Below are 45954 nucleotides of genomic sequence, written 5' to 3'. Positions count from 1 at the left end.
CGAGCCACTGCTACCTTGGAACATTAAGCAAAGCTAGGTGTCGTTAGCTATACGCTTACAATTAAAGTAAATACAAAACAGTGAATACAAAAAAGCCACCAAGTTAACTTAATAACTGGTGGCTTTTATACACTGCATAAACGAATTAACGAATAATACCGCGTTCAGAATTTTTCACAAAATCAACCATTAACTGTACTGCTGGGTACTTAGCGGCATCATCAGCAAGCGCTGCAATTGCCTCTTCAACACCTAAACTCTTGCGGTATAGTGTTTTATAAGCACGACGTGTTGCCATTACTTCATCGCTTTCAAAGCCACGGCGCTTCATGCCTTCAGTATTAATTGCAACAGGACCTGCTGGCGTACCTATAGTTGTTACAAACGGCGGCACATCTTTGTTCACGCCAGAGTACATACCAACAAAGGCATGTGCCCCCACTTTACAAAACTGATGAATACCTGAATTGCCCGCTAAGATAACCCAGTCACCAATATGTACATGGCCTGCAACAGATGCATTATTAGCAAAAATAACGTTATCGCCAATCACCGCATCATGGGCTACGTGAGTGTAAGCCATAAATAAGTTATTGCTGCCAATCTTAGTCACACCTTGGTCTTGAATTGTACCTCGGTGGATGGTAGCGCATTCACGAATAACATTGTTATCGCCAATGATAAGTGTGGTTGGCTCATTATTATATTTTTTGTCTTGGCAGGCTTCACCTACAGACGCAAATTGAAATATATGATTGCCTGAACCTATTGTTGACGGACCTTTGACCACAACATGAGATTCGATAATGCAATTGTCACCAATAACCACATCGTTGCCAATGTAGCTATACGGGCCAACCGATACATTATTACCTAACTTTGCACCTGGTTCGATTATCGCTGTAGGATGGATCACAATTAAAGCTCTCTTCTCGCACACATGATTTCGGCACTACATACTATTTTGCCATCAACTTTTGCTTCTGCTGCAAACTTCCAAATATTACGACGCTCTTTTAAAAATTGAACGTGTAAATGCATGGTGTCACCAGGCGTTACAGGTTGTTTAAAGCGCGCATTATCTATCGCTGCAAATAAATATAGTTCATTTTCACTGCGATTCTCGACAGTTTTAAACCCCAATAAACCGGTTGCCTGTGCCATGGCTTCTAAAATTAATACACCAGGAAAAATTGGCTGGTTAGGGAAATGGCCGGTAAAAATCGGTTCATTAAAAGTTACGTTCTTAATTGCATGTAATGATTCACCTGGGGTGTAATCAAGTACACGGTCAACTAGTAGCATCGGGTAACGATGCGGAAGTAAGCTTAAAATTTCTTGTATATCAAGGCTATTTAATTCGTTTGCCAAAATAGCATCCTTATTAATTATCAACGTTTAATGACTTAGTCAGAGTCTCTAGCGCTTTAAGGCGAACTTTCATCTCTGGCAAATTACGGAAATGGGCAATGTTTCGGCGCCACTCTTTATTTGAAGAGTGTGGAAGTCCTGAGGAATAAATACCAGGTTTCGTAATCGCTTTAGTCACCATGCTCATACCCGTAAGTATAACACCATCACAGATATCTATGTGACCATTTATGCCGACAAGCCCGGCAATCTGGCAATTTTTACCAATAGTTGTACTACCTGCTATCACGGTACAGCCAGCAATTGCTGTGCCTGAACCAATTTCAACATTATGGGCAATTTGACATTGGTTATCAATAATCACATTGCTGTGAATAATCGTGTCATCAATTGCACCACGGTCAACCGTAGCACCAGCGCCAATTTCAACCTTGTCACCTATAATAACGCGACCAAGCTGAGGAATTTTTATCCATTGGCCTTTATCATTTGCATAACCAAAGCCATCACTGCCGATTACGCTACTTGATTGAAATAAGCAATCACTACCAATTTCTACATCGTGATAAACACTGACATTTGCCCACAGTTTTGTGCCATTGCCAATTTTTGTGTTTTCACCAATAAAGCAATTAGCGCCTATTTGCGCGTTATCACCAATTACCGCTCCGGCTTCAATCACCGCATTAGCTGCAATAGCGGCTGTGCTTGCAACTGTAGCATCAGGATGGACCACCGCACTTGGGTGAATACCTGGTGACGCTGAGCGTGGCGTTGTATCGAGTAACTGGGCTAATTTCGCGTAGCAAACATAGGGGTTAACCACTATGAGCTTATTACCTTGATAATACTCTGCGTCTGCGGCAGATAGGATCACTGCCCCCGCCTTAGTATCACTAAGTTGTGAGCGATATTTCTTATTCGCTAAAAATGCAATATGCCCAGACTGGGCATTTGCAAGTGTAGCAATTTTTGAGATTTCCCAAGCGCCATCACCGTCAAGCGTGGCGCCTAGAAGTTCCGCAATCTGCGAAAGCGTATAATTATGCATATATCAGTTCTATTGCTTACTTACTTTATCAACAACTTTACTTGATAAATCAACGACCGTTTTAGGGTTAAAGTAGATAGTAGTATCTTTAACTTTAACTTCATCGTACTTACCATCTTTAGCAATATCTTCGATTGCTTTGATAATAATACCTTGAACTTTAGCTAGTTCTTGGTTTTGACGAGTTTTAATTTCTTGCTCTAAAGGACGACCTTTTTCAGCAAGATTTTTTTGCATGCCTTCCACTTTTTCACGCAACGCATCTTTTTGCGCTTGGCTCATTGTAGTGCTTTCACGCTTGAATTTTTCTGCTTCAAAGCGGATATCGCCCTGTAGCTTTTCAAGTTCTTGACGACGCTCAGCAAATTCAGCTTGCAGTGTTTGCTCAACTTTTGCCATTTGTGGGATTTGCTTATAGATTTCTTGCATATCTACAATACCAACTTTATGTGCAAAAGCACTTGCAGAAGTACCCATCATAAGTGTTGCTAAAATGGCAATTGCCGATGATTTAAATGATTTTTTCACAAAAAACTCCTTTAGAATGTATTACTAATGTTAAAGCTGATGGTCTTCGTATCGTCATCTTCTTCTTGTTGCAATGGATACGCAAAACTAATCAACATTGGACCCATAGGTGAGATCCACTGTAATGATAAACCGGTTGATACCCTAAAGCGCAGCGGATCTGAATAATCCTCAAGCTTAGCGCGTTCATTCGGCCCTAAATTTTTATAACGGTCAACGTTAAATTCAGTATCCCATACGTTTGCAGCATCAACAAAGAAACTAGTACGTACAGAACTGGTATTATCTTCATCCAAAAATGGGGTTGGCACAATTAACTCCATGCCTGCAACCGCTTTGGCATTACCACCAATACGTCCTCCCGGTGTTAACACATCAAACTCTGGCGAGCCGCCTATATTGCCAGTTAGACTACCATCTGCCAATGAATTGCCTGGAATTACTTGTGGTGTACGCGATATTGCACGCGGCAAAATAGTATTACGGTCAAAACCACGTAATTCCATTTCGGTTATACGGAAATATTCTTGGAATGGTAATGTTTGATCGTAACCATTGGTTGTGCCATAACCGTTACCATAGCCAAATGCAGCACGCGTTGAGAATACCCAACGGTGGTTATTAGTAAGTGGCCAATAAAAACGCGAGTCGTAATTTACCTTAAAGTAAGTTAAATCAGAGTTTGGCGTAGTACCGGTTAAGTTTAATGTTTGACGCGAACCTGCCGTTGGGAATAAACCACGGTTTACTGTCACACGAGACCAACCAACGCTGAGTTCGTACTTAGTAAAATCAAATCCTTTATCCGGGTTATTCACGTCTAGGAAGGTCTCACGCATAACAAGCGTTTGCTCATATTCAGCAATCTCAGATAACTCTTCTTGGATCCAACGTACACCAAAGTTGATACGGTTTACCGCATCAATTGGGAAGCCTATATTTGTACCAATGCCGTAGCTTTTTGATTTGTAATCGATGAGGCTAAACTTACTTGCATCGTAATTACTGTAGAAAATACTACTGCCTTGCGACACACCATCTGGGGTGAAGTAAGGGTCGGTATACGATAAACTAACACGTTCTGAACCACGCGAAGTATTGATGTTAAAGCCAATCTGGTTACCCGTACCTAAGAAGTTAGATTCAGTCACACCGATATTAAATTGCAGACCTAAGTAAGAACCATAAGCAAGACCTGCGTTAAAGCTACCAGCTGATTGCTCTTTAACGGTAAAATCGACATCAACTTGGTCATCTATACCAGGGACTGGCACAACATTAAAATCAACACTTTCCATGTAAGGAAGACGTTGAATTTGTAGCTTTGAACGCTCAAGGTTCTGATTCGATAACCATGCGCCTTCCAGCTGGGTCATTTCACGACGTAATACTTCATCTGCGGTATTTTGGTTACCACCAACAATAATACGACGCACATAAACACGCTGACCAGGATTAACTGAGAGTGTTAACTGAACTTCTTTGGTTTCGTCATCAATTTCAGGAATGGTGCGAACTTCCGCATTCGCATAACCGAAACGCGCTAAATAACTTTTGATAAATTCTTCAGATGAGGTAACCACTGAGCCATTATAAAGTTCACCGGCACGCAGTGGAATAACACTTTTGATCAGTTCTTCACGGCCAAGTAGATCACCAATGAAGTCAAAGCCTTTCACTTTGTATTTAACGCCTTCGGTGATGTTAGCTGTTACATACACAGATTCACGTTCAGGACTTACTGATACTTGTGTTGAGTCAATATTAAAACGTAAGTAACCACGGTCTAAATAATAACTACGAATTTTCTCGAGATCGCCTTCAATGGTTTGTTTCTGGTAGCGATCGCTGCCCATAAACTGCCACCAAGGTAAATCTTGTTGTGACTCAGCAAGTGCTAACAAGTCTTCATCACTAAACAATTCGTTACCAACTAAGTTGATCTGACGGATAGATGCGGCATCACCTTCATCAAACTTAAGTTTTAGCTTAACGCGGTTACGCGGTAACTTAGTGATACTGACATCAATTTTAGCGTTGTATTTACCAATACTGTGGAAAAACTCTATTAAGCCTTTCTCGATGTTATCAACCACAGTTTTATCCAGTGGTTCACCTTGGCGAATATCTTGCTGATCAAGCGACTGATTAAGCTGCTCGTCTTTAATGTCTTTATTACCTTCAAACTCAATAACACTAATTGTTGGGCGCTCTGTTACTCTAAAAATAACATTATTGCCATCACGTAGTGCCTTGATATTGTCGAAGTGACCTGAGTTATACAAAGACTTAATCGTTTTTGAAATTGTATAGTCATCAACACTATCACCCACGTTAATAGGAATATGTGTTAATGCTGCTCCCAACGCTACGCGCTGCAAACCTTCAACTTTTAAATCGTCAACAATAAAGGAGTTTTGGCCTAGGGCTGCAAAGCTAGCACCTAATAAACTTGTTACTGCCAAATGTTTTTTTATAGCCATTTTATTATCTTTATCCTTTACAACGGTATTACCGCTCAACACCTTAAAATTATACTTTAGCGGTGTTTTACAATCGTGTTTTAATTCGAGACTGTCGCAATTGCTTACAATCGCGATACATCATTGAACAAAGCGAAACATGTAAGAAAAATGAGTAGCAAGCCACCCACTTTAAAACCAAATTCTTGTGTCTTTTCAGAGACCGGCTTTTTACGAAAAAGTTCAATTATGTAATACATTAAGTGCCCACCATCAAGCACTGGTAAGGGCAATAAATTAAATACGCCCAAGTTTACACTTATCAATGCTAAGAAGCCTAAAAACGCCACTAAGCCATAGCTTACGCTAGTTCCCGCCCCTACAGCAATACCAACTGGACCACTTAAATTCTTCACTGATACTTGACCAGTAATTAAGTTACCAATCATATCAAAACTTAGGCTGATCAAGCGCCATGTTTCAGTTACGCCCAGCACCATACTATCGAGTGGGCCATAATGTCTAGTTTCAATGTAACCATCTGGCCATTTTTCAACCACCGGTGCTACACCTAAAAAGCCTTGTAGCAAGCCATCACTATTACGTTGTCCTTTCGGGGTAACATTTAGCAGTTCTATACTATCTTGTCTTTTTACACTAAATTGTAATGATTTGTTAGCGGATTGCTGAATAACATTAACTAACTGCGTCCAACTGGTTATTGTTTCACCATTTACGGCGATAATTTCATCGCCTGCTTGTAAATTAGCGTCTGCTGCAGCAGAGTTTGGCGAAATTGTAGCAACGGTTAAAGTAGCCTGCGGACGAAACGGCACAATACCTAATGAAGCTAATGGTGGCACATCTTGTTGATCAAGTTTCCAACCATCAATATCAAGCATTTTAACCTGTTCTTGAAATTGCTCGTCACGCACGGTAACAGCAACACTTTTATCACCTAGGCTGGCCATTAATGCAAACGTAGCATCTTGCCAAGTCGCAATATTAGCATCGCCAATTTTTACAATTTGTTGACTAGGCATAATACCGGCCTGCTCAGCGCGGCTACCCTCATTTACTGAGCCTACCACCGGCTTCACCGATTGAACCCCAACCATGTACATCGCAGCTAAAGCAAAGATAGCAAATATAAAGTTAGCCAGCGGCCCTGCCGCTACAATCGCGATACGCGCTTGTACTGACTTGGCATTAAATGATAAGTGGCGTTGGTCAGCGGGCACCTCATCAACACGTTCATCAAGCATTTTCACGTAGCCGCCTAAAGGAATTGCTGCAATAACATATTCAGTGTCGTGTTTATCGTGCCATTTTATTAGCGGTTTACCAAAGCCAATAGAAAACCTTAACACCTTCACACCCGCTTTGCGGGCAACCCAAAAATGGCCATATTCATGCACTGTTACTAAAATTCCCAGCGCTAGAATAAAAGAACCTAAATTCCACAGAAAATCGAACATATTAGCGTACTACCTTTGCAATGAGTTGCGTCGCTTGAAGTCGAGCTAAACGGTCACATTCAAGAATTTCATCGAGCGTGTGTACGTTTACATCAACCGTTGTGTCTAATGTTTGTGCATTAATGCGGTATATATCAGTAAAGCCTATCTGCCCTTGTAAAAATGCCTGCACAGCAATTTCATTGGCAGCATTAACTGTCGTTGTAGCACCTTGTCCAGCATTACACGCAGCAATAGCTAATTGTAAATTGGGATAGCGGACAAAATCTGGTTTCGTAAAAGTAAAATCAGCAAGCTGTGAAAAATCCAGTGGTGTTACTCCAGCATCAATACGCTGTGGGTATGCTAAAGCATGAGCAATCGGTGTACGCATATCTGGATTCCCCATTTGCGCTAGCACCGAGCCATCTTGGTATTGCACCATTGAATGAATAATACTTTGCGGGTGAATGACTACTTCAATATCGTTTGCCTGGCAGTTAAATAGCCATTTAGCCTCAATAAACTCAAGGCCTTTATTCATCATAGTGGCTGAATCAACAGATATCTTTTGTCCCATCGACCAATTTGGATGCGCCACGGCTTGTGCCACAGTAACGTCTTTTAAAGAGGCAATATCACACGTTAAAAAAGGCCCACCAGAACCGGTAAGTAAAATTTTACTTACCCCATGCTCATTTAACTGTGCATTAGTTTTAGAGCCTTGCAGTGCACTTGGCAGGCACTGGAATATGGCATTATGTTCACTGTCAATCGGTAGTAAAGTGGCTTTATGTTGTTTTACTTTATCAATAAACAACTGACCTGACATGACTAAAGATTCTTTATTCGCCAGTAATACTTTTTTACCTGCTTCTACCGCACTGAGTGTAGGTATGAGCCCTGCTGCACCAACAATCGCCGACATTACCGCGTCAACGTCTGGGTGAGCGGCCAGTTCACTCATGGCGGCAATGCCACTGCGGATCACTGTTTTGCAACCACTGCCCGATAAGTGTTGGCTTAACTTAGCTGCAGCGCTGTCATCTGCCATCACTGCAAAGCGTGGTTGATGAGCAATACACAATTGCGCCATCAATTCACTATTATTACCTGCCGCAAGTGCAAATACAGCAAACTGTTCTTGATTACGCGCAACAACATCTAAGGTACTTAAACCAATGGAACCTGTCGCGCCGAGAATGACGAGTTGTTGTCTACAACTCATAAACTAAGTGTCCATGCATAGCACAACACAAAAATGGGGGCTGCAGCAGTTAGGCTGTCAAGGCGATCTAAAATCCCCCCATGGCCAGGCAAACATGAGCCACTATCTTTAAGACCAGCTTCGCGTTTAAACATACTTTCGAGTAAGTCGCCAATAGCTGAGAATAACGCGATGAATACAGTCATAATCGCGTAAATTGGCCAAACAGACATATCTACATTGGTAAAATGACAAAACGCTAAAACAAAAATTACCGCAGCAACTAAGCCACCAGCTAAACCTTCAATGGTTTTATTAGGGCTCACTTTTGGCATTAACTTATGCTTGCCAAAGTTTTTACCCGTAAAGTATGCACCAATGTCAGCACTCCATACGATCCCCAGTACCACTAAAATAAGCATCGAACCAAAGTGCGTTGATTGCTCATAGTTAGCACTGCGCAGTGTATTAAGCGCAAGCCACAGCGGTACTAAGGTGAGAATACCGGCAATAGCGCGCATAACCACTCCTTCGTTCCATGCTTTCGCCATTGCTGGGTAGCGCCACACTAGGTAGGTGGCTACAATCCACCACGAAAATGACAGTGTGAATATATAATTTGCGTCTCCTACGAGCTGGCCGTCGACCCACAGTCCATCAATTGGCCAATGCCAATTGAGCAGTACCAGTAACAAGCCAATAAACGTCACAAACGAAAAACGTTTAACTTTATCGCATAACCCCATAAATGCCGACCATTCCCACGCGCCTAATAAAACAATCGCGCCAGCGATGTAACTAAACAATGTAAGAGGTGTATAAAAAACCAACACCAGTGCCAAAGGCGCTAGCACTAAAGAGGTTAAAATTCGTTGTTTTAGCAAAGTGTTACCCTTTTTAATTAGGTTTCAGCGAGTAATTGTTTTATTTGTTCGCCAGTACAACCAAACCGTCGCTCTCTGGCAACGTAACAAGCGATAGCATCAGCAAAAGCTGCTTCATTGAAGTCAGGCCAAAGCGTATCGGTAAAGTAAAGTTCAGCATAAGCAGCTTGCCATAATAAAAAGTTGCTTATGCGTAAATCGCCACCAGTACGGATCAACAAGTCAGGTTCAGCCTGATCTTGCATACTCATATGGGCGGCTAAATCGTGCTCTGTAATATCATCAGGGTTTAACGTCCCTGCAGCAATCAGCTTACCTAATTGCTTTGCAGCATTTGTTATATCCCATCGACCACCATAATTTGCCGCTACATTCAGTTGCAAACCTGTATTATTAGCCGTTAATTCATGTGCTGCATCAACCTTGCTGCGCAAAGTATCTGAAAAACGAGATAAGTCACCAATAATGGTTAACTTAACATTATTTTTGTGTAGCTTTTTAACTTCCTTACTCAGCACAAACAAAAACAGCTCCATCAAGGTACTGACTTCATCTTCGGGGCGATGCCAGTTTTCACTACTAAAAGCGAATAGAGTCAATGACTCTATTCCTAATTTAGTACAAAACTGCACAGACTGACGAACCGCATCCACGCCTTTTTTATGACCGTACACACGTGGCCTATTCTTGGCTTGTGCCCAACGACCATTGCCATCCATGATTATAGCGACATGCTTGGGTAAACATTGCTGGGAAATTTTATCAGCGTTAAGAACCATAAATATCGAGTATTCCATAAAAAAACGCCGCCTAGTATACCCCAGACGGCGTTTCAAAACTAATAAATTTACTAGCTTAGATTTCCATCAACTCGGCTTCTTTCGCCGCTAATTGAGTGTCCATCTCTTTAATGAATTTGTCCGTAAGCTTTTGAATTGCATCATCAGATTGACGCGCTTCATCTTCAGAAATATCTTTATCTTTCAATAAGTTTTTAACGTCACCGTTAGCATCACGACGAATATTACGGATTGCAACACGGCCGCTTTCAACTTCACCACGAACGATTTTAATTAAGTTTTTACGACGTTCCTCAGTTAGCGGAGGAAGTGGTACACGGATCACAGAACCTGCTGACATTGGGTTTAAACCTAAGTCAGATGCCATGATTGCTTTCTCTACCGCTTGTGCAAGCGATTTATCAAATACACTTAACGCAAGTGTACGTGAATCTTCAATTGTTACATTGGCAACTTGGTTCAATGGCGTTGGTGCGCCGTAGTATGGCACCATAATGCCATCTAATATTGCCGGATGAGCACGGCCAGTACGGATTTTAGATAGTTGACTGCTAAGTGCCGTTACACTTTTCTGCATACGTTCTGCAGCATCTTTTTGAATATCGTTTATCACGGTTCAATCCTAATCTAGTTAATAACTTCATCTGAGGCTTGTGAAGAGATAAGAGTGCCTTCTTCTTCGCCCATAATTACACGCTTTAAAGCGCCTGATTTATTCATATTAAATACGCTCAACGGCATCTTGTGATCACGCGCAAGAGTGAATGCCGCAAGATCCATTACTTTTAATTCTTTTTCAATGATTTCATTGTAGCTCAAGTGACGGTAAAGTGTCGCCTCTGGATTTTTTACCGGATCATCACTGTAAACACCATCAACCTTGGTGGCTTTAATCACGGTATCGGCTTCAATTTCAATACCACGTAAACACGCGGCCGAATCCGTTGTAAAGAATGGGTTACCAGTACCGGCTGCAAAAATAACTACACGGCCCGTTTTTAATAAGCTAATTGCCTCAGCCCAGTTGTATGCATCACACACACCGTTAAGTGGGATAGCTGACATTAAACGACAATTTACAAATGCACGGTGCAACGCATCACGCATTGCAAGGCCATTCATGACAGTTGCTAGCATCCCCATATGATCGCCAACTACGCGATTCATACCTGCTTCAGCAAGTGAGCCGCCACGTAAAAAGTTACCGCCACCGATAACTAAACCCACTTCTACGTCGAGTTCTACAAGCTCTTTGATTTCTTGCGCCATACGGTCTAATACTTTTGGGTCGATGCCGAAGCCTTCGTCTCCCATCAGTGCTTCACCGCTTAATTTGAGAAGAACGCGTCTAAAAATAGGTTTACGATTGATTGTCATAGTATTTGGGCCAACTTTATAAAAAAAGGATAAAAAATAACCGCGCTTATGATTTTCACATAAAGAGCGCGGTTATTTTAAAGAATTTTCAGCGATGACGCAAAAGCAAATAACAGAATAATTTCATCTAACTCACTTTTTCGTCAAAGGAAATCGATTTTATTGACCTTTAGCAGCAGCAATCTGTGCAGCAACTTCAGCAGCAAAATCTTCAGTTTTCTTCTCGATACCTTCACCAACTTCTACACGTACGAAGCCAGTAACTGTTGCGTTTTTCTCTTTAAGAATTTCGCCAACAGATTTTTTAGGTTCCATGATGAAAGCTTGACCAGTAAGAGAAACCTCACCAGTGAATTTTTTCATGCGACCAACAACCATCTTCTCAGCGATTTCAGCAGGCTTGCCTTCGTTCATCGCGATTTCGATTTGTACTTGCTTTTCTTTTTCAACAACGTCAGCAGGTACATCTTCAGGTGTTAGGTACTCTGGGTTTGAAGCAGCAACGTGCATTGCGATGTGCTTAAGTGTTTCTTCATCAGCAACACCTGCAACAACAACACCAATACGCTCACCGTGACGGTACTCAACTAGCGTTTCGCCAGCGATGTACTGTAGACGACGTACATTGATGTTTTCACCAATTTTAGTAACTAGTTCAACACGATCTTCTTCGAACTTAGCTTGTAAGTCTTCGATAGAAATCGTTTCTGCAATAGCAGCATCAGCAACTTTATTAGCAAATGCTAAGAAACTTACGTCTTTTGCTACGAAGTCAGTTTGACAGTTAACTTCAACTAGTACTGCAACACCTGCGTTTTGCTTGATGATGATAGTACCTTCAGCAGCAATGTTACCTGCTTTTTTAGCAGCTTTTGCAGCGCCACTTTTACGCATATTTTCAATCGCTAACTCGATGTCGCCATCAGTTTCAGTTAACGCTTTTTTACAATCCATCATGCCAGCGCCGGTACGCTCGCGTAATTCTTTAACTAGGGCAGTAGTTACAGCCATTAGTAAATCCTCAAATCTGAATTCAGGTTTAGATAAGCGGGTTACCCGCTCTACAAGAATAGCAAGTCTTCATCTAAAATTAGATGAAGACTTGATGACAGCTAATTACTCAGCTTCTACGAAGTCGTCTTTCTCAGCTTGAGCAACGATATTGCTCTCACGGCCTTCAGTAATTGCTGCTGCAACTGCGCCTGTGTAAAGGTTGATTGCACGGATAGCATCATCATTACCAGGTACGATGAAATCAACACCGTCTGGGTTAGAGTTAGTATCAACGATCGCAACAACTGGAATACCTAGGTTGTTAGCTTCACGGATAGCGATGTGCTCGTGGTCTGCATCGATAACGAAAAGTGCGTCAGGAAGACCACCCATGTTTTTGATACCGCCAAGGCTCTTTTCAAGCTTTTCCATTTCGCGGTTAAGCATTAACGTTTCTTTCTTAGTTAACTTCTCGAAAGTACCGTCTTGGCTTTGGATCTCAAGGTCTTTAAGACGCTTGATTGATTGACGAACTGTTTTCCAGTTAGTCAACATACCACCTAACCAACGGTGATTTACGTAATACTGATCACTAGCGATAGCGGCTTCTTTAACCGACTCGCTTGCTGCGCGCTTAGTACCAACGAAAAGAACTTTACCTTTGTTTGACGCAGCACCAGTTAAAAACTTAAGTGCGTTGTTGAACATTGGAACAGTTTGCTCAAGGTTGATGATATGAACACGGTTACGTGCGCCGAAGATGAAAGGCTTCATCTTAGGATTCCAGTAACGTGCTTGGTGACCGAAGTGAACACCAGCTTGAAGCATGTCGCGCATTGAAACGTTTGCCATTTTGTATTTCCTCTGTTTAGTTTAGGGTTAGGCCTCCACATACCCCATAGCACCAACACCGCAGTTAAATGAAACTGAAATGCACCCAAGTGTATGTGACGATACGTGTGTGTGTTAAAATAAAATTGTGTTTGCCTTAAATACAAAAAATCATTTAAGAATTTATTTGTAAAAAGACGGCGCGCTTTATACCATATTAAAAACAAATATTCAACGTCGCGTGCAAAATTTGTGCGACGATAAATGTGTAAAACTCGACAATGGAGCCTCCATGAGTGCTGTGATCAAGACCCCTGAAGAAATAGAGAAAATGCGTGTAGCCGGGCGCTTAGCGGCAGATGTCCTGGAAATGATAGAGTCACATGTAGTTCCCGGTGTAACCACTGATGAACTAAATACAATTTGTCATAATTATATTGTCGATGTGCAAAAGGCAATTCCTGCCCCACTAAATTACCATGGTTTTCCTAAATCAATTTGCACCTCAGTAAACCATGTAATTTGCCATGGTATTCCTAACGACAAAGCATTAAAAGATGGCGACAGTGTCAATATCGATATCACGGTTATCAAAGATGGCTACCACGGCGACACATCAAAAATGTTTCATGTTGGCACGCCAAACATCCAAGGCAAGCGTCTTGCTGAAGTAACGCAAGAAAGCCTTTATTTAGCAATAAAAATGGTTAAACCAGGCGTGCGTTTAGGTGATATCGGCGAAGCGATTCAAAAATATGCAGAGAGCTTTAACTACTCAATTGTTCGTGAATATTGCGGCCATGGTATTGGTGCAGAGTTTCATGAAGAACCACAAATAATGCATTATGGCCGCGCTGGTACTGGCGAAGCCCTAAAAGCAGGTATGTGTTTGACTATTGAGCCAATGGTTAACGCTGGTAAACGCCAGTGTAAACTATTAAAAGATGACTGGACTGTGGTTACTAAAGACCGTAGCTTGTCTGCGCAGTGGGAACACACCTTATTAGTAACTGAAAATGGTGTTGAAATTTTAACGCTTCGATCAGATGATACGATTGACCGGATCATTGAACATTAAATACTGACTCACCCGACTTAGGGTGAAATTAGTATGCTAAGGAGCCAGCCCACGTGGCATTACCCAATAAAGTTAAAAAATTGCTCAGCGATGCTGAGCAATTAACCGATTATCGCGATTGTTCTAATTATTTTTATAAATGGTTACAAAACGAGTTTTCAAAACAGCCAGTCGGTAATTTGATTAATGCCCGGGCTGAGTTTATCGACCGCTTACTGATTAAACTGTTTCATGTTTATGATTTAGCCCATGAGCCAGATTTAGCCTTGATCGCCGTTGGCGGTTACGGTCGCGGTGAGCTGCATCCCTATTCAGATATCGATTTTTTACTGCTAGTTACTGAGCAACCTAGTGATGCCGTGTGTGAAAAAATCGGCCAATTTGTGACCATACTCTGGGATCTTAATTTAGAAATTGGCCACAGTGTGCGTACCATTGAGCAAGCGATTGAGCAAAAACGTGCCGACGTAACTTTTGCCACTAGCTTGCTTGAAAGTCGACTACTGTTCGGTAATCACATTGAATATGAAAAACTCAAAGAGCATATTCTTGATACGCCTGTATGGCACTCTGACGAATTCTTTTTAGCAAAAGTACATGAGCAACAACTGCGTCATAAAAAATGTCACGGTACAGCATACAACCTCGAACCAAATATCAAAGAAAATCCCGGAGGCCTGCGAGATCTGCAAACCATCATTTGGGTTGCTAAAAAACATTTCAGAGCCGAAACCTTACAAGAGCTTATTAGCCACGGCTATCTCACTCATGAAGAATACCAAGAGCTCCTAGAGTGTTTAGAAAATCTCTGGAATATCCGTTTTGCGCTGCATTTAGCGGCTGGACGCTCTGAGAACCGGTTGTTATTTGATCATCAACCACTGGCCGCTGATTTACTTGGCTTTGGTAGCGATGGTAAAGCTTCAGTTGAGCGGATGATGAAGCGATTATTTAGGATCATGAGCCGGGTCCGTGAGCTAAATCAAATGTTGTTATCATATTTTGAACAAAGCATTTTACCGGAAAGTAACGAACAAGCAGTGGTTGAACTCGATCGTAATTTCGAACGTGTTGGCCATCAAATTAGGGTAAAAAATCCGTCCGTGTTCTTTCGCCGTGATCAACTATTTGTATTGTTCGAACACATTGCCGATAACCCTGAAATTACCCATATTTACCCAAGTACTATCCGTACCATTCGCCAAGTGCGCCGTCGCCTGTTAGGAGATTTGCAAGATTATGCCGCCTGTCGTGAAGCCTTTTTACGGCTAATTAAACACCCTAACGGCATGGGTCGTGCATTTACTTTAATGCACAAGCACGGCATGCTTGCCGCTTATTTACCCCAGTGGCGAAACATTTTTGGGCAGATGCAATTTGACTTATTTCACGCTTATACTGTGGATGAACATACTCACAAGTTGATCAATAACATTTATCAATATTTTGATAAAGCAAACGTCAGTGAGTTTCCTATTTGTTGTGAAATAGTCACCCGCATGGACAAGCCCGAGCTACTGTATTTAGCGGGTATCTTCCATGACATTGCCAAAGGCCGTGGCGGCGATCACTCAGAACTCGGTGCTGTTGATGCCATTGCTTTTGCCAAATTACACCGTTTTTCAACTTCCGATGGCAAATTGATTGCTTGGCTAGTTAGTAACCATTTACTTATGTCTGTAACTGCACAGCGTAAAGATATTAATGACCCAGATGTGATCAAAGACTTTGCTACTAGAGTTAAAACCGAACGACAACTTGATTATCTATACTGCTTAACCGTCGCAGATATTCGCGCCACTAACGACAACTTGTGGAATGATTGGAAAAACACCTTGTTGCGTGAGCTTTACCTGCATACTCAAAGGGCGTTACGGTTAGGCCTTGAAAATCCTATGGATCAGCGCGACCAAATTCGCGATAAAAAGCATCAAGCCAAACAACGGTTAATCAACAATGGCTATGATGAAAATCAGATTGATTTAATTTGGAGCCGTTTTAAAGCAAATTACTTTACGGCCTTTAGTGAACAACAACTATCATGGCACACCGAACATTTACTAAACTGCGTTGATTTAAGCCAACCCAGTGTTGCGGTATCAAATACAGCCATGCACGGCGGTACACAGATTTTTGTTTATAGCCCCTACTCCGGCGGTTTATTTGCCCGTTTAGTAAGTGTGATCGGCTCTAAAAAAGCGCAAATTCAACATGCTCAAGTGCTCACCACTCGCGACGGCTATGTGCTGTTTAGCTTTGTCGTACTTGAAGTCAGTGGCGACCCGATTGCCAGCGCTCAAGCGCAGTCAATCAAACGCGGCCTTGATCAAGCGCTTGCTGATCCGAAAAAGAAAATTCGCTTTAAAAAGAACCGCTCACAACGCTTTAAAGATTTTAATATTAAACCAAAAATTATCCTGCGCCCTCACCCGCGTAAAGACCGCAGCTTAATCGAAATTCAAGCGGTAGATATTCCTGGCTTATTAACCAAAATTGCCGAAGTGTTTCAAGCCCATTTATTACATATACACGCCGCGCGGATCACCACCGTAGGTGAACGTGCAGAAGATTTCTTCGTGGTATCGAATAACGAATACCAAGCTCTTACCGACGAAGAACAAGCAAAAATTCATCAAGCATTGCGTAAAAAACTCAACGCAGAAACCGAATAAGAGGATCTTATGTCAGATTTAAAAACCACCATTGAAAACGCCTGGGATAACCGTGATAGCATCAGCCCGAGCACAGTACCTAGTGATGTAAAACAAGCCATAATCGATGTACTTGAGCTACTTGATAGTGGTGCCGCACGCGTTGCTGAAAAAATCAGTGGTGAGTGGGTTGTCCATCAATGGCTAAAAAAAGCCGTGTTACTGTCGTTTCGTATTCGTGACAATCAACCAATGAACGACGGCGTAAACCAGTTTTATGACAAAGTACCACTTAAATTTAGCGACTATACACCGGAGCAATTTCAGCAAGGTGGCATGCGCGTTGTACCAAACGCTGTTGCCCGTAAAGGCAGCTTTGTCGGTAAAAATGTAGTATTGATGCCATCATATGTAAACATTGGTGCTTACGTTGATGATGGCACTATGGTTGATACATGGGCCACTGTAGGCTCGTGTGCACAAATTGGTAAGAACGTACACTTGTCAGGAGGTGTTGGCATAGGTGGCGTTTTAGAGCCATTACAAGCCAATCCTACTATCATTGAAGATAACTGTTTTATTGGTGCACGCTCTGAAATTGTAGAAGGCGTGATCGTTGAAGAAGGCGCTGTTATTTCAATGGGTGTTTACATCAGCCAAAGTACTCGCATTTACGACCGCGAAACTGGCGAGATCCACTACGGCCGCGTACCAGCAGGTGCTGTGGTTGTTCCAGGCGCACTGCCATCAAAAGACGGTACTCACAGCTTGTACGCTGCAATTATCGTGAAAAAAGTAGATCAGCAAACCCGCGAAAAAGTAGGGATTAATGCATTATTGAGATCGATAGACGAATAATAGAGAGCTGAAAAGTTCTAACCGATAAGCTGATTGACATTAACAATAAATAAATGAAAGCCCTAAATCTATATAGATCTAGGGCTTTTTCTATCTGTGTTATTTTCTCTTTTATGATAAATATCACCTTTAAATACAACATACTTGATAGCTAAGAAGTTATTCTGGTTTATTAGCTTTGATTTGTATGACTGCGGCAACTATAATTATCAATCACATCATTAAGTAATTGAGATCAAGTTGTTACGGCTTTTCGTTATATATTGGTTCCTGTTACTTGGTTTTCAGCAAGCTTTTGCTACTGAACTAAGCACTTTTGAAAATAAGTTAAACGAAGCTGAAGACTACCTTGTTGTCAACCCAGCGCAATCTATTATTATTCTTGAAAATCTTGACGATATCGATAAAGTTTCACCTGAGTTATTTATTCGTTGGCATCTTATTAACGCCCGAGCAGCCGTTCCGACCAGCCAATTTGACCGCCTTCATCAGTCTGTAGATGCGATATTTAGTCAGCAGCAAGCCCCTTATTTCAAAAAGAGAATAACGTCTATTATGAGTGCGTTAGGTATTTGGCTACGCTATGCAGAGTATTTAGACGATGCCCAACTAAGTTTTCAATGTGGTTATAAATACGCTGAAAATGATCGTCAACGCTTGACGCTTACCAACAGTATGGCACTGGTCGCTATGGCAAAATAACAATGACGAAGCGCGTAACCTATATGCCGAAAGCTATAATTTCACGGTGCGTTTAAACCTCCCTAACGTTGTCGCCATGATAGAAAGTAACTTGGGCTATTTGGCACTTGATGAGAATAAAATCCCAGAAGCTGAACATTATTTTCGTAGTGCCTTAAGCCGTTATCAAATTATTGACAAGCGAGCGGGACAAATTTCTGCAGGATTAAATCTGTTAATGGTATTTTTGATCCAAGATCAAACAATAAACTTTGAAAGATTATACGGACCCACATCCACTTTAACCCATGCCTTTCCCAATGAGGCTAAACAAGCTTTATTACTGTGGCTGGAAATGCGTTTTAAAAAACTTAAAGGAAATTATGTTAGCCGAAAGGACAAAGCAAAATTGCAAATAGCTTACGAGCAATTAGAAAGCGATCAAATGAAAACCTTTGTACACCGTTACTTTGCTAAAAAGCTCGAAGTCCCTATCGCACCACCAAAGAAAATCCCCCCTAAAAAGTTTACTCGTTCTTGGTTTGAGTTAGTTAAAAAATGTCAGTGGTAATTGTTGGTGGCACTTTACAACATTTCCCTTTTTTCTTATTACCAACTGGGTAGATTTAATTTCGCAGCGCTGGGGTTCACGCCTGAGCAATTTGGTTATAGTGAGATTTTTTTGGGACTTGGCTCACTGCTGGGGAGTTACCTTAACAACGGCTTGCTGGCGAAGCATGTGTCGCAGCATTTGCTGTTGCAAGCTGCCGCGACTTTACTCACGTTGGGTGCTGTCGGTGTTTACCTAATACAAGATTCGATTTGGTTTATCACGCAGTGTATTAAGCACTATAGTCGTTGATCAAATCGATTGAATTTAGTGGCGCGGCAACGAGCTGATCTTGGGATAGATGTTAAGTTCATTTTTAAACGATAGTCAGGTTATACCAATCGTGTAAAGTTACTGACCATTTATAACTACAGATAAATGCAGTGATAACAAGGCATAAATTTTGACATGCAGTTGTTCTACTTGAAAAAATTATAACGCAGTTAGCGCTTTATTTAGCTCGCTAGAATGGTTAAATATTTAAATCGATTGGTATTAAGTACTCTTTACCACTTCGCATAGTGGTCTTCGGTAAATCCCCATTCGCCGTTAAGTGTGATAACTTCGTCTGCAAGAGTTATTTCACCATAGTAACGGCCGAAGTGTTGAGTGAAGTTAGTCGCGATAATAATTAAGTTGGTTTTATCTTGGCGTTTACCTGCGGGTTCGAAGTATAAATTGATGATACCGTCGTTTGAACGCAGCCGCCATTTACTCGTTGCTTTAGCATTACCATAGCGCTCAAATTGAAAATCGACCATATCAATTTTATAAAGCGTGCCATCGAGCCACAAGGCGTTTTCGGTAAAACCTGTTTCAATAACCCCCGCACTTAAATTTAAACCTAAGCGGCGGCCATCAGCTAATGTGCAGGCTAAACTCCCCCAGTTCCAAAAGGTTTCGCGACGCATGAAACCCGCGCTCCAATCAACACTTGCCAGTACTTTAAGCTCTTCAAATACATATTTGTTACCACGCCACTGAAGTGTTCCAGTACAGGGTAATGCGGCAGTTTTTTGGGTAAAATGAAAGCCTGTAAAACCGGCACGAACACACACCGCAAGCGGGTTATAATTTATCGATTCATCAATACAGGCACTAATTTTCAGCCCGGACTTTAAATTTACCTCTACCGAGCGTATTTGCGGCTTAGCGGTTGTATTAATAGTTACGCTGTTACGCCCTTTTCGAAAAGTCGCTTGCCCGGTGTTTGGTGTGCTATCAATACACGTATTTAAAGCCAGTAAGCTGATAAAACTGACTTCATCGAATTCTGTCGTTTGTGGGTCGTATACATATACAAAACAGTGACTCGCAATTTTTAAATCAACAATCGCTAAACCAATAATTAACTGCTCACAACTCAAACTAATAAATTGAAATTGATTAAAGCTTAACTTTTTAAAAAGCGTACTTCTGGATTTACCCATAGTACTACGCAGGTCAAAATCCAAGTAATTGATGTCATCTACTCCATCTGGAAAAATACCAAAGTCGACTTGTCCATCTTGGTCGATCAACTCTTTTTTAGCCATATAAAAAGCTTCCTTTAGTATCTAAAATACAATCATTCGCTTATTAACCTCGTACAGTAAACCTACAAACGCAAATAATATAAATTTATCATGCTGATATTAAATTTAGCTCAGAGCAACTTAAAGCTTACCGTTTAAAACTTAACACATTACAGCCAAATCCACTGATATCTATTGGTTTAATTTGTTCGCCTTTACCACTGTGATCGTCATGCTTGATGATTAAGGTATTCGCTTTTTCACTAAATGTGAACGACCCTAACCAATCGAGGGTGGCTATCGGTGTTAAAGTATAAAAGCCATTTTTATCAGTGCATTGATAAGAAAAATAATGCGTTGCTTTGCCAAACGCGCCAACATCCGAGGTATACACACTAATATTCCCCTGTTGCCGGTAGTCGTCGGCTTGAGTGCCAAGCACTAGATACAATGCACTAATGATTGCTAGGACAATAAATTGGATCCCTGCCAATATAAAAAAGCTGATATCAAATAATTTAGCATACCAAACTCGGGGCTCATCATGATGGTGATGATCGTGGCTTGCTAACAAAAAGCCACCGATAGTCACCAATATTAATTTAATCGGCATCATATAAGCACTGAATAAATACATGCTTTTTGCATTATGCCATTGCAGCCCAAAAGCCGTTGGTATAAATAAACTATCTAGCAACGGCAATAATATCAGCAAGCACGCGATAATAAGTTTTTTATGTTTTAGCATTTATAAGTGATGGAAGTTGATGATAGGTTTGAGTGTACAAATAAAAACCGTTAATAAAAAGCCCGTTAAAGTAACTTAACGGGCTGATATTAATCTTCAATCTTCAAAAAATTAATCGTCTTCGATGTTATCCAAACCTTTGGTGCCGTCTTTAGCTTTTAGTTTATGGTGGATTGCTGATTTTATTAGCATGTAACCGCTGATCGGTGCGGTGATCAATAAGAAAATTGAGATCAATAATTCTTTGACACTAACGCCATCTTGCGTGTTGCTAAAAAATATCATCGCGGCGATTAGCATTCCAGCCATGCCAAGGGTTGTAGCTTTTGTAGGACCATGCAGACGCATAAAAAAGTCCGGCATTTTGATAAGGCCTATCGAGCCTATTAATATAAATGCACCACCGATTAATAATAATATAGAAACTATCCATTCACTGATCATGTTATTACCCTTTATTCGATGATGTCGCCACGTAACAAGTACTTACATACCGCTACTGTACTTACAAAGCCAAGCATCGCGATTAACAGTGCAGCTTCAAAATACAACCCTGTGCCCATACTCATACCGTATAAAATAATTAACGCTATGGTATTAATATACATAGTATCTAGCGCTAAAATGCGGTCAGGTACAGAAGGGCCTACCACCAAACGCCATAAGTTAAGCAGTAACGATAAACCAATCATTGCAAAAACAATTAAAAAGACCGTTTCTAACATTGAAATATCTCCTTAAGAGGTGCTTCGTAACGTTGTTTAATGGTGTCGATCAATGCTTGTTCGTCATCTAAATCTAATACATGAATAAGCAAATAACGCTGCGTTGGTTGCTCACCCTCAGCGAGAGATTCAGGTATCGGATATACCTCTGCACTTACGGTGCCCGGTGTGAGCGATACTGTGCTTGCCAAAATAGTTATAGGCATAGCATGACTGAGCTCTATTGGTACTTTTACAAACGCGGGACGCAGTTTTTTAACTGGCCCAAGAATAAGCAATGCGACTTGCATATTGGCGGTAATAATGTCGTACATCACGATGATTAACTGCTTTAGCGCTAAACCGGGCTTAATAATAAGCGGTTGTGGTTCGCGAAATGGAAAACTGACTAAAGGAATTAAAATAGCGAATATCACAGCCAACACTATATGACCTGCCGATACGCTGTTATTAAGTAGCAGCCATACGACAAACAATAATGCACTGCGAAAAGGTGTTGGTAACCAACGAAAACGTGATTCTAAACGCATTATAAGCCCCCTCCAAGTACCGTATTAATACCACCAGTAATATCATGCAATTGCGTAGCAGCAGCAATCATATATTCACTTACTGCGCCGCCAAAGATCACTAACAAAGGCGAACAAACTAATAAAGCAATTATTGCTGTGACCTGCAATGGATGTGCTTTTACTCCTTCAGTCGGTTCACTGTCTTGGTGTTTGCGTTCCCAAAATAAGGTAGTACCCGCTCGAGATAATGCGACCAATAATGCAAAGCTGGCAAGCAAGTAAACAGGCCAAAATAGCAATGCTTTTTCGCTATCTAAGGTGGTTTTTAAAATCCATATTTTACCCACAAACCCTGACAGTGGTGGCATGCCGACTACCGCTAAAGCAGCAATAATAAAGCACGTGCCTAATAAGTATGGTTGCGCTACGCCGCGTCCTGGCGCTAAACGATCCGCAACTTTACCACGCTGATGAGCAATCAGGTCGGCCACTAAAAATAAGGCCGCGCACACTAAGGTTGAATGCACTAAGTAATACAACAGCGCCGCTGTGGCATTAATGTTTTGTAATGCGACTAAGGCGACTAAAGTCCCCACCGATACAATCACTAAATTAGCAGTGAGCTTGCGTAAATCTTGCGCGGCAACAACACCAATGGAGCCAACTATAATAGTTGCAACGGCCAAGCCCCACAACCAAGGTTGTGCCATGTGTGCAAGTTGCCCTGCTTCATCACCAAAGATAACGGTATAGACACGCAGCATTGCGTATACACCCACTTTAGTCATAATTGCGAATAACGCTGCCACCACAGGCATTGCACTAGCGTAAGTATTGGGTAACCATAAGTGCAGTGGTAACAATGCACCTTTTAGCGCAAAAACAACCAGCAGTAATAACCCACCAATTTTTGCAAGGTAGACGTCATCGCCCTGTAACTGCGACACTTTTTGTGCCATATCGGCAATATTCAAGGTGCCTAATACACCATATAAAATACCCAGTGCAATCAAAAAAACACTCGATCCAATCAGGTTTAAACTCACGTATTGAATGGCTGATCGCGTTTTGTGTTTATCACCGTCATGCATTAGTAATGAGTAGGAAGCAATTAACAGCACTTCAAAAAATACAAACAGGTTGAATAAATCCCCTGTTAAAAACGCACCGTTAACACCCAGTACCAAAAAGTGTACTAAAGGATGAAAAAAGCCCCCTTTTTCATCATCTCCCATACAGCTGTAAACAGTAACAGCCAAACCTAGAAATGACGTTAGTAACACCAGTAGGACTGACACTAAATCAGCAACCAGCACGATCCCAAATGGGGCTTGCCAGCCGCCGATGGCATACACAATAATGCCTGACTGGAAAACTTGCCATAATAATAGCGCACTGACGAAAGTGTTTAATAATGCCATGACTACAGAGGTAACACGACGAATAGGAATACTTTTCCCACAGGGAGGTAACAGTAAAATAATGCCGGCAAGCATAGGTAATAAAATTGGCCAAGAAGCTAGATGCTGGATCATTTGTGCTCCTTGTGTTCAATTTTACCTAAGTGACCATCTACATGATCATTGCCTAAATCAGCACGACCACGAATTGCCAAAATCACGACAAAGGCGGTCATTGCAAAACCAATTACAATGGCAGTCAAAACTAAAGCTTGCGGCAGCGGATCGGCATAGTCAGTGCCAGTACCAAGCACGACGGCTTTATTAATAGTTAAGCGCCCCGCAGAGAATAAAAATAAGTTCACTGCGTATGACAGCATCGTTAACCCTAATACTACCGGAAAAGTCCGTGCTCTTAGGATCAAGTACACCCCACAAGTCACCAATACACCAACGCATGAAGCGTATAACAGTTCCATTAAATATTTACCTCTTTCTTAGGTGTATCTGCGGTTAACTTACCTAGGCTTGCGAGTATCATTAAGGTCGCGCCGACTACGGTCATGTAAACACCTAAATCAAATACGATGGCACTGGCCAGTTCTACTTTGCCGATAAATGGCACATCAAAATATTCAAACCAAGTGGTTAAAAACGGTCGTCCAAATGCCCAACTTCCTAGCCCTGTTAACATTGCAATGGCGATACCCGAGGCAATGATCTTTCGATAGTTCACATCAAAGCGCTCAGAGATCCAAATTGAACCATGAGCCATATACTGCAAAATAAAGGCAATTGCAGTGACTAACCCGGCAATAAAGCCCCCACCAGGTAAGTTATGACCGCGCAAAAAGATATACGCAGAGACTAATAACGCCAATGGCAATAAACTTTGTGAAATACTGGCTAATAACAGTGGATGACGTTCTCGCGCCCAAGGGCGACCTTCACTGTCGCTGGCTGGCATAAACAATGGTAAATTAGTTAATACTTTATAAATACCTAACGCTGCAATACCCAGTACCGTGATTTCCCCTAGGGTATCAAAGCCCCTGAAATCAACCAAAATAACGTTTACGACGTTGGTACCGCCTCCGCCAGTTTTTGCATTGGCGATAAAGAAATCTGAAATTGACTCAAGCGGACGCGTTAATAATGCATAACAAATACTGGCAATAACCACCCCCACTGCTGAGGCAATCCCTAAATCACGTAAAATACGTAATGAACTCGACTCTTTAGGTGTGCGTTGCGGTAAGAAGAATAATGCCAGCATTAATAAAATGACTGTCACTACCTCTACGGTTAACTGTGTAAGCGCTAAATCGGGCGCTGAGAAGCGAGTAAATGCCACTGAAACCATTAACCCTACGATTGATATCATCAATAACGATACCATCCGTGAGCGATGCCAAATCACAGTGCTAATGGCACCGATGATCATTAAACCTGCACCAATGGCATTATGAAAATCGATCGGCGTACGTGGCGCAGTACCCGCCAAAGCGTTCATTTCAAACAATGGCCAACCAGCACACAACAATACTACCCCCAACATCACAACAATGTAACGTTGCAGAGAACCATTTTCGGTGCTGCTGATTTTTTCTTGACTCCACTTAATGATCGCATAGACAAACCGCTCAAAGGTTTTTTTAGCATTTAATGGAGGTAGTGATGCTTGAAACTTAAATAAGTGCTTACGCTGAATATATATAAATACACCGCCCACGACAGCCATCGCACTCATAAGCAATGGTAAATTAAAACCATGCCAAATTGACAGTTTAAACTGTGGTGTCGCTTCCCCAAGAACTGCTAGCGACGCCGCTGACAAAATACCATCAACCACAAAGTTTGGAAACATACCGACTAGTAAACACAACACAACTAGTATTTCGATTGGCACACGCATATAGCGAGGAGGCTCATGCGGTGTTTTTGGTAAATTGATTGGGTCGCCATTAAAGAATACATCGTGAATAAAGCGTGCCGAATATGCCACAGAAAAAGCAGCCGCTAGAGTTGCTAATACAGGAATAAGCCACGACATAGAACCTAGTATTTGTTGATGTAAGGTTTCTGCAAAAAACATTTCTTTTGACAAGAAACCATTTAATAGCGGCACCCCAGCCATTGCCGCTGCAGCAACCATTGCCAGTGTCGCTGTATAAGGCATAAATCGCCACATACCATTGAGCTTACGCATATCTCGCGTACCAGTTTCATGGTCAATAATACCGGTGGCCATAAATAATGACGCTTTAAACGTTGCATGGTTAATAATATGAAATATTGCCGCTACTGTGGCAAGTTCAGTATCTAACCCAAGTAATAAAGTGATCAAACCTAAATGGCTAATGGTTGAATACGCCAGCAGCCCTTTTAAATCATGCTTAAATAAAGCGATGTAGGCGCCGACCAATAACGTTGTTAAGCCGGTCATGGCAACCAAAATAAACCAGATATCTGTTCCAGCTAACGCTGGATAAAAACGTGCAAGTAGGAAGATACCGGCTTTTACCATAGTCGCTGAATGCAAATAGGCACTCACTGGCGTTGGGGCTGCCATTGCGTGCGGTAACCAGAAATGAAATGGGAATTGAGCTGATTTAGTAAATGCACCTAGCAATACCAACACTAATGCAACTTCGTATAAGTCATGTGACTGGATCAATGTTTTGCTAGCTAAAATAACGTCTAGATCATAGCTACCAACAATATCACCAAGCAGTAGTAAGCCGCCTAGTAGAGCTAATCCACCGGCTCCAGTGACTGCTAATGCCATACGTGCCCCTTTGCGGGCCTCTGATTTATGCCACCAAAAACTGATTAACAAAAATGAGCTAATACTGGTTAATTCCCAAAACAGCCATAGTTGAATCACGTTATTCGACATCACAATACCGAGCATTGCAGTCATAAACAGCATTAAGTAACAGTATAATTTTGGCATCGAGTCATTATTACTTAGGTAATAACGGGTATAAAAAATAACCAGCAACCCGATCCCTAAGATCATAAAGATAAACAATAAGCTTAAGCCATCTAGGCGAAAAGCCAGCTCCATACCCAGCGCTGGTATCCATTGTGTGGTAAAGCGAATTGTCTCACCCGCTAAAACCGCTGGCGTGTGATAAATCGCAATTGCTAAGGCGCATAAAGGCGCTAGCATAGTTAAGCTCGTAGATTGATTACGAGTCAATTTGCCGGTGCAGGAAGAAATAACACTGCCAATTAAGGATAACAGGGGTATCCAGAGCAAAGTCATAGAGAGAAACCTTTTGAAGTCATAAGAGTATCAATACACTGCTAGTTAGTTTTAGTTTAGTACTGGTCATTTCGGATGGTTTTAATTTTAGCTTCAATAAACGCTTTATAGATATATAGTTATACTGATCAGCGACGATTTTGTCTATAGTAAGCCCTTCTACCTGCTGTTATTTTGTACTATTTTAGTGCTGACAGCATATTATTTACAACTTTATCCCTCAATATTTTTTTTTGTCATTTTGTTTATAAAGTTCATAGGTGCTTTAAATTGCTGAAAATAGTCGCTAAATCGTAGTGGTTGATAGCTCGGATCAGTAATTTGTTGCAACCATAATTGTTGATAATGCACTGACAAAGGGATTTGTTGATATTGCATTATTGACCAGTTATGACTTGGTTTATATGCTTTAATTGGTGTTTGACAGCTATCACTTAGCTGCCAGCCAGCCGGTGGTGTAAGATCATTGGCAATAAAAAGGTTCGGCGCCACCAAGCCTTTTTGATTACATAGCCACGCCTGCTTCGCTGCGGGTAACGGATACTCATCTTCAAAGCCGTTAAAGTGCATCAGCTCATGTAAAAATAAACCGTAATAACTCGCCGAGTTTAAGTGCATTATGCCACCTTGCACATTGCCTGAGCCAGTTGCGGTCATCATCACTATAAAATCAAAGCCCGTTGGCCAAGCTTTATTGTGAGCTAAAGGCTGCCAATCACATTTAGCGGCATGTTGCGGCTGTTGTTGGCAGTTTATGGAGTCCCCTAAATAAATAGGCTTACTAAAACAAAAGCTGCCTGAGCTCGGTTGGGGGTGTTGTTGATAACGAATTTTAAATGCATTAAGTTTTGCTAAACCTTGGCGATGATCTGTCATCATCAACACATTAAACAGACACTGCGGTTGCGCTTGCAGCTGTGAAAAGGATAATAAAAATCCCTCATGACTGGCAAAGCTTTGGTCAATACTCGCCGGTGTGGCGCCATGGTGTAATTTTAATTGTTCTGCCGCATGACTTGCAGGCAACAGGTGTTGCTCTGCCAGTGATGTTAAATCATCCCAACGTTCTGATTGCAGTAACAATGTACTGAGTCTGCGGCGTTTATCAACACTTTGCTGAGCCACGCTAACACGCCAAAAAGGTAAAGCAGATTGTGCTTGATCATTTGTTAGTAACCGCAGTGCCCAAGCAAATTGTGCATCCGTAACAGCATTTATAGCTAATAAGTATAAAGTAGCATCAGTCAATGAATTAAGCTGAGCATTAAAATCGTCAATAAAACGATAATAACTAATAAGAATAGAATCTGGGGTATGTTTTACATGCCAAAAGGCAATATCGCGATGCTGATTAACTGAGCTTGGTAAATATCCCAAACTCAGCATAACAACAACGCTAATAAATAATTTAACTGTCGTTTTCACCAGCCATTAACTCAAGCTCTAAACGGGCATATTTATATTCCACAAACTCATGCACATTGGTGGCAAGTGCTAAACGAAAGAAATCTGCGGCTTGATAATCAAGCCCTTTAGCTTGATATATTTTAGCTAAATAAAAGTAAGCTTCGCATAGCCGCTGCGCATATTCTTGTTCAGTTTTAACACCATCGGCAAGACTTGTTAAAAAGCTCTGCTCGCTCATATCGCCCAAATAAAGTGATATTAAACTATACGCCCATTGGCTATCATCCAGCCCTTGTGCATTGCTTTTTAAGTTTGCTAAAGCTTGCACAGGATCAGCGCTTGCTTGCGCTAGATAAAGCCATAACACCCGGTAAGGATCACTTGGCGAACGAGATAAAAACTCTTTAAGATCAGCTGCTGCAAGATTTGCTCTATCGCCATAGTAAAGAGCAATACCACGATTTAAGTAGGCATATTCGTGTTGCTCATTGAGTTCTAACGCTGAATCAAAAAATTCATAGGCTTTTTCAAATTGTTGCATCAAGGTATGGTGAATACCTAAAAAGTTATACACTTCGGCTAAATCGGGCTTCAATTGCACAGCACGATTAAAATCAATCCGCGCCAAGGTAGACATACCTAAACTATCAAATAATACGCCACGGTCATAAAATAATTTTGCTTGTTGATCTGGCGCTAGATCAGCACGATTTAATAATTCAGAATAACGAGCTATCGCTATTTCACTACGAAAATCAGACGCTAAAGGCGCAGTGAAAGGCACATTCACAATCGCAGTCGGTTGTGCTTGCGAAGTAGATTGACAGGCGCTTAAAGACAGAATAGCAAACGATGCCAAGGCTATGTGTTTAAGTATCATTAAAATCCTTTATACCAAGATAAGTAGCAAACTGATAGGACAAGTACTATCCAAAGAGGTTTCATTAAAGCATAAAAAAAGAGGCTATACAGCCCCTTTTTATATTATCCAGAGAATATCTGGATTAAATATCAACAATTAAGCGTCAGTTGGTGCATCAGCTGCGGCAGCTGCTGATTCCATTGCTTCTTTGATACTTAAACGTACACGACCTTGACGGTCTACTTCTAGTACTTTAACTTTAACTTCTTGACCTTCAGATAGGTGATCTGTCACGTTATTTACGCGCTCAGTACTGATCTGAGAGATATGCACTAGGCCATCTTTACCAGGAAGAATGTTTACAAACGCACCGAAATCAACGATACGTACAACTTTACCTTCGTAGATAGTACCTACTTCTAGTTCAGCTGTTAATTGCTCAATGCGGCTAATTGCATTTGCTGCGCTTTCACCGTCTGTTGCTGCAATTTTGATTGTACCGTCATCACCGATTTCAATCGTAGTACCTGTTTCTTCAGTAAGTTGACGAATAGTTGCGCCGCCTTTACCGATAACTTCTGCGATTTTCTTCTGTGGTATCTTCATAGTGTAGATACGTGGAGCAAACATTGAAAGCTCTTCAGACGGTGCAGAAATCGCTTCGTCCATCACACCTAAGATGTGTAAACGTGCAGCTTTTGCTTGTTTAAGCGCAATTTGCATGATTTCTTGAGTGATACCTTCAATCTTGATATCCATCTGTAGTGCAGTGATACCTGCAGCAGTACCAGCTACTTTAAAGTCCATGTCACCTAAGTGATCTTCATCACCTAAGATGTCAGAAAGAACTACGAATTTTTCGTCTTCTTTAACTAGACCCATCGCGATACCCGCAACAGACGCTTTAATTGGCACACCCGCATTCATAAGTGCAAGTGAAGTACCACATACTGATGCCATTGAAGATGAACCATTTGATTCAGTGATCTCAGATACAACACGGATTGAGTAAGGGAACTCAGTCAATGTAGGCATTACAGCTTGGATACCGCGCTTAGCTAGGTTACCGTGGCCGATTTCACGACGCTTAGGAGAACCTACAAAACCTGTTTCACCTACGCAGAACGGAGGGAAGTTATAGTTAAGCATAAAGTGGTTTTTGTGCGTGCCAGTTAAATCATCGATTAACTGTGAATCACGTTCTGTACCAAGTGTAGCAGTTACAAGTGCTTGAGTTTCACCACGCGTAAAGATTGCAGAGCCGTGAGTACGTGGCAATACGCCAGTCATTACGTCAAGTGCACGGATCATATCTGGTTCACGACCATCGATACGTTTTTCGCCAGCAGTGATGCGCCCACGTACGATTTTCTTCTCAAGAGAACCAAATACTTTGCCAACTTCTTGCTTGTCTAGTGACTCGCCTTCAGCAAGCTCAGCTGTTAATACAGCAACAACTTCGTCTTTAGCTACGCCAAGTGCTTCTTTACGAGCCACTTTATCAGTGATGCGGTAAGCTTCGCCTACTTTATCAGCTGCGATTGCTGCTACTTTATCTTCTAAAGCAACGTTCTTTTCAGGTGCTGCCCAATCCCATGTAGGCTTGCCAGCTTCTGCTTTGAATTCGTTGATTGCGTTGATGATAGCTTGAGATTGCTCATGACCATATACAACCGCACCTAGCATAACGTCTTCTGCAAGTACGTCAGCTTCTGATTCAACCATAAGTACTGCGTTATCAGTACCAGCAACAACTAAATCAAGTTGGCTTTCTTCAAGCTCTTTTAGCGTTGGGTTAAGTACGTATTCGCCGTTAATGTAACCAACGCGCGCTGCACCTATTGGACCACTGAATGGGATACCAGAGATAGCAAGTGCTGCTGAAGTACCGATCATCGCAACCATATCAGGTTGAATTTCAGGGTTAACAGAAACAACAGTAGCAATAACTTGTACTTCGTTTACAAAACCATTTGGGAAAAGTGGACGAATTGGACGGTCAATAAGACGTGCAATAAGTGTTTCACCGTCGTTAGGACGACCTTCACGCTTTAAGAAACCACCAGGGATACGACCTGCAGCGTACATACGCTCTTGGTAGTTAACTGTTAGTGGGAAAAAATCTTGGCCAGGTTGTGCTTCACGCTTACCAACAACAGTAACTAATACTGATGTGTCGCCAATACTTGCTAGTACTGCGCCGTCTGCTTGACGAGCGATTGCACCGGTTTCTAGGGTAACTGTATGTTGACCTAGTTGAAATTCTTTAATAATTGCTTGCACTTAAAATGTTCCTTAAATGTGTTCTAATAAGTTGCCATCAAAGTACCAATTACAGTACATAATTGTATTCAGTTGGAAATCAATTAAGTACTACAATTGGCAATGATGTGAATAAGCGTAGATAAACCTTTTTATCTACGCGCATAGTATATAACAAAGTAATGCAAAATTGCGAGCTTAGTCCCTAGATAAAAGTGGTGATAATAGGCGCGCTAAAAAGTGTGCTTTGCTGTCACTAACTATGTGGCTTTTATTTGATATTTCAAGAGAATTAATTGTTGTGGACAGAGAGAGTGAGAAATTTCAGGCACAAAAAAAGGAGCTATAAAGCTCCTTTCTATGTAATCTAGTTCTTAGCGACGTAGGCCAAGTTCTTGGATTAACGCAGTATAACGTGCAATGTCTTTACCTTTAAGGTAATCAAGCAGTTTACGGCGAGTGCTTACTTTACGAAGCAGACCACGACGTGAGTGGAAGTCATGCTTGTGATCAGCAAAGTGACCTTGAAGCTTGTTGATATCAAAAGTAAGAAGTGCAACTTGTACTTCAGGTGAACCAGTGTCGCCTTCTGCACGTGCGAATTTTGCGATGATATCGATCTTTTCTTGATTGCTTAGTGACATAGTAACTCCAAAAATAAAATTTAAAAGGTGTCTTAGCCGATCACTAATTCAGCCAAAACGATTAGCGGGCGTATTCTACCAGCTACGGCAATAACTACAAGCTAAACTTTACGCTGTTGTTTCTTGCTGATTTGATAAGCCACGTTTTGACTTTAAATGGCCATCAGGATTACGTTCACCAGTGCCAATAAACACACCATCAGCGAGCACTTTAATTGCCCCTTCTGGCAGTTCAATATCAAGTACAACCGCCTGACCATGGCTAAAAGAACTACCTTGCTCTTTACTGAGCTTAACCACAGGTAGACCAACTAATGCGGTGTCCATTGGCAGTAATAGTTCATCAAGATAAGTAGAAGGCGTAAGCTCTTCTTGTTTCGCTTTTACTAATAACGCTTCTAACTGCTCAAGTGACACCATTTTGTCAGCAGGGTAATGCCCTACCGCACTGCGATGCAACATGATCACATGCGCGCCACAACCCAGATTTTCGCCTAAGTCATCGACGATAGTACGAATATAAGTACCTTTTGAAACGTGGGCGGTCATTTGCACTTCGTTATTAGCTTCATCGAACTCATCTAGTGTTAAACTAAATACGTTGATTTTTCTGCACTTGCGAGGTACTTCAATGCCTTCACGCGCATATTTATATAAAGGTCGGCCTTCATATTTTAACGCTGAATACATTGACGGGTATTGATCTGATTCACCTAAAAACTTAGCAATTTCTTCGCTAAGTTGCTCAGCCGTCACATTGACATCTTTAGTACTGACAATTTCACCATCAGAATCTGATGTTGTCGTACGTTCACCTAATTTAGCGCGAACTACATAGGTTTTGTCAGTATCGAGTAAAAACTGAGTAAATTTAGTCGCTTCACCAAAACAGATAGGCAGCATACCCGTTGCAAGCGGATCAAGGGCACCGGTGTGCCCCGCTTTTTGTGCAAAATACACACTTTTAGCTTGCTGTAGCGCTTTATTTGATGAAATGCCTATGGGTTTGTTTAACAACAAAATACCGTCAACTGGACGGCCTTTACTGCGCTTTGCCATCTGTATTAGTGCCTTCTTCGCTGTCTGTTTCGTCGATATGCTCTGCATCATCTACGCTATCAACTTCGTCATCTACATGCTTTGCTTTATCTTCACGAATAATAGAATCAACAAGGTTTGAAATACGCATGCCTTCCATCAGTGAATTATCAACCACAAACTTAAGCTCTGGCATAATACGGGCACGAATGCGTTTGCCAAGTAGTGAGCGAATATAACCGGTCGCTTCATTTAATACTTTAGCACTTTGCTTTGCAGCATCTTCATCTTGGGTGTTAAACACAGTAATAAAGATTTTTGCATAAGATAAATCACGTGATACTTCTACAGCAGATACTGTAACCATACCTAAACGTGGATCTTTAATTTCGCGTTGTAAAATCACCGCAATTTCTTTTTGAATTTGCTGAGCAACACGATCAGTGCGAGAAAATTCTCTCATTTCACTTTCCTAAAATTATAACTTATTGAAAAATAATAATAAGCTAACTAAATAATGGATACACAAATGGGGGCTGAGCCCCCATTTATTATCTTAGCTTACGAACAATTAAAGTGTACGTTGTACTTCAACTGTTTCGAATACTTCGATTTGGTCACCAACGCGAACGTCGTTATAGTTCTTAACGCCGATACCACATTCCATGCCGTTACGAACATCAGCAACATCGTCTTTAAAGCGACGAAGTGACTCAAGCTCACCCTCGTAGATAACCACGTTATCACGAAGTACACGAATTGGTGCGCTACGTTTAATAACACCTTCAGTAACCATACAACCAGCGATAGCGCCAATTTTAGGTGACTTGAACACGTCACGAACTTCAGCTAGACCAATGATCTCTTGCTTGAACTCTGGTGCTAACATACCAGACATAGCTTGCTTCACTTCGTCAATCAAGCTATAGATAACGCTGTAGTAACGTAAGTCTAAGTTCTCAGACTCAATTACTTTACGTGCCGATGCATCAGCACGAACGTTAAAGCCAACCACGATTGCATTAGATGCTGCAGCAAGGGTTGCGTCAGTTTCAGTGATACCACCTACGCCTGAGCCTACAATCTTCACTTTAACTTCATCTGTTGACAGTTTAGTCAATGAATCAGAGATTGCTTCGATTGAACCTTGAACGTCTGCTTTAAGTACCACATTAACTTCAGACACATTGCCTTCAGTCATGTTAGTAAACATGTTTTCAAGCTTCGCTTTTTGCTGACGTGCTAGTTTAACATCACGGAATTTACCTTGACGGTAAAGTGCAACTTCACGGGCTTTACGCTCGTCTTTAACTACAGTTGCTTCGTCGCCCGCTGCTGGAATACCAGATAGACCTAAAATCTCAACTGGGATTGAAGGACCTGCAGACTTGATGTCTTTACCGTTTTCATCGCGCATTGCACGAACACGACCATACTCAAGACCACATAATACAATGTCACCTTGGTTAAGCGTACCAGATTGTACAAGGATAGAAGCAACTGGACCACGGCCTTTATCAAGACGAGATTCAATAACAACACCAGCAGCCATACCCACAGTTGGAGCAGTAAGTTCTAACAACTCAGATTGGTTTAATACCGCTTCAAGAAGGTCATCAATACCTAAACCAGTTTTAGCAGAAATATGCACATACTGTGTATCACCGCCCCACTCTTCAGGAATAACGTCTAGTTGAGCAAGCTCATTCTTAACGCGATCTGGGTCTACGCCTTCTTTATCCATTTTGTTAACAGCGATAATTAAAGGAACGCCAGCTGCACGCGCATGCTGAACCGCTTCTTTAGTTTGTGGCATTACACCATCATCTGCTGCAACCACTAGGATTACGATATCTGTTGCTTTAGCACCACGAGCACGCATTGACGTAAACGCCGCGTGACCTGGAGTATCCAAGAAAGTGATCATGTTACCATTTACGTCAACATGATAAGCACCGATATGCTGTGTGATACCACCGGCTTCGCCAGAGGCCACTTTTGCTGAACGAATATAATCAAGCGTTGACGTTTTACCGTGATCAACGTGACCCATTACAGTTACTACTGGCGCACGTGGCTCAGATTTACCATCTTCATGACGGTCATTTAGTACTGTTTGCTCTAATTCGTTTTCTTTAACAATGATAACTTTGTGGCCCATTTCTTCTGCAACTAACTGTGCAGCTTCTTGGTCGATCACTTGGTTAATGGTAACCATGTCACCCATTTTCATCATTGTTTTTACAACTTCAGCGCCCTTAACGGCCATGCGTGATGCAAGCTCAGCAACTGTAATTGTTTCGCTAATACGCACTTCGTTTTTCACGTCAACCGTTGGCTTTTGGAAGCCATGTTGTAGTGAAGCTGGTGCTTTTAGCTTGCTTTTCTTGCCTCTCGAAGGAACAAATTTCTCCTTCGCTGGGGCTTTTTTCTTTTTCTTCGCACGGCGTGTGCCTTGCTCATCACGCGCATCAGCAACATCTTCTGCTTCACGTGCGTAAGTAGAAGTCGTAAGGTGGTGATCAGCGGTTTCTTCGCGCTTCTTACGTTCTTCTTCTTCTTTCTTCCAGCGAGCTGAATTTTCTTCTGCTAGCTTTCTTGCCTCTTCTGCTTGACGTTTCGCTTCTTCTTCAGCTTTCTTCAATGCGGCCTCTTCTGCTTCTCTTTGCAGACGCTCAGCTTCAACGCGATCTTTTTCAGACTTCGCGGTTTGTTCTGGGGTCATCTGCTTCTGTTTTGCTACACGTTCAGCATCTGCTTTACGTTTAGCTTCTTCTTTCACTTTACGGTCAGCCTCTTCTTTGGCTTTACGCTCTGCGTCTTGTTTTGCTTTAAGCTCAGCTGCTTCTTTTGCAGCTTGTTGCTCAAGTTCACGACGAGCGGCTTCTTCTGCTGCTATACGTGCTTGCTCTTGCTCTTGCTCAACCGCGCTTTTCTTCACGTAAGTACGTGTTTTACGTACTTCAACTTGTACTGACTTTGCTTGACCTGTAGAACCCGTCACACTTAATGTGCTTTTGCTCTTACGTTGCAATGTCATACGCGCTGGGCCATCTGAGCCTGTGCCGCCGTGTTGCTTGCTTAAGTGATCAAGTAACGTTGCTTTTTCTGCTTCAGTTACATTATCACCCGCTTGCTTAGTGATACCGGCTTGCGATAATTGTTGAAGCAATTTATCAACAGTTGTACCAATATCCCCGGCTAGTTTTTCAACATTTACTTCTGCCATAGTCTCTAATACCTCCGTTAATAAATTACTCGTCTGCGAACCAACAAATGTTGCGCGCAGCCATAATTAGCTCACCCGCTTTCTCTGGAGAAAGCTCTGTGATATCGACTAATTCATCAATACCTTGCTCTGCTAAATCTTCTAGCGTAACAACCCCTTTGCTTGCCATAACAAACGCAAGGTGACGCTCTAACCCTTCTAGTGCTAATAAGTCTTCAGCAGGCTCTGCACCATCAAGGCTTTCTTCTGTTTTAAGTGCTTTAGTCGTTAATGCATCTTTTGCACGTGAGCGTAACAAATCAACAGTATCTTCATCTAAACCATCAATTTCTAAAAACTCAGACGCAGGCACATAGGCAACTTCTTCAAGGGTTGAGAAACCTTCGTTGATAAGTAATGTTGCAAAGTCTTCATCGATGTCTAAGTTTTCAGTGAATAAGTTAATTAACTTATCAGATTCAGCTTCGTTCTTAGCGCGCATCTCTTCAACTGTCATTACGTTTAGTTCCCAACCAGTTAACTGGCTAGCAAGACGTACGTTTTGACCGTTACGACCAATTGCTTGTGCTAGGTTATCAGCTTCAACAGCGATATCCATTGAATGGGTGTCTTCATCCATTACAATTGAAGCAACTTCAGCAGGTGACATTGCATTAATAACGAACTGGGCTGGGTTGTCATCGTAAAGTACGATATCAACACGTTCACCACCTAATTCGGTAGAAACAGCTTGTACACGTGCACCACGCATACCAACACACGCACCAATTGGGTCGATACGTTTGTCGTTAGATTTCACGGCGATTTTAGCACGTGAACCTGGATCACGTGCCGCTGCACGTAATTCAATCATCTCTTCGCCAATTTCTGGCACCTCAATGCGGAATAATTCCATCAGCATTTCTGGCTTAGAGCGTGTTACAAATAACTGTGCACCACGAGCATCAGGTTTTACTTCATAAAGTAAACCACGGATGCGATCGCCAGGACGGAAATTTTCACGTGGTAACATGTCATCACGGTAAATAACCGCTTCAGCATTGTTACCTAAATCTAATACGATTGCGTCACGCGTTGCTTTTTTCACAACACCTGTTACTAACTCGCCTTGTTGATCTTTATAAGCTTCTACAACAAGTGCGCGCTCAGCTTCACGTACTTTTTGTACGATTACTTGTTTCGCCATTTGTGTAGTAATACGGTCAAATTTAATTGACTCGATTTGCTCTTCGATGAAATCACCAATCTTAAGATCTGGGTCATCAACCTGAGCCGCTTCTAACGTGATTTCGCTGTAAGGGTTTTCCAGTGAGCCATCTTCAAGTACTGCAGCAATCTGCCAACGACGGTAAGTGTCGTAGTCACCTGTTTTACGGTCAATTGCAACGCGTACTTCAATTTCACCAGTGTGTTTTTTCTTAGTCGCAGTCGCTAATGCGAACTCTAACGCTTCGAAAATCTTTTCTTTTGGAACCGCTTTCTCATTGGAAACGGCTTCAGCAACCAATAATATCTCTTTTGCCATGGGTTATGCCTCGCTTGCCCTATTCCTTCGCACTCGGATTAAAACTTTGCGATGATGTTCGCACGTTCAATGTTACTGAGCATAATTAACTGCTCAGTACCGTCATATGAAAGTGTGATCATATCACTGCTAACTGCTATTAGATCGCCTTTAAAATTACGGCGACCATCTTGTGGAAGCTTAGTACGCACGCGTACTTCCTCTCCTTGTGCCTTCTCGTAGTGATCTTGTTTGAATAATAGACGATCAACACCAGGAGACGATACTTCCAAATCATATTCATTTGTAATCGGGTCTTCGACATCTAAAATTGCGCTTATTTGACGACTTGCATCAGCACAGTTATCAACCGAGATCCCCGCTTCGTGATCGATATAGACCCTAAGCGTAGAATGGCGACCCGCTTGCACAAACTCTAGACCATGTAATTCAAAGCCTAACATTTCAACTGACGGTGAAAGCATGGTTAATAAATCTTGCTCAAGTTTTGTCACGAAAATTCTCCATACAAACAAAAAAAGGGCTTATAGCCCTAAAATACTTAGCTTATACCTTGATTTAAAATCAAGAGGTGCAGATACAACAACGCCCCGAACCAAGCGGGGCGTCACACCTAAAGCATAAAACTGTGTGGCCATGGGCCAAGCTTGGTTGCGGATAGCTAACACCATCTAAATTAAACCCAAAGGCTTAAACGCAAAACGCGCATTACATAGAATGCGCGACTTCAAATCAGTAACTAAAATCGCTACTCAAAAGTATGGCTTCAAGAATTGAGAAACATTAATAAAATTAATGGCTTATCTCAAAAACTTGGTTGCGGGAGCCGGATTTGAACCGACGACCTTCGGGTTATGAGCCCGACGAGCTACCAGGCTGCTCCATCCCGCGCCAACTTGTATCAAATATCTGATACTTGCCTAGCAGCTAATTAAGTGAGCTAGACAATGGCGGCTATTATAAAGAGGCTTGGCGGAATTAGCAACCAAAAACTGGTAAAGAATGACTAGATTATAAAGTACAAAATTATAGGTCAGAACAATTAGCTATAACGGAACACCAAGTGCGATTTTTAAAAACCAACATAAAGGCCCTAGGGCGTGTTGACCTTTTGTGATTAATTTTGCAGCAGTATGTTTGGTATTTAGGCAAGGCAGAGTCTATGTAGTGTGGTTGTTCCCCATAAATAGGCGATAACGCAGTATAAATTCCAAACATGCGCTGCCCAAAGGGTTCTTCCTAGGGGCGATTAACTCTTTGTTGCTCGATTTTTACTTAGCCCACTAGGTTACAAACCTCGCGCCGCGATTAAATCGCCCCTAGATTGAACAAATTTCAATCCACAAAGGTCAACACGCCCTAGCCTTATTGGCATTAATAAAGCACGCTATCGCGCAATTTCCATCGATTTACTCACTCTTTCCTACACAGCGTCTATACTAAGTTTTTAATGGCAATCTGCATATTTAAGGCTATTTAGAGAGGGCTTATTATGAGTATTTCTGCTCATCATCAAAAAATGTTATTATGAAGTATCGCAATAATAAAACCCAACTTTCACTGTTTTACTGTTACCTTTCATGTGCAATTAAAACGTCATGCATTGACAATGCAATGGCCTAGCAGTGATGAAATAAGTGAAAAAAGTTATTTGTTGTATTGCTCATTGGAACGCACTATTACCCACTTAGATCGCTTATTGTCTGTATTACCTTTTATTCATTATCATGCCAACAACCTAAGTAAATCTGGCCTCACTTGTCAGGATGTTGATTTATTATGTGATGCTTTTATAGCTGCGCTAAAAATTCATTTGGGCCGAGAATTTACGCTAAACCTAGAACAAGCGTGGCGTTATGCACTCAGGATGTTTAACAGCATAGTGAAAAGCTATTTATTTAATACCAGTAATATTGTTGCAATTAACAAGTCCGTGCAGCAGCAAGTGAATTCATAACAAATAACCTACATGCATTATTCTATACTGGCTAACTCTTGTAGAAGACGATCTATTTGGTGCTGTTCAACATCGATTAAAGTTGCATATTTTGATGTTAACGCACTCATTTTTCTAGATAAGGAGTTATCAAGAGTCGCATCAGTTAAGTTATTAGGTTGCTCTTTAGCCTGAGCTTCGAGGGCTGCTATTTGGCGATCCATTTGAGCTTGGTAAGTATCTATTTTTGATTGTCGCTGTTCAACATCTCGTTTGATTTCTTGTGACCGAATGAACGAATCAATACCTTTGCTCTGGGTTGATTGTTGGTCAATTTCAGACGTGTTTTTCGACGCAGGCAAAGCGTGTTTTTCTTTTAAGAGTCGATCAATATCCCGCTGTTCACGTGCAATTAAAACGTTATAGCGCTCTGAAATACTGGTCATTTGATTAGCTATTGCAGTTTCTTTTTTTGCACCAGATAAATTATTTAACTGCGCATCTGATTGCTCACCTAAGGCGGCAATTTGCTGATTCATTTTCTCGCTTAAGCTATCAATTTTATCTTGATGCTGTTGAATATCAGCATCAATTTGCCGAGTCCGAATATAACTATCAACGCCCGAGGTATCAATATTTTCATTAGCAACAATCTGACTAGATAAGCTTGGGTTTTGCTCTTTTACAGAGATTAGTTTCGCATCATCACCACATGGAAATTGACTAAATTCCACGACGCCTTTTTTTTCACACTGATAGACTGTGGCATGCAAAGAACTAACATGGCAAAGTGCAATGAGACAAGGTAAAACAATTTTAAATTTGCAAATAGCATACTGATATTGATTCATAAGGCGACACTCCTTTGTTTACGTATTAATACCTATACCACGACTATCAGTATTAATAAATGCGATCTAATCGACAATTTAATTCGTATAAAACAATTTTGAGCAAAATTAATGATCTATAAAACTCTGAGATTTATTTTTGGCGACCAACTTAATGCCAATCACAGTTGGTATAAAGAAGAGGATCAAACACAATACCTTTATGTCATTGCTGAATTAAAACAAGAAACAGATTATGTAAAACACCATATACAAAAGGTAGCGGCGTTTTTTGCGGCAATGGAGAACTTTGCGACTGCGCTCAAACAAGTACAATTAAATGTGCTTCATTTAACACTCGATGATACCCACGATGACGCATGCATTACCTCATTGCTAACACGCTTGGCGAAGCAATATCAGTGTCAACAAATCCAATATCAGTATCCTGATGAGTATAGATTAAAAACTCAACTGCAAGAGTTTGCAAACAGCAGTGACTTTAATGTTAGTGCCACAGACAGCGAACATTTTTTATTACCTTTTGCTGATATCAGCGACCATTTTAAAAAAGATAAGCATGTGAAAATGGAATTTTTTTATCGCATGATGCGCAAGCGCTTTAACATATTGATGCAAGATAATGCTCCACTAGGCGGGCAATGGAACTTTGACCAAGACAATCGTAACAAATTAAAAAAAACTGATTTAGCTGCTATCCCTGAACCAAAAATATTTACCAATAATATTGAAGCTATTTTACAGCGCATAAAAAAACACCAGGTAAATACCCTTGGCCATTGTTCAGCAACTTTATTATGGCCAACCAGTCGTGCTCAAGCAAAAGAATTACTCGATTACTTTTGCACTCATCTACTCCCCTGTTTCGGAAAATTTCAAGACGCGATGACCTGTCAGAGCTCATACAAATGGAGCTTGTATCATAGTCGTATCGCGTTTGCACTTAACACAAAAATGCTGCACCCAATGCAAGTTATTAAGCAAGTACTGGCTGAGTTTGCGGCACGCCAAGAACAGATCACGCTTGCCCAAGTTGAGGGGTTTATTAGGCAAATTTTAGGTTGGCGAGAATATGTAAGAGGTATTTATTGGCAAAATATGCCTGATTACGCGAGTAAAAATGAACTTGAGGCTGCTCGTCTGTTACCAGATTATTTTTGGAGTGGCAAAACAAAAATGAACTGTATGAAACAGGCAATCACGCAGAGCTTAGAGACCGCCTACGCGCATCATATTCAACGCTTAATGATCACCGGAAACTTTTGCTTATTAACCGGTATTGATCCAAATGAAGTTGATAGCTGGTATTTGGGCATTTACATCGATGCCATTGAATGGGTAGAAATGCCTAACACCCGTGGTATGAGTCAATTTGCAGATGGCGGCCTAATCGCCACAAAACCGTATGCCGCAAGCGGTAACTACATAAACAAAATGAGTGATTACTGCACCAGCTGCCACTATAACGTAAAACAAAAAAGTGACGACACGGCTTGCCCTTTTAATAGTTTATATTGGCAATTTATGCACACCCATGAAGCCCGCTTAGCTCGTAACCCACGTATTGGCATGGTCTATAAAAATTGGCAAAAACAAGATACATCACAACAGCACGCTATTTTAGAGCGAGCGCAATGGTGCCTAAATAATATAGAAAAACTCTAACAGAAGTATCATATCAGGTAATATTGTTAATTAAATGTTTAATTAATTTGTAATTATAGTGTAATTACCCTACTTTCTAATATTAGAAATTACTCCACAACACTATGAGAACACGATGAAAAAACAGTTTTTAACGACATTATTACTGATCAGTACAAGCCAAGCACAGGCATTTAGCCAAGAAACACATAAACGTATCGTCATCGATGCAGTGAACTATATGCAGCAGCACCCAAGCAGCACACAGTTTTCGGCATTAAGCCAATACGCTCAACAAAATAATATGACGGTAACCCAGTTAGCCGAAGTACTAGGCCAAGCAGCCTATGATGTGGATGACTTTGAAGACACCTTCTTTTGTGGTGCTGTAACGGGGTCATGTGTTCAAGCACCAATATGGGGAGCAGCAGAGAGTATTGTTAAATATACCAGCTATTGGCATTTCCAAAACCATACCCAAGGGGCTGATCAACACGGTAACGACTTTGGTGGCTACAATTACCAAAAACTGACGGTATGGGGCACCGTTGATAACTTGGCTTCAAGCTGGTTAAAAGGTGACTACCTTGATGACGGTCAAGGCGGTGAAACAGGCTGGTTTAATGCCGATTCATCAAAGTACAACAGCTATGGTATTACTGAAGCTAATTACCGAATTGACAGCCAATCAAATTACAACATGTACGATGACTTTGAAGAAATGCCTTTTCAGCCAATTGATAATTTAGGTCAATACTGGTATCAAAGCTATTTGCAAAGTGGCAACCCACAAGTGTTAGGTTTTGTTTTCCATACAACTGACTTACTACAACCACACCATACTTGGACCACATCTGATCTCAATCATTCAAGCTGGGAAAGCTGGGTAAAAGACTACTATGATCAGGAACAACTCAATGACTCTGCCCTTATTACACAAGCCATGCAAACATTTTCAGCACTGGATATAAACAGTCAAGACGTACGTCCTTTACTGACACAAGGTGGCGCTTTTTCTTATGCTCAAGGCGGTATTGTGCTTAATTCACAAGACCATTACGACCGCTTAAATACGGCAAAACAAGTGATCCCACATGCGATTGCCATGGTTGTGCACCTACTTAATCATGCCATGGTCGTACGCCAATGAAAGCGCTGAGCAGTTGTATTTTGTTATTGTTAGGACTGCTTTATAGCAGCCTAACAATGGCATCATTTAACCAATATAGCGCTGCTGAAGTGCGTTTAATGCAGCAAGTTTATCAACAACACAATGCCAACATTAGTCGCAAAGACGTTCGTAAACATATGTTTGAAAATCAATTTTTATTATATCAAGCAGAACAACATATGCCTGAGCTGCTTGAACGTCAATCTGCGGTAGGCTTTAGCACGCAGTACCATGTTGAGCGCTATTTAATGAACATATTTGACAGGCAACTCAATTTATCAACATCCTATGTTAAAGGAAGTAATCTCACACAATATAATGCCCAGTGGCTGCTCAAAGTATTGCCTAGCTACCCTGCTGATGGCCAATACAACGCTGAACAAATCAATAAAATGCAGCGCACTGAGCTCAGAGGGCTCTTTACAACCGCCGTCAATCTTTATGAGTTTATAGCCCCTTTATCTATGCAAGTACGCTTTCGACTGCACCAAGGTGAAAGTGACTTATTCAAAACTGAAGTGATAAAAAAGCAACAATTTGAGGCGTTGCTTTTAAAAGCAACGCCATTACTTTTAAAGCAAGGGATCAGTATCGCGCACCTAGAAGAACTAGCAAAAGGCGATATTTTAAGGCCTTCGATTCAAAGTTGGCTAGGTATTAAAGACATGATGCACGTTCAAAGCCCAATACTCGACAGTCTTGAACAACAAATATCCGATAAAGAAATAAAAAATTATTATCAGGCAAATAAAGTGCGCTTTAAATACCTTAGTGAAGTGACAGCTTACGGCGCTGCGTTTACTGAGCGAGACCAAGCGGTTCGCTTTAGAAACACAGTACAAGCAAGCTCTTTTACAGATGCATTATATATATCACAGCAAACCGACATTTATGCTAAGTATCACAATAAACTAACTCGCAAAAATAAAAGTAATTGGGCTGTGCAACTGGCTTATACGCTAAAAGCAGAAGAATTATCTGCGGTGATGCGCTCACCTGAAGGTCTATGGGTCGTCATAATTAGTAATAACCATCAGTATAACTACTTTAGCGCTACTGACGAAACGGTTCGCTATCAAGCTAAAAAAGCCATCGCAATACAAAAAGCGCAGCAACGCTATCAGCAAAATTGGCTGGCTTGGCAACAACAAAATGCAGTAAAACTATGAATAAAAAAGCTATCTACATAATTACAGGCGTCGCTTGTTTAGGTTTTTTAGTAATAAATTTAACAACAGAGCGAAAACGTGAAATAGCTCCCATCCGCGCTGCTGATGATTTAACGCCAGTAACGCCCGCACCACAAATAAATAATGCGTCGGCACCGACAGCTATTAATCCAGATATGACTGCTGAAGCGGCGATTGATAGTCACACCTCATTAAAAAATACTGATGCCAGTCAACAACTGCCGCCCATTACTACACCGAGTTACTTGCCTGTCATCGCAAAAAATCCAATCAGTGCGAGTCAGTTTCAAGGCGACTTAACCGATCATCAAGCTTACCTCGATTTTCATAAACAGCAGCAAACTCAGCTCGAGCAACGCTTTGTAATAGCTGCTCAACAAAAAATAACTAACCTTGAAAGCTTGCTCGAAAAAGGCCGTCAAAAAGGCCTCCCTCAACGGCAGCTGCAAGTTGCTATTGATAAAATTGCCGCCTTAAAAGACATGCAAGCCAAATTAAAAAGTAAAGATACTAACTGAACACAGCATCATTAATCATCTGCGATTAATGGTGCGCTAAGCGGATCCGATGTTTAAGCAAAGCTAAAAAAGCCGCCTCAACTGAGGCGGCTACTAAAAATAACAAGTAAATTAGGGGAAAAACACTGTCAAAGGGATGGTTATTTACCTTCTAGCAAGTTACCACTGCCAATTTCAATTTTACGTGGTTTAAGTGCTTCAGGGATCTCGCGTTGCAAGTCGATACTAAGTAGCCCATTGGCTAAATCAGCGCCGAGTACTTTAACGTGGTCACCTAGCTGGAATTTGCGTTCAAAGTTGCGCTCAGCAATGCCTTGATGAATAAATTTGCGCTCTGCGCTGTCATCTTTATTGGCTTTAATGCCAGCAACTTTTAAGGTGTTATTTTCTGACTCTATCGTCAGCTCATTATCACTAAAACCGGCAACAGCCATAGTAATGCGATATTTGTCTTTATCGAGTGCTTCGATGTTATACGGAGGAAAACTTGGCTGCTTGTCAGTGCGAGCGGCCGCATCCATTAAAGATGCTAAATGATCGAAGCCAATGAATGAACGATAAAGTGGTGATAAATCTACTGTACGCATAATAATATCCTCATATTTAAGCGATATTTTGCATGTGCTTTTCGGTTGAACAAGCGCAAGCAAAGTTTAATTAATAATATA

Annotated in this window: 42 protein-coding genes and 1 tRNA gene; 10 read left to right on the top strand and 33 right to left on the bottom strand. The window is 41.3% G+C overall.

The features are described from left to right. Window positions 1–145 precede the first annotated feature (145 nt). The 13 genes from lpxA to rpsB all read right to left on the bottom strand — a co-directional run bounded on the left by lpxA (window position 146) and on the right by rpsB (window position 12982). Window positions 146–916 carry an acyl-ACP--UDP-N-acetylglucosamine O-acyltransferase gene (lpxA, locus tag FW757_RS16450; protein WP_149982988.1) on the bottom strand — a complete coding sequence of 257 codons (771 nt, stop codon included), beginning with the start codon at window positions 914–916 and terminating at the stop codon, window positions 146–148. Between the two features lie 2 nt (window positions 917–918). After that, on the bottom strand, window positions 919–1371 hold the full coding sequence (fabZ, locus tag FW757_RS16445) for a 3-hydroxyacyl-ACP dehydratase FabZ (RefSeq protein ID WP_145240491.1): 453 nt from the start codon (window positions 1369–1371) through the stop codon (window positions 919–921). Between the two features lie 13 nt (window positions 1372–1384). Beyond that, on the bottom strand, window positions 1385–2422 hold the full coding sequence (lpxD, locus tag FW757_RS16440) for a UDP-3-O-(3-hydroxymyristoyl)glucosamine N-acyltransferase (RefSeq protein ID WP_182740510.1): 1038 nt from the start codon (window positions 2420–2422) through the stop codon (window positions 1385–1387). 9 nt (window positions 2423–2431) lie between these two features. Next, entirely contained in the window at window positions 2432–2950 is a 519-nt protein-coding gene (locus tag FW757_RS16435) for an OmpH family outer membrane protein (RefSeq protein ID WP_149982990.1), read from the bottom strand. Between the two features lie 11 nt (window positions 2951–2961). Beyond that, complete coding sequence (gene bamA, locus FW757_RS16430; protein WP_182718686.1) at window positions 2962–5433, bottom strand: outer membrane protein assembly factor BamA; 2472 nt, start codon at window positions 5431–5433, stop codon at window positions 2962–2964. A 104-nt stretch (window positions 5434–5537) separates the two neighbouring features. Continuing rightward, on the bottom strand, window positions 5538–6890 hold the full coding sequence (gene rseP, locus FW757_RS16425; protein WP_446441446.1) for a sigma E protease regulator RseP: 1353 nt from the start codon (window positions 6888–6890) through the stop codon (window positions 5538–5540). Between the two features lies 1 nt (window position 6891). Next, on the bottom strand, window positions 6892–8097 hold the full coding sequence (ispC, locus tag FW757_RS16420; RefSeq protein ID WP_446441445.1) for a 1-deoxy-D-xylulose-5-phosphate reductoisomerase: 1206 nt from the start codon (window positions 8095–8097) through the stop codon (window positions 6892–6894). After that, window positions 8094–8960 (bottom strand): phosphatidate cytidylyltransferase, encoded by an 867-nt coding sequence (locus FW757_RS16415; protein ID WP_145240480.1) that lies wholly within the window; start codon window positions 8958–8960, stop codon window positions 8094–8096. Before FW757_RS16415 ends, ispC begins: the two co-directional genes overlap by 4 nt. A gap of 17 nt (window positions 8961–8977) precedes the next feature. Continuing rightward, entirely contained in the window at window positions 8978–9757 is a 780-nt protein-coding gene (locus tag FW757_RS16410; RefSeq protein ID WP_149982995.1) for an isoprenyl transferase, read from the bottom strand. 58 nt (window positions 9758–9815) lie between these two features. Then, window positions 9816–10337 (bottom strand): ribosome recycling factor, encoded by a 522-nt coding sequence (gene frr / locus FW757_RS16405; RefSeq protein ID WP_215909106.1) that lies wholly within the window; start codon window positions 10335–10337, stop codon window positions 9816–9818. 50 nt (window positions 10338–10387) lie between these two features. Beyond that, window positions 10388–11137 carry a UMP kinase gene (gene pyrH, locus FW757_RS16400; protein WP_145240474.1) on the bottom strand — a complete coding sequence of 250 codons (750 nt, stop codon included), beginning with the start codon at window positions 11135–11137 and terminating at the stop codon, window positions 10388–10390. A gap of 159 nt (window positions 11138–11296) precedes the next feature. After that, window positions 11297–12148 (bottom strand): translation elongation factor Ts, encoded by an 852-nt coding sequence (tsf, locus tag FW757_RS16395; protein WP_182718689.1) that lies wholly within the window; start codon window positions 12146–12148, stop codon window positions 11297–11299. 105 nt (window positions 12149–12253) lie between these two features. Continuing rightward, complete coding sequence (rpsB, locus tag FW757_RS16390) at window positions 12254–12982, bottom strand: 30S ribosomal protein S2 (RefSeq protein WP_145240470.1); 729 nt, start codon at window positions 12980–12982, stop codon at window positions 12254–12256. Between the two features lie 271 nt (window positions 12983–13253). Here rpsB and map point away from each other — a divergent pair, with 271 nt between their 5' ends. From map to FW757_RS16365, 5 genes are all read left to right on the top strand, one after another. Further along, window positions 13254–14039, top strand: coding sequence for a type I methionyl aminopeptidase (gene map / locus FW757_RS16385; RefSeq protein ID WP_145240468.1), 786 nt, complete (start codon window positions 13254–13256; stop codon window positions 14037–14039). Window positions 14040–14092: 53 nt separating this feature from the next. Beyond that, window positions 14093–16711, top strand: coding sequence for a [protein-PII] uridylyltransferase (glnD, locus tag FW757_RS16380; RefSeq protein WP_446441444.1), 2619 nt, complete (start codon window positions 14093–14095; stop codon window positions 16709–16711). 9 nt (window positions 16712–16720) lie between these two features. Continuing rightward, window positions 16721–17548 (top strand): 2,3,4,5-tetrahydropyridine-2,6-dicarboxylate N-succinyltransferase, encoded by an 828-nt coding sequence (gene dapD, locus FW757_RS16375; RefSeq protein ID WP_145240464.1) that lies wholly within the window; start codon window positions 16721–16723, stop codon window positions 17546–17548. 240 nt (window positions 17549–17788) lie between these two features. Then, entirely contained in the window at window positions 17789–18250 is a 462-nt protein-coding gene (locus FW757_RS16370) for a hypothetical protein (protein ID WP_446441443.1), read from the top strand. A gap of 76 nt (window positions 18251–18326) precedes the next feature. Further along, window positions 18327–18800, top strand: a complete 474-nt coding sequence (locus tag FW757_RS16365) for a hypothetical protein (RefSeq protein WP_259399467.1) — start codon at window positions 18327–18329, stop codon at window positions 18798–18800. A 545-nt stretch (window positions 18801–19345) separates the two neighbouring features. Here FW757_RS16365 and FW757_RS16360 read toward each other — a convergent pair. The 18 genes from FW757_RS16360 to FW757_RS16275 all read right to left on the bottom strand — a co-directional run bounded on the left by FW757_RS16360 (window position 19346) and on the right by FW757_RS16275 (window position 38867). After that, a complete protein-coding gene (locus tag FW757_RS16360; RefSeq protein ID WP_446441442.1) occupies window positions 19346–20374 on the bottom strand; it encodes a DUF2804 domain-containing protein in 1029 nt (342 codons plus the stop codon). Between the two features lie 127 nt (window positions 20375–20501). Continuing rightward, window positions 20502–21101 carry a hypothetical protein gene (locus FW757_RS16355; protein WP_446441441.1) on the bottom strand — a complete coding sequence of 200 codons (600 nt, stop codon included), beginning with the start codon at window positions 21099–21101 and terminating at the stop codon, window positions 20502–20504. A 111-nt stretch (window positions 21102–21212) separates the two neighbouring features. Further along, the gene (locus FW757_RS16350) at window positions 21213–21545 is read right to left on the bottom strand and encodes a Na+/H+ antiporter subunit G (RefSeq protein WP_182718692.1); all 333 of its coding nucleotides are present in this window, start codon (window positions 21543–21545) and stop codon (window positions 21213–21215) included. Window positions 21546–21556: 11 nt separating this feature from the next. Then, the gene (locus FW757_RS16345) at window positions 21557–21826 is read right to left on the bottom strand and encodes a K+/H+ antiporter subunit F (RefSeq protein ID WP_016707651.1); all 270 of its coding nucleotides are present in this window, start codon (window positions 21824–21826) and stop codon (window positions 21557–21559) included. Next, window positions 21820–22356 carry a Na+/H+ antiporter subunit E gene (locus tag FW757_RS16340; protein ID WP_145240454.1) on the bottom strand — a complete coding sequence of 179 codons (537 nt, stop codon included), beginning with the start codon at window positions 22354–22356 and terminating at the stop codon, window positions 21820–21822. Before FW757_RS16340 ends, FW757_RS16345 begins: the two co-directional genes overlap by 7 nt. Further along, the gene (locus tag FW757_RS16335) at window positions 22356–23873 is read right to left on the bottom strand and encodes a monovalent cation/H+ antiporter subunit D (protein WP_446441440.1); all 1518 of its coding nucleotides are present in this window, start codon (window positions 23871–23873) and stop codon (window positions 22356–22358) included. The genes FW757_RS16340 and FW757_RS16335 overlap by 1 nt, the downstream gene beginning before the upstream one ends. Continuing rightward, complete coding sequence (locus tag FW757_RS16330; RefSeq protein ID WP_145240450.1) at window positions 23870–24217, bottom strand: Na+/H+ antiporter subunit C; 348 nt, start codon at window positions 24215–24217, stop codon at window positions 23870–23872. The genes FW757_RS16335 and FW757_RS16330 overlap by 4 nt, the downstream gene beginning before the upstream one ends. Continuing rightward, on the bottom strand, window positions 24217–27009 hold the full coding sequence (locus FW757_RS16325; protein ID WP_149983002.1) for a monovalent cation/H+ antiporter subunit A: 2793 nt from the start codon (window positions 27007–27009) through the stop codon (window positions 24217–24219). The genes FW757_RS16330 and FW757_RS16325 overlap by 1 nt, the downstream gene beginning before the upstream one ends. 213 nt (window positions 27010–27222) lie before the next feature. Next, a complete protein-coding gene (locus tag FW757_RS16320) occupies window positions 27223–28434 on the bottom strand; it encodes a hypothetical protein (protein WP_446441439.1) in 1212 nt (403 codons plus the stop codon). Then, the gene (gene nlpI, locus FW757_RS16315) at window positions 28418–29296 is read right to left on the bottom strand and encodes a lipoprotein NlpI (RefSeq protein ID WP_182718695.1); all 879 of its coding nucleotides are present in this window, start codon (window positions 29294–29296) and stop codon (window positions 28418–28420) included. Before nlpI ends, FW757_RS16320 begins: the two co-directional genes overlap by 17 nt. A gap of 138 nt (window positions 29297–29434) precedes the next feature. Next, a complete protein-coding gene (pnp, locus tag FW757_RS16310; RefSeq protein ID WP_145240442.1) occupies window positions 29435–31561 on the bottom strand; it encodes a polyribonucleotide nucleotidyltransferase in 2127 nt (708 codons plus the stop codon). A 353-nt stretch (window positions 31562–31914) separates the two neighbouring features. Beyond that, window positions 31915–32184 (bottom strand): 30S ribosomal protein S15, encoded by a 270-nt coding sequence (rpsO, locus tag FW757_RS16305; protein WP_016707659.1) that lies wholly within the window; start codon window positions 32182–32184, stop codon window positions 31915–31917. Window positions 32185–32292: 108 nt separating this feature from the next. Then, window positions 32293–33243: a tRNA pseudouridine(55) synthase TruB gene (truB, locus tag FW757_RS16300; protein WP_446441438.1), complete on the bottom strand. Its 951-nt coding sequence runs from the start codon at window positions 33241–33243 to the stop codon at window positions 32293–32295. Beyond that, the gene (rbfA, locus tag FW757_RS16295) at window positions 33227–33685 is read right to left on the bottom strand and encodes a 30S ribosome-binding factor RbfA (RefSeq protein ID WP_145240438.1); all 459 of its coding nucleotides are present in this window, start codon (window positions 33683–33685) and stop codon (window positions 33227–33229) included. Before rbfA ends, truB begins: the two co-directional genes overlap by 17 nt. Before the next feature lie 108 nt (window positions 33686–33793). Then, window positions 33794–36451, bottom strand: a complete 2658-nt coding sequence (gene infB, locus FW757_RS16290) for a translation initiation factor IF-2 (protein ID WP_446441437.1) — start codon at window positions 36449–36451, stop codon at window positions 33794–33796. A gap of 25 nt (window positions 36452–36476) precedes the next feature. After that, the gene (nusA, locus tag FW757_RS16285; protein ID WP_145240434.1) at window positions 36477–37976 is read right to left on the bottom strand and encodes a transcription termination factor NusA; all 1500 of its coding nucleotides are present in this window, start codon (window positions 37974–37976) and stop codon (window positions 36477–36479) included. 38 nt (window positions 37977–38014) lie between these two features. Then, window positions 38015–38470 (bottom strand): ribosome maturation factor RimP, encoded by a 456-nt coding sequence (rimP, locus tag FW757_RS16280; RefSeq protein ID WP_145240432.1) that lies wholly within the window; start codon window positions 38468–38470, stop codon window positions 38015–38017. Between the two features lie 320 nt (window positions 38471–38790). Continuing rightward, window positions 38791–38867 (bottom strand) — tRNA-Met (locus FW757_RS16275). Between the two features lie 718 nt (window positions 38868–39585). On the opposite strand from FW757_RS16275, the gene FW757_RS16270 reads away from it, so the two are divergent. Further along, entirely contained in the window at window positions 39586–39933 is a 348-nt protein-coding gene (locus tag FW757_RS16270; RefSeq protein WP_182740117.1) for a globin, read from the top strand. A 17-nt stretch (window positions 39934–39950) separates the two neighbouring features. On the opposite strand, the gene FW757_RS16265 is transcribed toward FW757_RS16270, so the two are convergent. Beyond that, entirely contained in the window at window positions 39951–40763 is an 813-nt protein-coding gene (locus FW757_RS16265; protein WP_182740116.1) for a hypothetical protein, read from the bottom strand. A 111-nt stretch (window positions 40764–40874) separates the two neighbouring features. On the opposite strand from FW757_RS16265, the gene FW757_RS16260 reads away from it, so the two are divergent. From FW757_RS16260 to FW757_RS16245, 4 genes are all read left to right on the top strand, one after another. Beyond that, window positions 40875–42428 (top strand): cryptochrome/photolyase family protein, encoded by a 1554-nt coding sequence (locus FW757_RS16260; RefSeq protein WP_182740115.1) that lies wholly within the window; start codon window positions 40875–40877, stop codon window positions 42426–42428. A gap of 115 nt (window positions 42429–42543) precedes the next feature. Next, window positions 42544–43557: a phospholipase gene (locus FW757_RS16255; protein WP_182740114.1), complete on the top strand. Its 1014-nt coding sequence runs from the start codon at window positions 42544–42546 to the stop codon at window positions 43555–43557. Window positions 43558–43613: 56 nt separating this feature from the next. Then, the gene (locus FW757_RS16250; RefSeq protein ID WP_259400104.1) at window positions 43614–44747 is read left to right on the top strand and encodes a peptidyl-prolyl cis-trans isomerase; all 1134 of its coding nucleotides are present in this window, start codon (window positions 43614–43616) and stop codon (window positions 44745–44747) included. Next, the gene (locus FW757_RS16245; protein ID WP_145240420.1) at window positions 44744–45286 is read left to right on the top strand and encodes a hypothetical protein; all 543 of its coding nucleotides are present in this window, start codon (window positions 44744–44746) and stop codon (window positions 45284–45286) included. Before FW757_RS16250 ends, FW757_RS16245 begins: the two co-directional genes overlap by 4 nt. 140 nt (window positions 45287–45426) lie before the next feature. On the opposite strand, the gene FW757_RS16240 is transcribed toward FW757_RS16245, so the two are convergent. Next, on the bottom strand, window positions 45427–45873 hold the full coding sequence (locus FW757_RS16240) for an Hsp20 family protein (RefSeq protein ID WP_145240418.1): 447 nt from the start codon (window positions 45871–45873) through the stop codon (window positions 45427–45429). Window positions 45874–45954: the final 81 nt, after the last annotated feature.

Source organism: Pseudoalteromonas sp. 1181_04 (assembly GCF_052850545.1).
This window is presented reverse-complemented; position numbering and strand designations above follow the sequence as displayed.

Coding starts and splice junctions, on each gene's coding strand:
- nusA (WP_145240434.1), bottom strand. CDS start 37,976: ATGGCAAAAGAGATATTATTGGTTGCTGAAGCCGTTTCCAATGAGAAA.
- FW757_RS16250 (WP_259400104.1), top strand. CDS start 43,614: ATGGCATCATTTAACCAATATAGCGCTGCTGAAGTGCGTTTAATGCAG.
- FW757_RS16240 (WP_145240418.1), bottom strand. CDS start 45,873: ATGCGTACAGTAGATTTATCACCACTTTATCGTTCATTCATTGGCTTC.
- bamA (WP_182718686.1), bottom strand. CDS start 5,433: ATGGCTATAAAAAAACATTTGGCAGTAACAAGTTTATTAGGTGCTAGC.
- rpsB (WP_145240470.1), bottom strand. CDS start 12,982: ATGGCAAACGTTTCAATGCGCGACATGCTTCAAGCTGGTGTTCACTTC.
- truB (WP_446441438.1), bottom strand. CDS start 33,243: ATGGCAAAGCGCAGTAAAGGCCGTCCAGTTGACGGTATTTTGTTGTTA.
- FW757_RS16245 (WP_145240420.1), top strand. CDS start 44,744: ATGAATAAAAAAGCTATCTACATAATTACAGGCGTCGCTTGTTTAGGT.
- FW757_RS16270 (WP_182740117.1), top strand. CDS start 39,586: ATGCAATGGCCTAGCAGTGATGAAATAAGTGAAAAAAGTTATTTGTTG.
- FW757_RS16410 (WP_149982995.1), bottom strand. CDS start 9,757: ATGGAATACTCGATATTTATGGTTCTTAACGCTGATAAAATTTCCCAG.
- dapD (WP_145240464.1), top strand. CDS start 16,721: ATGTCAGATTTAAAAACCACCATTGAAAACGCCTGGGATAACCGTGAT.
- FW757_RS16325 (WP_149983002.1), bottom strand. CDS start 27,009: ATGACTTTGCTCTGGATACCCCTGTTATCCTTAATTGGCAGTGTTATT.
- FW757_RS16260 (WP_182740115.1), top strand. CDS start 40,875: ATGATCTATAAAACTCTGAGATTTATTTTTGGCGACCAACTTAATGCC.
- nlpI (WP_182718695.1), bottom strand. CDS start 29,296: ATGATACTTAAACACATAGCCTTGGCATCGTTTGCTATTCTGTCTTTA.
- tsf (WP_182718689.1), bottom strand. CDS start 12,148: ATGGCTGTAACTACTGCCCTAGTTAAAGAATTACGCGAGCGTACCGGC.
- FW757_RS16360 (WP_446441442.1), bottom strand. CDS start 20,374: ATGGCTAAAAAAGAGTTGATCGACCAAGATGGACAAGTCGACTTTGGT.
- FW757_RS16265 (WP_182740116.1), bottom strand. CDS start 40,763: ATGAATCAATATCAGTATGCTATTTGCAAATTTAAAATTGTTTTACCT.
- map (WP_145240468.1), top strand. CDS start 13,254: ATGAGTGCTGTGATCAAGACCCCTGAAGAAATAGAGAAAATGCGTGTA.
- ispC (WP_446441445.1), bottom strand. CDS start 8,097: ATGAGTTGTAGACAACAACTCGTCATTCTCGGCGCGACAGGTTCCATT.
- frr (WP_215909106.1), bottom strand. CDS start 10,337: ATGCAGAAAAGTGTAACGGCACTTAGCAGTCAACTATCTAAAATCCGT.
- infB (WP_446441437.1), bottom strand. CDS start 36,451: ATGGCAGAAGTAAATGTTGAAAAACTAGCCGGGGATATTGGTACAACT.
- FW757_RS16355 (WP_446441441.1), bottom strand. CDS start 21,101: ATGCTAAAACATAAAAAACTTATTATCGCGTGCTTGCTGATATTATTG.
- rseP (WP_446441446.1), bottom strand. CDS start 6,890: ATGTTCGATTTTCTGTGGAATTTAGGTTCTTTTATTCTAGCGCTGGGA.
- FW757_RS16335 (WP_446441440.1), bottom strand. CDS start 23,873: ATGATCCAGCATCTAGCTTCTTGGCCAATTTTATTACCTATGCTTGCC.
- FW757_RS16365 (WP_259399467.1), top strand. CDS start 18,327: ATGATAGAAAGTAACTTGGGCTATTTGGCACTTGATGAGAATAAAATC.
- rbfA (WP_145240438.1), bottom strand. CDS start 33,685: ATGAGAGAATTTTCTCGCACTGATCGTGTTGCTCAGCAAATTCAAAAA.
- FW757_RS16345 (WP_016707651.1), bottom strand. CDS start 21,826: ATGTTAGAAACGGTCTTTTTAATTGTTTTTGCAATGATTGGTTTATCG.
- lpxD (WP_182740510.1), bottom strand. CDS start 2,422: ATGCATAATTATACGCTTTCGCAGATTGCGGAACTTCTAGGCGCCACG.
- rpsO (WP_016707659.1), bottom strand. CDS start 32,184: ATGTCACTAAGCAATCAAGAAAAGATCGATATCATCGCAAAATTCGCA.
- pyrH (WP_145240474.1), bottom strand. CDS start 11,137: ATGACAATCAATCGTAAACCTATTTTTAGACGCGTTCTTCTCAAATTA.
- FW757_RS16330 (WP_145240450.1), bottom strand. CDS start 24,217: ATGGAACTGTTATACGCTTCATGCGTTGGTGTATTGGTGACTTGTGGG.
- FW757_RS16350 (WP_182718692.1), bottom strand. CDS start 21,545: ATGATCAGTGAATGGATAGTTTCTATATTATTATTAATCGGTGGTGCA.
- FW757_RS16255 (WP_182740114.1), top strand. CDS start 42,544: ATGAAAAAACAGTTTTTAACGACATTATTACTGATCAGTACAAGCCAA.
- FW757_RS16340 (WP_145240454.1), bottom strand. CDS start 22,356: ATGCGTTTAGAATCACGTTTTCGTTGGTTACCAACACCTTTTCGCAGT.